The 56207-nt window shown below is 60.9% G+C and carries 51 protein-coding genes (1 of these 51 running past the window's edge); 22 read left to right on the top strand and 29 right to left on the bottom strand.

What is annotated here, in order from left to right:
• Positions 1-716, top strand: the 3' portion of a protein-coding gene (locus tag G9Q84_RS27270) for an alpha/beta hydrolase (protein ID WP_181644408.1). 178 nt of this gene lie to the left of the window's left edge; only the last 716 of its 894 coding nucleotides appear in the window; its start codon lies beyond the left edge, outside the window; it ends in the stop codon at positions 714-716.
• Here G9Q84_RS27270 and G9Q84_RS27265 read toward each other — a convergent pair.
• Positions 661-1998 carry an MATE family efflux transporter gene (locus tag G9Q84_RS27265; RefSeq protein ID WP_181644407.1) on the bottom strand — a complete coding sequence of 446 codons (1338 nt, stop codon included), beginning with the start codon at positions 1996-1998 and terminating at the stop codon, positions 661-663. The two genes, G9Q84_RS27270 and G9Q84_RS27265, sit on opposite strands and share 56 nt — an antisense overlap.
• Positions 1999-2295: 297 nt before the next feature.
• On the opposite strand from G9Q84_RS27265, the gene G9Q84_RS27260 reads away from it, so the two are divergent.
• Positions 2296-7191, top strand: coding sequence for an alpha-2-macroglobulin (locus G9Q84_RS27260; RefSeq protein ID WP_181644406.1), 4896 nt, complete (start codon positions 2296-2298; stop codon positions 7189-7191).
• A 120-nt stretch (positions 7192-7311) separates the two neighbouring features.
• On the opposite strand, the gene G9Q84_RS27255 is transcribed toward G9Q84_RS27260, so the two are convergent.
• Positions 7312-7605 (bottom strand): hypothetical protein, encoded by a 294-nt coding sequence (locus G9Q84_RS27255; protein ID WP_032887145.1) that lies wholly within the window; start codon positions 7603-7605, stop codon positions 7312-7314.
• A gap of 89 nt (positions 7606-7694) precedes the next feature.
• On the opposite strand from G9Q84_RS27255, the gene pbpC reads away from it, so the two are divergent.
• The 6 genes from pbpC to G9Q84_RS27225 all read left to right on the top strand — a co-directional run bounded on the left by pbpC (position 7695) and on the right by G9Q84_RS27225 (position 14466).
• A complete protein-coding gene (pbpC, locus tag G9Q84_RS27250; RefSeq protein WP_050442835.1) occupies positions 7695-10025 on the top strand; it encodes a peptidoglycan glycosyltransferase PbpC in 2331 nt (776 codons plus the stop codon).
• Between the two features lie 53 nt (positions 10026-10078).
• Positions 10079-10387, top strand: coding sequence for a MazG-like family protein (locus tag G9Q84_RS27245; protein WP_003188211.1), 309 nt, complete (start codon positions 10079-10081; stop codon positions 10385-10387).
• Positions 10380-11129 carry a methyltransferase domain-containing protein gene (locus G9Q84_RS27240; RefSeq protein ID WP_181644405.1) on the top strand — a complete coding sequence of 250 codons (750 nt, stop codon included), beginning with the start codon at positions 10380-10382 and terminating at the stop codon, positions 11127-11129. The genes G9Q84_RS27245 and G9Q84_RS27240 overlap by 8 nt, the downstream gene beginning before the upstream one ends.
• A 24-nt stretch (positions 11130-11153) precedes the next feature.
• Positions 11154-11756, top strand: a complete 603-nt coding sequence (locus G9Q84_RS27235; protein WP_032887142.1) for a DUF4136 domain-containing protein — start codon at positions 11154-11156, stop codon at positions 11754-11756.
• Positions 11757-11800: 44 nt separating this feature from the next.
• Complete coding sequence (locus tag G9Q84_RS27230) at positions 11801-12358, top strand: DUF4136 domain-containing protein (RefSeq protein ID WP_181644404.1); 558 nt, start codon at positions 11801-11803, stop codon at positions 12356-12358.
• 98 nt (positions 12359-12456) lie between these two features.
• Positions 12457-14466 (top strand): pilus assembly protein TadG-related protein, encoded by a 2010-nt coding sequence (locus G9Q84_RS27225; RefSeq protein WP_181644403.1) that lies wholly within the window; start codon positions 12457-12459, stop codon positions 14464-14466.
• On the opposite strand, the gene G9Q84_RS27220 is transcribed toward G9Q84_RS27225, so the two are convergent.
• The gene (locus tag G9Q84_RS27220; protein ID WP_181644402.1) at positions 14463-17204 is read right to left on the bottom strand and encodes a PAS domain-containing sensor histidine kinase; all 2742 of its coding nucleotides are present in this window, start codon (positions 17202-17204) and stop codon (positions 14463-14465) included. The two genes, G9Q84_RS27225 and G9Q84_RS27220, sit on opposite strands and share 4 nt — an antisense overlap.
• On the bottom strand, positions 17201-17641 hold the full coding sequence (locus G9Q84_RS27215) for a TadE/TadG family type IV pilus assembly protein (protein ID WP_032887137.1): 441 nt from the start codon (positions 17639-17641) through the stop codon (positions 17201-17203). Before G9Q84_RS27215 ends, G9Q84_RS27220 begins: the two co-directional genes overlap by 4 nt.
• 72 nt (positions 17642-17713) lie before the next feature.
• On the opposite strand from G9Q84_RS27215, the gene G9Q84_RS27210 reads away from it, so the two are divergent.
• Positions 17714-18199, top strand: coding sequence for a prepilin peptidase (locus G9Q84_RS27210; RefSeq protein ID WP_177434329.1), 486 nt, complete (start codon positions 17714-17716; stop codon positions 18197-18199).
• Between the two features lie 116 nt (positions 18200-18315).
• A complete protein-coding gene (locus tag G9Q84_RS27205; protein WP_032887159.1) occupies positions 18316-19104 on the top strand; it encodes a response regulator transcription factor in 789 nt (262 codons plus the stop codon).
• On the opposite strand, the gene G9Q84_RS27200 is transcribed toward G9Q84_RS27205, so the two are convergent.
• Genes G9Q84_RS27200 through cpaB form a run of 8 tightly spaced genes read right to left on the bottom strand, consistent with a single transcriptional unit; the run spans position 19101 to position 26540 of the window.
• A complete protein-coding gene (locus G9Q84_RS27200) occupies positions 19101-19373 on the bottom strand; it encodes a DUF3613 domain-containing protein (protein WP_032887136.1) in 273 nt (90 codons plus the stop codon). The two genes, G9Q84_RS27205 and G9Q84_RS27200, sit on opposite strands and share 4 nt — an antisense overlap.
• Complete coding sequence (locus G9Q84_RS27195) at positions 19370-20110, bottom strand: tetratricopeptide repeat protein (RefSeq protein ID WP_032887135.1); 741 nt, start codon at positions 20108-20110, stop codon at positions 19370-19372. Before G9Q84_RS27195 ends, G9Q84_RS27200 begins: the two co-directional genes overlap by 4 nt.
• A gap of 11 nt (positions 20111-20121) precedes the next feature.
• Positions 20122-21006 carry a type II secretion system F family protein gene (locus tag G9Q84_RS27190; protein WP_032887134.1) on the bottom strand — a complete coding sequence of 295 codons (885 nt, stop codon included), beginning with the start codon at positions 21004-21006 and terminating at the stop codon, positions 20122-20124.
• A gap of 1 nt (position 21007) precedes the next feature.
• Entirely contained in the window at positions 21008-21892 is an 885-nt protein-coding gene (locus tag G9Q84_RS27185) for a type II secretion system F family protein (RefSeq protein WP_032887133.1), read from the bottom strand.
• A 10-nt stretch (positions 21893-21902) separates the two neighbouring features.
• On the bottom strand, positions 21903-23174 hold the full coding sequence (locus G9Q84_RS27180) for a TadA family conjugal transfer-associated ATPase (protein ID WP_032887132.1): 1272 nt from the start codon (positions 23172-23174) through the stop codon (positions 21903-21905).
• Positions 23171-24361 carry a CpaE/TadZ family protein gene (locus G9Q84_RS27175; RefSeq protein WP_032887131.1) on the bottom strand — a complete coding sequence of 397 codons (1191 nt, stop codon included), beginning with the start codon at positions 24359-24361 and terminating at the stop codon, positions 23171-23173. The genes G9Q84_RS27180 and G9Q84_RS27175 overlap by 4 nt, the downstream gene beginning before the upstream one ends.
• Positions 24358-25575 (bottom strand): type II and III secretion system protein family protein, encoded by a 1218-nt coding sequence (locus G9Q84_RS27170; RefSeq protein WP_095186493.1) that lies wholly within the window; start codon positions 25573-25575, stop codon positions 24358-24360. The genes G9Q84_RS27175 and G9Q84_RS27170 overlap by 4 nt, the downstream gene beginning before the upstream one ends.
• 17 nt (positions 25576-25592) lie before the next feature.
• Positions 25593-26540, bottom strand: a complete 948-nt coding sequence (gene cpaB, locus G9Q84_RS27165; protein WP_122756797.1) for a Flp pilus assembly protein CpaB — start codon at positions 26538-26540, stop codon at positions 25593-25595.
• A 315-nt stretch (positions 26541-26855) separates the two neighbouring features.
• Between cpaB and G9Q84_RS27160 the strand changes: the two genes are divergently transcribed.
• From G9Q84_RS27160 to G9Q84_RS27150, 3 genes are read left to right on the top strand one after another with little or no spacing between them, the layout of a single operon-like run.
• Positions 26856-27047 (top strand): Flp family type IVb pilin, encoded by a 192-nt coding sequence (locus G9Q84_RS27160; protein ID WP_032887128.1) that lies wholly within the window; start codon positions 26856-26858, stop codon positions 27045-27047.
• A 26-nt stretch (positions 27048-27073) separates the two neighbouring features.
• Positions 27074-27262 carry a hypothetical protein gene (locus tag G9Q84_RS27155; RefSeq protein WP_032887127.1) on the top strand — a complete coding sequence of 63 codons (189 nt, stop codon included), beginning with the start codon at positions 27074-27076 and terminating at the stop codon, positions 27260-27262.
• Between the two features lie 53 nt (positions 27263-27315).
• Positions 27316-27714, top strand: a complete 399-nt coding sequence (locus G9Q84_RS27150; RefSeq protein WP_032887125.1) for a response regulator — start codon at positions 27316-27318, stop codon at positions 27712-27714.
• 125 nt (positions 27715-27839) lie between these two features.
• On the opposite strand, the gene G9Q84_RS27145 is transcribed toward G9Q84_RS27150, so the two are convergent.
• From G9Q84_RS27145 to G9Q84_RS27130, 4 genes are all read right to left on the bottom strand, one after another.
• The gene (locus tag G9Q84_RS27145; protein ID WP_181644401.1) at positions 27840-29522 is read right to left on the bottom strand and encodes a ShlB/FhaC/HecB family hemolysin secretion/activation protein; all 1683 of its coding nucleotides are present in this window, start codon (positions 29520-29522) and stop codon (positions 27840-27842) included.
• A 183-nt stretch (positions 29523-29705) separates the two neighbouring features.
• A complete protein-coding gene (locus G9Q84_RS27140; protein WP_181644400.1) occupies positions 29706-31244 on the bottom strand; it encodes a collagen-like triple helix repeat-containing protein in 1539 nt (512 codons plus the stop codon).
• Between the two features lie 305 nt (positions 31245-31549).
• On the bottom strand, positions 31550-32398 hold the full coding sequence (locus G9Q84_RS27135; RefSeq protein ID WP_181644399.1) for a MaoC family dehydratase: 849 nt from the start codon (positions 32396-32398) through the stop codon (positions 31550-31552).
• A 2-nt stretch (positions 32399-32400) separates the two neighbouring features.
• Positions 32401-33744, bottom strand: a complete 1344-nt coding sequence (locus tag G9Q84_RS27130; protein ID WP_181644398.1) for a 3-oxoacyl-ACP reductase — start codon at positions 33742-33744, stop codon at positions 32401-32403.
• Positions 33745-33848: 104 nt separating this feature from the next.
• On the opposite strand from G9Q84_RS27130, the gene G9Q84_RS27125 reads away from it, so the two are divergent.
• Together G9Q84_RS27125 and G9Q84_RS27120 are read left to right on the top strand one after the other, a co-directional pair.
• Positions 33849-35126, top strand: a complete 1278-nt coding sequence (locus tag G9Q84_RS27125) for an acetyl-CoA C-acetyltransferase (RefSeq protein WP_181644397.1) — start codon at positions 33849-33851, stop codon at positions 35124-35126.
• A gap of 134 nt (positions 35127-35260) precedes the next feature.
• The gene (locus G9Q84_RS27120; RefSeq protein ID WP_032887119.1) at positions 35261-36160 is read left to right on the top strand and encodes a PA4780 family RIO1-like protein kinase; all 900 of its coding nucleotides are present in this window, start codon (positions 35261-35263) and stop codon (positions 36158-36160) included.
• Positions 36161-36301: 141 nt separating this feature from the next.
• On the opposite strand, the gene cueR is transcribed toward G9Q84_RS27120, so the two are convergent.
• The 3 genes from cueR to G9Q84_RS27105 all read right to left on the bottom strand — a co-directional run bounded on the left by cueR (position 36302) and on the right by G9Q84_RS27105 (position 39348).
• Positions 36302-36703, bottom strand: coding sequence for a Cu(I)-responsive transcriptional regulator (cueR, locus tag G9Q84_RS27115; RefSeq protein ID WP_181644396.1), 402 nt, complete (start codon positions 36701-36703; stop codon positions 36302-36304).
• Complete coding sequence (locus tag G9Q84_RS27110) at positions 36700-38901, bottom strand: heavy metal translocating P-type ATPase (protein ID WP_181644395.1); 2202 nt, start codon at positions 38899-38901, stop codon at positions 36700-36702. The genes cueR and G9Q84_RS27110 overlap by 4 nt, the downstream gene beginning before the upstream one ends.
• 66 nt (positions 38902-38967) lie before the next feature.
• Positions 38968-39348: a hypothetical protein gene (locus tag G9Q84_RS27105; protein WP_032887115.1), complete on the bottom strand. Its 381-nt coding sequence runs from the start codon at positions 39346-39348 to the stop codon at positions 38968-38970.
• Positions 39349-39495: 147 nt separating this feature from the next.
• Between G9Q84_RS27105 and G9Q84_RS27100 the strand changes: the two genes are divergently transcribed.
• Both G9Q84_RS27100 and G9Q84_RS27095 read left to right on the top strand, forming a co-directional pair.
• Positions 39496-39693, top strand: a complete 198-nt coding sequence (locus G9Q84_RS27100; RefSeq protein WP_032887113.1) for a heavy-metal-associated domain-containing protein — start codon at positions 39496-39498, stop codon at positions 39691-39693.
• Positions 39694-39777: 84 nt separating this feature from the next.
• A complete protein-coding gene (locus G9Q84_RS27095; protein ID WP_181644394.1) occupies positions 39778-40971 on the top strand; it encodes a multidrug effflux MFS transporter in 1194 nt (397 codons plus the stop codon).
• Positions 40972-40979: 8 nt separating this feature from the next.
• Here G9Q84_RS27095 and G9Q84_RS27090 read toward each other — a convergent pair whose 3' ends face one another.
• From G9Q84_RS27090 to G9Q84_RS27080, 3 genes are all read right to left on the bottom strand, one after another.
• The gene (locus tag G9Q84_RS27090) at positions 40980-41153 is read right to left on the bottom strand and encodes a hypothetical protein (RefSeq protein ID WP_163033283.1); all 174 of its coding nucleotides are present in this window, start codon (positions 41151-41153) and stop codon (positions 40980-40982) included.
• A gap of 147 nt (positions 41154-41300) precedes the next feature.
• The gene (locus G9Q84_RS27085) at positions 41301-42314 is read right to left on the bottom strand and encodes a zinc-binding alcohol dehydrogenase family protein (protein ID WP_122682039.1); all 1014 of its coding nucleotides are present in this window, start codon (positions 42312-42314) and stop codon (positions 41301-41303) included.
• Positions 42315-42338: 24 nt separating this feature from the next.
• Complete coding sequence (locus tag G9Q84_RS27080; protein ID WP_032887109.1) at positions 42339-42632, bottom strand: putative quinol monooxygenase; 294 nt, start codon at positions 42630-42632, stop codon at positions 42339-42341.
• A gap of 116 nt (positions 42633-42748) precedes the next feature.
• Between G9Q84_RS27080 and G9Q84_RS27075 the strand changes: the two genes are divergently transcribed.
• Both G9Q84_RS27075 and G9Q84_RS27070 read left to right on the top strand, forming a co-directional pair.
• On the top strand, positions 42749-43675 hold the full coding sequence (locus G9Q84_RS27075) for a LysR family transcriptional regulator (RefSeq protein ID WP_181644393.1): 927 nt from the start codon (positions 42749-42751) through the stop codon (positions 43673-43675).
• Between the two features lie 137 nt (positions 43676-43812).
• The gene (locus G9Q84_RS27070) at positions 43813-44499 is read left to right on the top strand and encodes an ArsR/SmtB family transcription factor (RefSeq protein ID WP_032887106.1); all 687 of its coding nucleotides are present in this window, start codon (positions 43813-43815) and stop codon (positions 44497-44499) included.
• Positions 44500-44545: 46 nt separating this feature from the next.
• On the opposite strand, the gene G9Q84_RS27065 is transcribed toward G9Q84_RS27070, so the two are convergent.
• Positions 44546-45499, bottom strand: a complete 954-nt coding sequence (locus tag G9Q84_RS27065; protein ID WP_032887105.1) for an adenosine deaminase — start codon at positions 45497-45499, stop codon at positions 44546-44548.
• A 194-nt stretch (positions 45500-45693) separates the two neighbouring features.
• Here G9Q84_RS27065 and G9Q84_RS27060 point away from each other — a divergent pair, with 194 nt between their 5' ends.
• Positions 45694-46785: a calcium:cation antiporter gene (locus G9Q84_RS27060; RefSeq protein ID WP_032887104.1), complete on the top strand. Its 1092-nt coding sequence runs from the start codon at positions 45694-45696 to the stop codon at positions 46783-46785.
• Between the two features lie 76 nt (positions 46786-46861).
• Here the strand turns inward: G9Q84_RS27060 and G9Q84_RS27055 are convergent, their stop codons facing one another.
• The 6 genes from G9Q84_RS27055 to G9Q84_RS27030 all read right to left on the bottom strand — a co-directional run bounded on the left by G9Q84_RS27055 (position 46862) and on the right by G9Q84_RS27030 (position 52852).
• The gene (locus G9Q84_RS27055; protein WP_032887103.1) at positions 46862-48220 is read right to left on the bottom strand and encodes an 8-oxoguanine deaminase; all 1359 of its coding nucleotides are present in this window, start codon (positions 48218-48220) and stop codon (positions 46862-46864) included.
• Between the two features lie 144 nt (positions 48221-48364).
• Positions 48365-49051, bottom strand: coding sequence for an SDR family oxidoreductase (locus G9Q84_RS27050; RefSeq protein WP_032887102.1), 687 nt, complete (start codon positions 49049-49051; stop codon positions 48365-48367).
• 57 nt (positions 49052-49108) lie between these two features.
• Entirely contained in the window at positions 49109-49690 is a 582-nt protein-coding gene (locus G9Q84_RS27045; RefSeq protein ID WP_032887101.1) for an IMPACT family protein, read from the bottom strand.
• A 12-nt stretch (positions 49691-49702) separates the two neighbouring features.
• Positions 49703-50362, bottom strand: a complete 660-nt coding sequence (locus G9Q84_RS27040) for a TetR/AcrR family transcriptional regulator (RefSeq protein ID WP_032887099.1) — start codon at positions 50360-50362, stop codon at positions 49703-49705.
• An 87-nt stretch (positions 50363-50449) separates the two neighbouring features.
• Positions 50450-51844 (bottom strand): uracil-xanthine permease family protein, encoded by a 1395-nt coding sequence (locus G9Q84_RS27035; protein WP_181644392.1) that lies wholly within the window; start codon positions 51842-51844, stop codon positions 50450-50452.
• Between the two features lie 87 nt (positions 51845-51931).
• Positions 51932-52852, bottom strand: a complete 921-nt coding sequence (locus G9Q84_RS27030) for a LysR family transcriptional regulator (RefSeq protein WP_032887097.1) — start codon at positions 52850-52852, stop codon at positions 51932-51934.
• Between the two features lie 125 nt (positions 52853-52977).
• Here G9Q84_RS27030 and aptA point away from each other — a divergent pair, with 125 nt between their 5' ends.
• Complete coding sequence (gene aptA / locus G9Q84_RS27025; protein WP_032887096.1) at positions 52978-54327, top strand: omega-aminotransferase AptA; 1350 nt, start codon at positions 52978-52980, stop codon at positions 54325-54327.
• Positions 54328-54366: 39 nt separating this feature from the next.
• Positions 54367-55860 carry a CoA-acylating methylmalonate-semialdehyde dehydrogenase gene (locus G9Q84_RS27020; RefSeq protein WP_032887095.1) on the top strand — a complete coding sequence of 498 codons (1494 nt, stop codon included), beginning with the start codon at positions 54367-54369 and terminating at the stop codon, positions 55858-55860.
• The last annotated feature ends 347 nt before the right edge of the window (positions 55861-56207 follow it).

Raw genomic sequence — 56207 nt, 5'->3', positions numbered from 1 at the left:
TGCCCAACGCTCCCGTAGTGGTGTTCTTTTACGGCGGCAGCTGGAACAGCGGATCCAAGGACGACTACAGCTTCGTCGGCGAAGCCCTGGCTTCAAGGGGCATCGTGGTGGTGATCGCCGATTACCGGCTGTACCCGCAAGTGCGTTACCCCGCCTTTCTTCAGGACGGCGCCAAAGCGGTGGCCTGGACGTATGACCACGCCGCTGAATATGGCGCCGATCCCCAGCAGCTTTATGTGATGGGCCATAGCTCCGGCGCCTACAACGCCTCGATGCTGGCGCTGGATGGGCTTTGGCTAAAAGAAGTGGGCTTGGCGCCGTCGATCTTCAAGGGATGGATTGGCCTGGCCGGGCCTTATGACTTCCTGCCGATTGAAAACCAGGACGTGCGCCCGGTGTTCTTCTTCCCCGATTCACCGCCGGAGTCGCAGCCGATCAACCACGTCAGCCGTGACGCGCCGCCGACGCTGCTGATGGCCTCGACCGACGACAACTTGGTCAACCCGACGCGCAATACCGCAGGGCTGGCGAAAAAATTGCGCGAGGCGGGTGTGCCGGTCGAGGCGTTCTACTTCACCAGGACCAACCACGCGACGTTAGTGGCGTCTTTCGCCAAACCGTTGCGCTGGCTGGCGCCAGTGTTGAACCAAGTGACAGCGTTTATCCAAGCCACTGATCCCGCTGGTTCAAGCGCCAGGCTATCGCCCACAAAGTGAGGCTGCGCAGGGCCATGAACAGCAGAAAGGTTATCCACAACCCATGGTTGCCCAGGCCCTGCAACGCCCAGGCAAACGGCAGTGTCAGCAATACCGTCAGTAGCATCCCATTGCGCATTTCTCGCGCGCGGGTGGCGCCGATAAACAGACCGTCCAGCAGGTAACTCCACACCGCAATCAGTGGCAGCAGCGCCAGGTAAGGCAGGTAGGTGTCAGCGGTGTCGCGCACGCTGGGGATATCGGTCTGCATGGCGATAAACAGGTGCCCGGCAAAGCTGAACAGCAGCGCAAACCCGACGCTGGCGATCAGCGACCAGCCACCGGCGACCACCAATGAGCGGTGCAGCGACTGGCGGTCGCGGGCGCCGATGGCGTGGCCGCAGAGGGCTTCGACCGCGTGGGCCAGACCGTCCAGCGCATGCGCCGTCAGCAGCAGGCCGTTAAGCAGCAAGGCATTGGCAGCAACGGTGGCATCCCCCAGCCGCGCGCCTTGCACCGTGATCATGAAAAACACCGATTGCAGCGCCAGGCTGCGGATAAAGATGTCGCGGTTGACGGCCAGCAATGGGCGCCAGCTTTGCCACACTTTCAACGCGGCCCAAGCGATATGGCCTGGATAGGCGCGCAGGGCCTTTTGTGTGAGCGCCAGGCCGAGCAGGGCGCCGGTCCATTCGGCGATGACCGACGCTCTCGCCGACCCGACGACCCCCCAATCCAAACCGAGTACGAACCACAGGTTGAGAGCGATATTCACCAGGTTAGTGGTCAGCAGAATTGCCAGCGGCGCACGGGCGTTCTGTGTGCCGAGGAACCAGCCGACCAGCGCATAAGTGGCCAGGGCTGCGGGCAGGCCGAACAGGCGCGTGTGGAAGAAGTCGCGGGTGAGCTGATTCAGCTCGGGGGAGGGCTGCATCCATTCCAGGGCGAGGTGGCTCAGGGGGATGCCCACGGTGCCCAGCAGCATCGCCAGCCCCAGTGCCAGCAACAGACCTTGCAGCAGGATTTGCCGCAGTGCCGCCCCGTCATTGCGCCCTGCAGCCTGCGCGGCAAAACCGGTGGAGCCCATGCGCAGAAAACCCATGGCCCACGCGAGAAAGGTATACAGGCTGGCCCCGACGGCCACGGCGCCCAGTTGATGGGCATGGGGCAGGTGGCCGATGACCATGCTGTCGACCAGGGCTACCAGCGGCACCGAGATGTTCGACAGAATCATTGGCGCGGCAAGGGCCCAGACGCGTCGATGGGTAGGGCGGTGGCGCCAGTCGGTGAGTAAGGTGGGCATGCAGGCTCCTTGGGGGAGCGGCATTGTAACCGTCCAGTAGCTACGCAGCAGAACCAATGTGGGAGGGGGCTTGCCCCCGATAGCAATAGATCAGCCAGCCTATCTGTAGCTGACCCACTGCTGTCGGGAGCAAGCCCCCTCCCACAGTTTGATCTCCAGTGGGTGTGGGAACTGGCTTGGCTTGAGCCGATCGAGAACCAAACCACCCTCCGTCGGTCAATGTGACCAGCGCCACATCGGCTTCGCCGGCACTGATATATAGTTCACCCCTCGGTTCCCTCTGACTACGAGTGCCCCATGCTTAACAAAGGATTGTTCCTGGCCTGCGCGCTGGCTCTGCTGAGCGCCTGCGATTCCTCCGATAAACCGGCTACGCCGCCCGCACCTACAGTGGCGGCAGCGCCGAAACCGGCCAAGGCGGCGGTGGATGTACCAGCGCTCAAGCAGCGCTACGCCGGGCGTGAGTTGAGCGTGGTGGACGTGTCCGAGGTTCAGTTGGACGGGGCCAGCACCTTGTCGGTGAGTTTTTCCATTCCCTTGGACCCCGATCAGAAATTCGCCGACAAGCTCCATCTGGTGGACAGCAAGTCGGGCAAGGTCGATGGCGCCTGGGAGCTCTCGGATAACCTGATGGAGCTGCGCCTGCGCCACCTTGAGCCGCAACGCAAACTGGTGCTGACGGTAGACGCCGGTGTAAAGGCGGTCAACGACAGCACGCTCGCCGCCGAGTACATCGCCCGCCTGGAAACCCGTGACCTGCAAGCCACTGTCGGCTTTGCCAGCCGTGGCACCTTGCTGCCGACGCGCCTCGCTGAGGGCCTGCCGGTGATCGCGCTGAACGTCGACAAAATCGACGTTGAATTCTTCCGCATCAAGCCTGAATCCCTACCGTCATTCCTGGCGCAGTGGGGGCGCAACACCAGCCTGCAAAGTTATGAATCCCGCGAACTGCTGCCGCTGGCGGATCTGGTCTACGGCGGCCGTTTCGACCTCAACCCGGCGCGCAACACCCGAGAAACCCTGTTGCTGCCGATCGCCGGCCTTAAGCAATTGCAACAACCGGGCGTGTACCTGGCGGTAATGCGCGCGTCGGGCACCTACAACTATTCGCAACCGGCGACGCTGTTCACCCTGAGTGATATCGGGCTGTCGGTGCACCGCTATGCCAATCGCCTGGATGTGTTTACCCAGGCGCTGGAAGGCGGCAAGGCGCTCGATGGCGTGGACCTGGAAGTGCTCGATGCCGATGGCCGCGTGTTGGGCCAGGGCAAGACCGAGAAGGGCGGCCACGCTGAGTTGCCGTTGCCGAAAAAGGCCCAGGTCTTGCTCGCCAAGCAGGGCGAACAGACCAGCCTGTTGCGCCTCGACAGCGCCGCGCTGGACCTTGCCGAGTTCGACATCGGCGGCCAACCCTCGCACCCGTTGCAGTTTTTTGTGTTCGGCCCACGCGACCTGTATCGCCCCGGCGAAACCGTGCTGCTCAACGCCCTGCTGCGCGACAAGGACGGCAACGCCGTCAAGCCGCAACCGGTGAGCGTCGAGGTACGTCGCCCGGATGAACAGGTCAGCCGCAAATTCGTGTGGGATGCTGACGCATCCGGCCTGTATCAATATCAACTGCAACTGGCCGGCGAAGCACCGACCGGGCGCTGGCAGTTGGTGTTCGACCTGGGTGACGGTAAACCGCAGCTGTATGAATTCCTCGTCGAAGACTTCCTGCCCGAGCGCCTGGCGTTGGAACTCAAGGGCAGCGACACGGCGCTGAGCCCGGCGGATAACCCGGTCATCCAGGTTAACGGTCGTTACCTGTACGGCGCGCCTGCGTCGGGTAATCGGGTCAGCGGGCAAGTGTATGTGCGGCCGCTGCGCGAAGCGGTCAAGTCGCTCCCTGGTTATCAGTTCGGCTCGGTCACCGAAGAAGAACTGAGCCAGGATTTCGAACTGGACGAAAGCGTCCTCGACGCCAAGGGCCAGGAAAAACTGACCCTCGAAAGCAAATGGGCCGAAGCTAAATCCCCCTTGCAACTGATCGTGCAGGCCAGCCTGCAAGAGTCGGGCGGTCGGCCGATCACCCGTCGCCTGGTGCAACCGATCTGGCCGGCCGAGCAACTGCCGGGCCTGCGCGGGCTGTTTGACGGCACCGAAACCAATGGTGATGGCCCGGCGGAATTCGAAGTGCTGCTGGCCGATCAGGACGGGCAGAAACTCGCTGCGCAAAACCTCAAGGTGCGCCTGGTGCGCGAGCGCCGCGACTATTACTGGAACTACTCCGACAATGACGGCTGGAGTTACCACTACAACGAGAAATTCCTCAACCTCGACGAACAAACCCTGAATATCAAGGCCGGCGACACCGCCAAGGTCAGCTTCCAAGTGGAGTGGGGGCCGTACCGCGTCGAAGTCGAAGACCCGCAGACCGGGCTGATCAGCAGTCTGCGTTTCTGGGCCGGTTATCAGGCCCAGGACAACACCGAAGGCGGCGCCGTACGGCCCGATCAGGTCAAGCTGGCGCTGGATAAACCGGCCTATGGCGACGGCGACACCGCCAACGTCACCGTGACGCCGCCCGCTGCCGGTAAAGGCTACTTGCTGGTGGAGTCCGCCGAAGGACCGCTGTGGTGGCAGGAAATCGACGTACCGGCCGAGGGCAAAAGCTTCGCCGTGAAGCTTGACCCGAAATGGTCGCGCCACGACCTGTACGTGAGCGCCTTGGTGATTCGCCCCGGCGAGCGCAAAGCCAACATCACCCCCAAACGCGCAGTGGGCCTGCTGCATCTGCCGCTCGATCGCACCCAGCGCAAGCTTGGCGTGACCCTCAGCGCGCCGGAAAAAATGCGCCCCAAACAACCGCTGACGGTGAAGATCTCCGCCAAAAATGCCGACGGCAGCGTGCCGAAACAGGTGCATGTGCTGGTGGCAGCCGTGGACGTGGGCATCCTCAATATCACCGAGTATCCGACGCCCGATCCGTACTCCAGCCTCTTCGGCCGCAAGGCCTATGGCGTGGACCAATTCGACATCTACGGCCAGTTGATCGAAGCCGGGCAGGGCCGTTTGGCCAGCCTGGCCTTTGGTGGTGACGCCGCGCTGGCCAAAGGCGGCAAGCGCCCGGACACCAGCGTGACCATCGTCGCCCTGCAAAGCGCGCCGGTGACGTTGAACGACAAAGGCGAGGGTGAAGTCAGCGTCAATATCCCCGACTTCAACGGCGAGTTGCGCCTGATGGCCCAAGCCTGGAGCGATGACCGTTACGGCATGGCCGAAGCCAAGACCGTGATTGCCGCACCGCTGATTGCTGAACTGTCAGCGCCGCGCTTCCTCGCCGGCGGTGACCAGACCACCTTGGCCTTGGACCTGTCGAACCTGTCGGGCAAGGCGCAGAAACTCGATGTGCAATTGAGCTCCGAGGGGCAGTTGGAATTGGTCAACACTGCCGCGCAGACCGTTGAGCTCAAGCAAGGCCAGCGCACCACCCTGCGCATCCCGGTGAAAGCCTGGGGCGGGTTGGGCAAAGGCAAGGTGAAAGTGACAGTCAACGGGCTGGATCTGCCGGGTGAAAACCTGCCGCCGTTCAGCCGTGAGTGGACCTTGGGCGTGCGTCCGGCCTATCCCGCGTTGCTCAAGCATTACCGCGCAGTGCTTAAAAGCGAACCCTGGAGTTTGCCAGCCGGCACCCTGGATCAGTTCGACACCTCCGGGCGCGAGGCGCTCTTGAGCCTGTCGAGCCGGCCGCCGCTGAACCTCGGCGCACAGATCTCGGCGCTCAAGGCTTACCCCTATGGTTGCCTGGAGCAAACCGCCAGCGGCCTGTACCCGTCGCTGTACGCTGACGATGCCTTGCTCAAGCGACTGAGCATCAAGGGCGAGCCGGATGCCGAGCGCAAGCGCAAGATCGAGCTGGGCATTGAACGCCTGCTGGGCATGCAGCGCTACAACGGCAGTTTTGGTTTGTGGGGCGCTGACGGTGAAGAGGAATATTGGCTGACGGCCTACGTCACCGACTTCCTGCTGCGCGCCCGCGACCAGGGTTTTGCCGTGCCGCCTGAAGCCTTGAAAAAGGCCAGCGAGCGCCTGCTGCGGTACGTGCAGGAGCGCAACCTGATCGAAGTCGACTACAGCGACAACGCCGAACACACACGCTTCGCCGTGCAGGCCTACGCCGGCATGGTGCTGGCGCGCAGTCAGCAGGCGCCACTGGGGGCGCTGCGCAGCATTTTCGAACGGCGCAGCGATGCGCGTTCCGGGTTGCCGCTGGTGCAGTTGGCCATTGCCTTGCAGAAGATGGGCGACCAGCCACGCGCGGACCAGGCCTTGCAGGCTGGCTTGGCAGCCCAACGTAGCGCCAAGGAATGGCTGGCCGACTACGGCAGCCCGCTGCGGGACCAAGCGATGATCCTGGCGTTGCTGGAAGAAAATGACTTGGCCAAGGGCAAGCGTGAGGAGCGTCTGTTCACGTTGTCGGATCAACTGGCTGCCAGTCCGTACCTGTCGACCCAGGAGCGCAATTCACTGTTTCTGGCGGGGCGGCTTGGGTTTGCCAAGCCTGAGGCGAACTGGCAAGTGTCCCTCACCGGCAGCGGCGGTGTGCACGAGTTGAACAACCAGCAGTCGACGTTGGCGCTGGAAGGCAACCTGCTGTCCAGCGACCTGAGCCTGAGCAATCAGGGCGAAACACCGGTGTACCAGCAACTGACGATCTCGGGTTACCCGCAAGTGCCCCCGGCACCGGGTGGCGACAACCTGAGCATCCGCCGCGAATACCTGGGCATGAACGGCCAGCCGCTGAACCTGCGCAACCTCAACAGCGGCGACCTGGTGCTGGTGCACTTGGCGGTCAGCGCCAAGCAGCGTGTACCGGATGCCTTGGTGGTCGACCTGCTGCCCGCGGGCCTGGAGCTGGAAAACCAGAACCTGGCCCAGAGTGCCGCCAGCTTGGAAAACGCCAGCAGCCAAGTGAAGGAATGGCGCGAGTCGATGCAGAATGCGGCGCTTAAGCATCAGGAGTTCCGCGATGATCGCTACGTGGCGGCGATCAACCTGGACGGCGATGGCACCACGCACCTGCTGTACCTGGCGCGTGCGGTGACTCCGGGCACCTATCGCGTGCCGCCTCCGCAAGTGGAGTCCATGTATCGACCGAACTGGCAGGCGGTGGGAGAGACCCCGGTGGACTTGGTCATTAAGGGTCGTTGAAGAAGCAATGTGGGAGGGGGCTTGCTCCCGAGAGCGGTGGGTCAGTTGCCAGATGCATTGACTGAAACACTGCTATCGGGAGCAAGCCCCCTCCCACAGGCGATTGCTGACCGTCCTGGCTTAGTGCACGACCCAACTAAGCAGCCAAAGGCCCAGCAGCAGCCAGATAATCCCCATGATGATCGACGCCCGCATAAACGCGCGTACTGCCGAGTACAGCAGCATCAGGCCGACGATCAGCGTGATGATGCTGATAATCGACGTATCCATGCCCAAGGTTCGGGACAGGCCTTCGACAAAGTTGCCCCCGGCATGAGTCAGGGCCCCGAATAATCCGCTGAGGCCGTCGACGATAAAACGGATGATGGAACCGAGCGCCTGGCCCAACCATTCGAAAAAGCTTTCTACCTGCATGTGCATGTCCTGATAAGAGGTGGGCGTGTCTGTGCCTTTGGTTGTTAATGCAACAGGCTAGTTCCCTACCAGCATAGAGGTTTGCCCGTTTGAATTTGCGTTTAGTTGCCCGCTGGACCCTGGCGACCCTTCTGTTGGTGATTGCCCTGCTGTGGCTGGCCGACCGCATCTGGCCGCTGCCCCTGCCCAAGGACGACTTGGCGCGGGTGGTGCTGGCCGAGGATGGCACACCCTTGTGGCGGTTTGCCGATGCCAATGGGGTGTGGCGCTACCCCGTGCAAACCGGTGAAGTCTCGCCGTATTACCTGGATGCCTTGCTCACCTACGAAGACCGCTGGTTCTACCAACACCCTGGCGTAAACCCGTTGGCGTTGGTGCGCGCGACGTGGCAGAACCTGACCGGCGCGCGGGTAGTGTCGGGCGGCAGCACCTTGTCGATGCAGGTCGCCCGTTTGCTCGACCCGCATTCGCGCACCTTCCATGGCAAGTTGCGTCAGCTGTGGCGCACGGCGCAGTTGGAGTGGCACCTGTCCAAGGAAGAGATCCTCAACCTCTACCTGAACCGCGCGCCGTTTGGCGGCACGTTGCAGGGCGTGGCGGCGGCCAGTTGGGCGTACCTGGGCAAATCCCCTGCGCAATTGACCCATGCCGAAGCGGCCTTGCTCGCGGTACTGCCACAGGCGCCGAGCCGCCTGCGTCCAGATCGGCATCCGCAGCGCGCCCAGGAGGCTCGGGACAAGGTCTTGCGCCGCCTCGCCGAGTTCCAGGTATGGCCGCAATCGGCGGTCGACGAAGCCCTTGAAGAACCGCTGCTACTTGCCCCGCGTCTGGAACCGAGCCTGGCGCCCTTGCTCGCTCGCCGCCTGAACCGCCCCGACAGCCCGCCGCTGATCCGCACGACCGTTGACGCCACCCTGCAACGCCGCCTCGAAGATCTGTTGCTGGGCTGGCGCGCGCGGCTGCCGGAGCACACTTCGGCGGCGATCCTGGTGGTGGAAGAGGAAACCATGGCGGTGCGGGCGTACCTGGGCTCGGTGGATATCAACGACGCCAAGCGCTTTGGCCATGTGGACATGATCAGCGCGCTGCGCTCGCCGGGCTCGACGTTGAAACCTTTTCTGTATGGCATGGCCCTGGATGATGGGTTGATTCACTCCGAATCGCTGTTGCAGGACGTGCCCCGGCGGTATGGCGATTATCGGCCGGGCAACTTCTCCATGGGGTTTACCGGCGCGGTGCCGGCGAGTACTGCGTTGTCCAGCTCCCTTAACCTACCAGCGGTGCAGTTGCTGGAAGCCTACGGGCCCAAGCGGTTTGCCGCCGAGATGCGCATCGGCGGTGTGCCCTTGGCATTGCCCGCGCTGGCCGAGCCGAACCTGGCGCTGATCCTGGGCGGCGCGGGCAGCCGTCTGGAAGATCTGGTGGGCGGTTACAGCGCCTTCGCCCGGGACGGCAAGAGCGCCTCTATCCGACTACAGCCGGACGACGCGCTGAGAGAGCGGCCAATGCTGTCGCCGGGCTCTGCCTGGATTGTGCGGCGCATCCTCAGTGGGCAAGCGCGGCCGGATCGCGACCCGCGTGCCGAGTTGGTGCAGCGCCCGGTGCTCGCCTGGAAAACCGGCACCAGCTATGGCTTTCGCGATGCCTGGGCGATTGGCGTGGGGCCGCGTTACCTGATTGGCGTGTGGATCGGCCGACCGGACGGCACGCCCGTGCCGGGCCAGTTCGGCTTGGCGTCAGCGGCGCCACTGATGTTGCAGGTGCACGACGTGTTGACCAACCGCGACAGCCAGCGCGGCATCAGCGCGCCAGTCAAACCGGTGCCGGCCAACGTCGGCGTGGCGGCGATCTGTTGGCCGCTGGGCCAGCCCATGAGTCGCAGCGATCCCAATTGCCGCCGCCAACGCTTCGCCTGGACCCTGGACAACACCACGCCGCCGACCTTGCAGGCGTTGGATCAACCGCTGAGTGTGGGGTTGATGGAAAGCGTCTGGGTCAATGCCAAGGGCTTGCGGGTCGATGCTCATTGCCCCGGCGCAGTCGCCAAGCCTATCGCCCTGTGGCCAGCACCGCTGGAACCTTGGCTGCCAAGGGCCGAACGCCGTGAAGCACGCATCCCAGCCGCCGACGCGGATTGCCCGCCGCCGGCGCTGGCCGCGTCTTCACCGTTGTCCATCGTCGGCGTGCGTGAAGGCGACCAATTGCGCCTGCCCGCCGCCAGCCAACAAGCCCTGCGTCTTAAAATCTCCGCCTTGGGCGGCAGTGGTCGACGGTGGTGGTTCCTTAATGGCGCGCCGTTGGGCGACAGCGCCAATCAGGACTTTATCAATGCCAGTTTCGAGCGACTGGGCCGCTATCAATTAAGCGTGCTCGATGAGGCGGGGCAGACGGCCAGGATTGAGTTCAGCGTGGTGGATTAACTTGCCTTCTCTGAATTTCCGCCGGAAGCTACACACCTTCAGGAGCCCCTCCCATGAACCTCGAACACCTCACCGAACGTCTGCACCGCATCCGCGATACCAACGACTGGAAGCAGTTCCACAGCCCCAAAAACCTGGCCATGGCTGCCAGCGTGGAAATGGCCGAGCTGGTGGAAATCTTCCAATGGCTGACCGAAGACCAATCTCGCCAGTTACCCGCTGACAAACTCGCCCACGCCGGCCAGGAAGTCGGCGATATCGTGCTGTACCTGCTGCTGTTGTGCAGTGAGCTGGGCCTGGACATGAATGAGGTGGTGCGCGCCAAACTGGCTGACAGCGAACGGCGGTTTGCCCATGAGTGATCGTCATTTCGACCAGTTGGCTACACGCTTTGCAGAGAAAATCTACGGCGGTGCCAAAGGCGCAATCCGCCTGGCGGTGCTTCAGGCCGACATGGCCGAAGCCCTGCCGGAACGCCCGTTGCGCGTGCTGGATATCGGCGCAGGCCTGGGGCATATGTCGCTGTGGTTGGCCGAGCGCGGCCACCTGGTGACCCTGGCCGAACCCGCCGAGCCGATGCTTGAGGGTGCGCGCCAACGCTTCGCCGAGGCCGGGCAAACGGCGACCTTTATCCAGGCGCCCTGGCAAGACCTGCTTGGCCAGCTCACCGAACCTTACGATCTGGTGCTGTGTCACGCGGTGCTGGAATGGCTGGCCGAACCCCATGCGATCCTGCCGGTGCTGCACCAGCTGACCGTGCCCGGTGGCTGGCTGTCCCTGGCGTTTTACAACCGTGATGCGCTGATTTATCGCAACCTGCTCAAAGGCCACTTCCGCAAAATGCGCAAGAACGACATGGCCGGCGAAAAGCAGAGCCTGACCCCGCAACAGCCCCTCGACCCCCGCGAATTAGCGGCGCAACTCGACGGGCTTTGGCAGGTCGAAAGCCAAAGTGGTGTGCGGGTTTTTCACGACTATATGCCGGTGGAATTCCAGGCCCGCGCGGATTTACAGGACCTTGTAGAGATGGAACTCGCTCACCGTCGTCACCCAAGCTTTGCCGGACTTGGGCGTTATTTGCACTGGATCTGCCGTCCGGTTTAAGCGGCCCAGCCTGCGGAGGTCGAAATGCGTCGTCTCTGTTTGATTTTGTTATCCCTTGGGCTGGGCGCGTGCTCCAGCCCTAACCCTTATGTGGCGGCTTCTGCGCCCATGCCACCGGCGCCGGCCCAGGCAGCCACTACGTTCGATGCCAGTGCGTACCCTGCGCCGGTACGCGACTACGGGGCCTACCGTAATTGGGCCTGGCGCAACGGCCAACTGCCGGCGGGCTCGGCATGGGCTGATTCGGCGCAGATTGCCGAAGCCGTCAGCGGCGCCCTCGACCAGCGTGGCCTGCGCCCTTTGCACGACAACCGGGCGCCCGACCTGCTGGTCAGCGCGGATGTGCGCCTTGAGAAGCGTCTCAAGCAAGTCCAGGACGATTATGGCTACGGTTACGGCGGCTATAACCGCTACGGCAATGGCTATGGCATGTACAACTCGGCGCCGATCGTGCGCACCTACGAGGTGACGGTTGCGGTGGTGCGGGTCAACCTGTTTGATGCCCGCAGCGGTCAGCCCGTGTGGAGCACCAGTGCCGAAACTGCCAGCCAGGGCAGCCTGAGCGAACGTGCTGACGCTTTGCGCCAGGCCGTGCAAAAGGCCATGACCGCTTACCCGCCCAGTTAACCGCTATTCTCATTTCAAGCGCAGTTCGCTCTTTGGAGAAAACCATGTTTCGTCGCATCGCTATGCTCGCTTTTGTCGTGCTGCTGGGCGGTTGCCAGACCAACCAGGTCAACCACGATTTTGACGCCAGCCGAGACTTCGGCGCCTACCGCAACTGGGCCTGGAAAGATCCGGCCCTGCAATACCGCCCAGATGATCCACGGATCAAGAGTGACCTCACCGAACAACGCATCCGCCAGGCGGTAGGCGAGCAACTCGACCAACGGGGCCTGCGCCCAGCCGCAGCGGGCACCAAGGCTGACCTGATCGTTCAGGCCTACCTGATCGTCGAAGACCGCCAGCAACAAGTCACCACCAATTACGGCGGCGGCTGGGGTGGCCCGTGGAACGGCTACTGGGGTGGGCCGATGTACAACGAAACGCGCAACATCACCTACAAAGTGGCGACCATCCAGATCGACCTGCTCGATGGCAAGGACGGCAAACTGGTATGGCGCGGCAGTGATGAACATATGATGGGCAGCACGCCCAACCCACAGGACCGCAACAACGCGATCCGCACGACGGTGACGCACATCCTCTCCAGCTATCCGCCGCACTGACTTCAGCCGCCGCGATTTGTGGCGCTTGGCCAGCGCACATTCCAAGCCTTGTCTACACTCCACAGCACCTACGGAGAGTAAGCGCTAAGGAGTGCTCGATGTCTCCCGGACTTCGTTGCAGGCAGCGTGGTGCGATCGGCTTGATGGCGGCCTTGACGCTCGGTTTGGCGTTGGTCTTCTTACTGCTGGTGGTCGACAGCGGGCGGCTCTATCTCGAAAAGCGCAAGTTGCAAGGCATTGCCGACATGGCCGCGCTGGAAGCTGTCCAGCGCAATGGCGATTGCCTGGCCGCGAACAACAACACCGCCACCACCTACGCCGGCGCCAGTGCGGTGCGCAACGGCTACATCATTCCCCCCGCCAATGCACTGGACGTGCGCTGTGGTTCGTTGACCACGGCGGCTTCGAATCTAAGGGTGTTTTCCGCAGATGCCACCAAGCGCGATGCGATTCAAGTGATCGCATCGCGCCCGGTGTTGACCAGTGTCGCCGGTGGTATCTGGTCGATGTTCAATGGCGGCGCCTACAGCCTGACCACCCTGTTGACGGCCAAGGCCGTGGCCGCGCCGAAGATTTTGCCGCCCCAGGCACAATTGACGATCAAGTCCACGTTGGTGACGGTCAACTCTACCGATTCCGCCGCGCTGAACCTGCTGTTCGGCAAGTTGTTGGGCGGTAACCTGTCGCTCGATGTGGCGGGTTGGCAGGGGTTGGTGGACACCGATCTCAACCTGTTGAGTTACCTGAACCAGTTGGCACTGAACGTGGGCGTCCAGGCGGGCAATTACGACGAGTTGCTGGCCAAGAACCTCAAGCTCGGTCAACTGATCGATGCGGCGGTAACCGTGCTTCAAGCCGGGTCGGGTACCGCGACGGTGGCCGCCTCAGGGCTTACGAAGATCAATGCATTGGTGGGCAATCTCGACGTGACGCTGGGCAGCCTGTTGCAATTGCAGACAGGGGCTGTGTCCGCCGGGCTTAACACCACGTTGAACGCGTTCCAGCTGGCTGAGGCTTTTGTGCAATTGGCCAACAAAAAGAACGGGGTGGTGGCTGCGGTGCCTGTGACCATTCCCGGTGTGACGGCAAATCTCAAGCTCAAGGTCATTGAGCCGCCCATACTGTCCGCGATCGGTGACCCCACCTATGCCAAGAATAAAACCGATGCGAGTACGCGGATTTATGTGCGCACGGCGCAGGTAAGCCTGGGGCTGACAGTGACGCTGCCGGTACTCAACATCCCTGCGGTGAATCTGGTTGTGAACGGCTTGGTCGCTCCGCTTACGGACGTGCTGAACAATTTGCTCAGCCTGAACCTGGCCGGGACTGTCAGTTCGCTGCTGTGTGCCGTGGGAGGCGTTCCTTGTCAGACCACAGACTTGAGGCTGCTGTCTTCCGCCACTAACCCGCCGGTTCCCAGTGTGGATGTGATTCTTGAGCTGGGCATTGCTGAAAGCTATGTCACAGGGTTTACCTGCGCGAGTGACGCGACCAAAACGCTGACCACCCAAACCAATGCGTCGGTGGTGAGCATCAAAATCGGCCAGAGCCCTACCCTGATCGATTCACTGGGAGCCAGCCCGCCGCTGGCGGCCGTGCCACCGCTGCCGGTGATCGATATCGGCGCGGTGACGTGCCTCAAGCCGCTGCTCGGGCTCGGCCCCACCGTCTGCGATTACCCTAATCGCAAAGCGTTTTATGGCGGGGGGATTGGGATGCTTATCGACCCCAGCGTGGGCTCAGTGACTTCGGCGGGTGGCGCTTACACCTACAACCAGCCACCAGAGATTAAGCAGCCACCGCTCTATCATTCGCTATCGACGGCTAGCCTGGTGACGTCCCTCGGACAGGCTTTGCAAACAGGGCTGAAATTCCAGGTTTACAAGCCCACGGGGTTCAATCTGCTGGGCGGGTTATTGGCAACCAGTGCGACGCTGCTTAACGATTTGAATAGCACACTGGGCAACGTCATCGGCACTGTCCTTAGCCCAATTGTCGACCCGCTGGTAAACGGCTTGCTGTCCACCTTGGGCATCAACCTCAACAAAGTTGAAGTCGGCGCCAACCTCAGTTGCAGACCCCACGGGCAAGCGGCATTGGTGCTTTAAGCCTCCACGATCGGTAACTCCACACAAAACCTGGCGCCTTCTGCGCCGTTGACGACGCTCAGCCGGCCGCCCATGTTTTCCACAATTCCGTAGCTCACCGACAACCCCAGCCCCGTGCCCACGCCAATCGGCTTGGTGGTGAAGAACGGTTCGAAAATCCGTTCCAGCAGGCGAGGGTCAATACCGCCGCCGTTGTCCTCGACCCAGATCCGCACGTGGCGGCTGTCGTGCTCGCAATGCAGTGCGATCCAAGGGCGCAGTGCCGGGTTATGTTCGCGATTGCTCAGCAGTGCATCACGGGCGTTGACCATCAGGTTGATCAGTACTTGTTCCAACTGGTCGACGTAGCCTTTGACCTGCACGGTGAAGTCCACCGGGGTGACGCGCAGGTCCATGCCTTTGCCCTTCAAGCCTTCGCTGAGCATCGACAGCGTGCCCTCCACCGCCTGTGCCGGGTCGAAGGGCTGCTGCTCGATTTCCGAGCGGCGCCCAAACACCCGCATATGGTCCACCACCCGCGCCGCGCGCAGCACTTGGGCGTCGATGCGCTGAAGTTTTTCGGTGAGGTAATCGACGTCTGCGTTGCCGCTACTCAGGCGCTTGAGCACGTTGACGATGGCCATGCGCATCACGTTCAGCGGTTGGTTGATTTCATGCGCCAGGCCCGTAGCCATTTCGCCGAGGGTGGCCATCTTGGCGCTTTGGGTCAGCTGTTGCTGGGAGCGGCGCACTTCCGTGTTATCCCGGCCTACGGCTTGCACTTCCACCAGCGCGCCGCGCTCATCAAACACCCCGCGGTCCGACCAGACCCACCAGGCATGCTCGCGGCCAGGCAGTTCCAGGCTGATTTCGGCGGTGCTGACCGGGAACTCCGGAGTCAGTTGGTTGATGCGCTGCTCAAAGGCTTGGCGCTGCTCTACCGACAACCAATGCCCCAGGTTCATCCCCGGCAGCTGCGTGGGCAAACATTCCAGATAGTTGGCCAGCGGTGTGTTGCCGAAGGTCAGGGTCAGGTCTGGTCGGTAGCGGCAGATCATGGCCGGGGAGTCTTCCACCAGGATGCGATAGCGCTCTTCGCTCTTTTTGATCTGTTCGGCGGCCAGGGTCGCTTCGGTGACGTCCAGCCATAGCCCGACGGCCTCTACCGGTAGACCCAGTTCATCGCGCAGCAGCTTGGCTTCGTCGAGCAACCAATGGTCTACGCCGTGTTTATCGCGAACGCGGTAGCGGCTGCGCACGTTGCCTTCGCGAAGCAGTTGGCGAGTGCGCTCGAAGTAGAGGTCACGGTCATCGGGATGAATCCATTCGATAAGACTGGCCGGCGTGCATTCTTCGAGGGTGCGGCCAAGTAGAGGCAGCAGGCTGTCGCTGAAAAACAGCGGCTGCAGGGTGCCTTCGACATACCGTTGTACGTAGATGATTGCAGGTGAGCTGGCGATCAGGTTGTCCAGCCTTGCGTGAGCGGCGGCGGCTTGATGCTGCTGGTTTTTTATATCGCTGATATCCAGCATGAAGCCGATCAGCCGCCGTGTGCTTCCCACCCCTAACGCTTGGCCTTGAACGCGGTACCAAAGGGGGTTTTGTGCGGCGTCCATACGATGCAGACGTACGCTGGTGGACACCGGTTTGCTCGCTGTCTGCAAGTCTTGCAGGCGACTGGCGAGCTCCTGGCGGTCAGCGGGGTGGATCAGCATCAGCCAGTCTGTCAGGGCCATGCGCGGGGTGCTGTGGTTGGGGCTCAGGTGCTGTAACAACTGCGGTGCCAGCTGGATCTCTTCAGTGTCTGGTTGGAGTTCCCACCAACCGGTGCCCAGTAACCCCTGCAACGCTTCCAGCCGGTCAAGTTGCTGCTGATGACGCTGCTCGCGAAGGCGGCTGAGTAATGGGGCGGCGATGGCGGCGGTCAGTTGTAGCCAGTCACGGTCACTGGCCTTTTCTTCGCCGCGATAAAACCCGCAAAGCAGCCAGGCGGCAACGCCATGGTCGTCACGGTAGGGCACCAGGAAGCCTGCGGCATTGTTGAAAATGCCCTGCAAACGCGGGTGCTCGCTGTGGCCATGGTTCAGGGTCAGGTTCAAGGGGGTCTTGCCGTCGAGGCTGTCCAGCGCGGTTCCCAGGGGCTGTCCGTCGTGCCACAGGGCCGGTGCATCGTGTGCGCGATAGTGGCTGTGGATCAACCAACCCTGCTCCTGGCTATCGAGCAGGGCAATGGCGACACAGGGAATCTGCAAGCATTGCGCAATGCTTTGCAGGTTGTCTTGGAGCTCCTCGGGCAGGCGCGCCAGGCTGCAAACCCACAGTCGCTCACTGATCTGGGCACTCAGGTACTGATTCTGTTCGCGGGTTTCAGCTTGATTGCGGTGGGCAATCAAGTCGCCGATGTCGAGCAGTTGTAATACCCAGCCATCACCTTGAGGTTGAATCCAGCCTCGGGTTTGCAGGACGCGCCCCGCATGCGCCTTGAAATCCAGGTCCAGGGTTTGTCCTTGCCAGTCGCCGGGGCAGCCCTCGATCACCACGGCGCTGTGGGCATCTACATAGTCCAGCAGTGGCATCGGTTGTTGCGGGTCGGTTGTTTTCGCCAAGCGATGGCGCAGCGCGCCGTCGGTTTGCAGCACGCGACCCTGATTATCCAGATAAATGTGCAGGCCGGCGTTCGCGGGGGCGTGTGCTGGCGAAGCAGAGATACCCGGAGGACGGCCTAGGAGTCGATCGAAAAACCTTTCCCCCGAGTTCAAAACTGCAGGCTCGCTTGGGCCGAGAGTGTCGTAGGCAAGTTGGGCACAGTGCCGAAGCCCGGCAGGACCAGGAAGGGCAGAACGCTCTTGAGGTTGTCGGAGGGGTAATTGATTCGTACGGTCAGCATCCCGGTGCCCGAATAGTCTGCTGTGACATAGGCCGGTACGAATTTGAAGGCCGGCGGCAGCCACTGCAATTGCGCCTGGGCGGCACTGATCGCGCGGGTTTTCAGCGCATCGGTGTAGCCAGGCGTCGTAGGGTCAAGCGCCACGCCGCGTCTTACACCTTCTGCCGTTGCCTGGTTGAACGATTGCAGCAGCAGTAACGGCAGGCTGTAACTGACCAAACCATAAAACACGGCAAAAAAAATCATGAATACCATCGCGAACTCAAGCGCGGCGGCACCTTTCTGTTTTCTAGGGAGGCCCTTTTTCATGACTGCGTCTACCCTGACAACCACTACCTGATATCAGCATAGAATCATTCAGCGAAAAGGGATTTTTTTTACGTGATTCATAGCCTGTTGCTGTTTGTTTGGCTGGCGTTATGCGCCGTGCAAGATATCCGTCAACGCCAGATCGCCAACCGCCTGACGTGGGGTGGGCTGCTGCTGGCGTTGGTTTATTTGCTCTGGAGCGGGTCCACCTGGCTAGGGGCATCCGCTGCCGAGGGCGGATGGGCGTTTACCCTGGCGCTGCTGTTTACCTTGCCCGGTTATGCCTTAGGTCGGCTGGGCGCGGCGGATGTGAAGTTATTGGCGGCGTTGGCGTTGGCAACCAACAGCCAGTACTTGCTCGGCACGTTTGTCGGCGCAGGGCTGGCGAGCGTTGCGTGGTTGTTGGTGGCGCCCAGGATGTGGCCGCTGATGAATCAAGGAGTTAGAAGCGCTCTTTGTCACCTTGAGCCGCAGGCGTCAAACAAACAGCCATTTGCGCCCTTTTTATTCGTCGGATTTGTACTCGCTTGGGCTTGGATCCCATTAGTCGTGACGTAGCCTAGTGCTATGTACATAGTAAGAAAGTACGTCTACGTTTAAGGGTGAGTTGTACGGAAAATAAGCGGTTGGAATGGAACGGTTGGTCTTTGGCTTGCCCAGGCATGGAGTCGCGCGTGAACAAGCTTACCTCTCTAGTGAAAGTGCTCGTTGTCGATGATCAACCTTTGATCGTGGAAGAGCTGTGCGAATACCTCGAAAGCAGCGGCTATCGCTGCATCCCATGCCATTCCAGCCTCCAGGCTGTAAAACGTTTCAGCGAAGACGCTGACATCGGCCTGGTGCTGTGCGACCTGCATATGCCGGAAATGGACGGTATCGAGTTGGTGCAGGCGTTGCAGCGTTTGGCCGGTAAACAGCGTGCCTTTGAATCCATCATGCTGACGGGGCGCGCCGACAAACAAGATGTCATCAAGGCCCTGCGCGCAGGAATCGCGGACTATTATCAAAAACCGATCAATCTCCCCGAGTTGCTCGAAGGGTTGCAACGTCAGGAGGCGGTGCTGCAGGAACGGCATAAAAGCCTTGAGCTGGGGCACCTGAACCAGAAGCTGCAATACCTGTCGGCGTCCATCGATGACCTTTATCACGATCTCGACAAGGTGCGTAGCAACCCTCAATCCTCCATCAGCGCCACCGAGGCGCAGGGGGAGGGTGAAGCACTTGATGTGGAGATGCCGGTTATTTTCAAACAGCTGTCACCGCGTCAATTGGACGTTGCACGGCTGGTGGGCAAGGGGCAGACCAACTACCAGATTGCCTGTGAGCTGGGCATCACTGAAAACACGGTGAAGCTCTACGTTTCCCAGGTGTTGCGCCTCACCCATATGCATAACCGCACGCAGTTGGCGCTGGCGCTGTCACCGAGCAATTCGGCGATACGCCAGCGGGTGACCGCCCACTAGTTGCTACCGCTCGGCGAGGTACCGCCTTGTTTCTGATCGTAGTACTCAGGAATAGGGTGCTTGTAGCTCTCTATCAGGCGCAGCATGGCGCCCTCGCGTTCAGCGGGGGTCGCCTTCTGCGGCTTGGACGACGCCAGTTGGCCGCTGACCTGCAGCTGTAGCCAGCCTTCGGTCTGTTTCTGTTGAGGCGAAGACGGGCCGGGCTCAATGGCCATGGCGGTCAGTGGCAGCGTTGCCAGCAGCAGGTTGGCGAGCAATGCGAGTTTCATCTGGATTCTCCCTGATTGACTGACTTGATAGGCGCCTGCAAGGCATCTCTGACCGCCGCTATTTGATCCTTGGCGGGCGACGCAGGCGAACGCTTGAGTTGCTGCGCCCGGGCCTGGGCCTGGCTGACTTGAACGGGGCTCAACCCCATGCGACTGACCACTTGCGCGGCCTGCCCCCAGTTGTCCTGGTAGATCAGCAGGGTGACCAGGTTAATGGCGGCCAACTGATTGCTCTGGTTGAGCTCCATGGCGGTGAGGAACTCGAAACGTGCATCGTCCATACGCAGTTGGTTGAGGTAGACCACTCCTAAGTCATTGCGGATTTTTTCATCGGTAGGCGAGAGCTGGGCGGCCCGTTGCAAATGGGCCAGGGCTTTACCGTTGTCGCCCTTGGCGACGGCGAGTTGCCCGAGTCCATGTTCGCCTTCAGCCGACAAGCATGTACCCAGCAGAGTTTTGTACAACGGCTCTGCGTCGTTGCGCCCTAACAGCCGGTAGACCTTTGCTTTGCGCAAGCGTACTTGAGGCAAGGAGTCCGGCAGATTTTGCAGATTGGCCAGGCTGGCGTGCAGCTTGCCGTCGTTGGCCATGTCGTCGGCGAGGTTCAGCGAAAGCTCCTGGTCGGCGCTGGGCTTGGAGCAACTGCCGTTAGCGGCGAACCCGGACCAAGGCGTCTGGCCCAGGTTCGCGCAGCCGCTCATGAGCAACAAACTGCACGCGGCAATCAGTGTTTTCATCGGTTGTCCTTTCAAGGCCCCATGGCCTTCGAGATGGCGATAAAGCCGGGACCGGCCAGTACGATCAGTAACGCCGGAAACAGAAAGACCATCATGACCACGGACATCTTGGCCGACATCTTGGAAATGTATTCCTGCATGCGCGTCAGGCGCCGGTCGTCCAGCAGTTGCTTGAGTGCCTGCAGCGACTTCATGGCGCCGCCGCCCTGATGCAGCAGCTGTTGCAGAATCGTGCAGGTGTCGCTGAACTCATCGACGCTCAGCATCAGGCTGGTTTTGTTCAACTCTTCGCCAAGCTCCAGGCCCGAGTCCACCCTGGCCAGCACAATGCGCAATTCCGAAGTGAGTACCGGCAGCAGCTTTTGCGCTTCTTGGGACATCACGCGCAAGGTTTGCTCAACGGCCATGCCGGATTCAAACAGGATGCGCAGCAGCGGAATGAAGGTCGAGATTTCCTGGGTGATCTGCTCCTGGCGCCGTTTGGCCAGCGACGCGAGCACGCGCTTGGGCAGCAGGTAACCGGTGGCCAGCCCGAGGAAGGGCGCTAGCCAAACGGGGTCCGCATCAGGGAAAAACACGCTTTGTATCAGCAGCGTCAGGCCCAGCAGTACCAGTGGCGCGCCCACTTGGCAGGCGGCGAACATCGAGCGCTGCCCGGCCTTGCGCCAGCCAATACGGTTGAGCAGGGTTTGGGTTTCGTTGTCGAGGCTGATGGTGCGTTGGCCAATCCGGGTGTTGCCCAGCGTGCGCAACCATCGGCCTATCTTGTCTTCACGCTCGGTCTCGCCCTGCAGCCGCGAGGTGACCACGCGCTGTTGACGACGGTGAGCGAGGACGTTACCGACCAGCAGTAACGTCGCCGCGAAAAACAATACTGCGCTGATCAACATGGCCATGTCAGACGCTCCTCAGCATGCGCCACAGGGCGATGCAACCGAAGACCTGCATGGCGAAGGCACCAATCAACATCCACCTGCCGCTGTCATCGGCCCACATACCCACCAGATACGTTGGGTTGGTCACCAGGAAGTAACCGGCCACGCTGATCGGCAGCAACGCCAGCACCACGGCGGTCACGCGAGTCTCCCCCGTCATCGCCCTGAGTTGGCGAGCGCCCTGGTCCCGTTCGCGGATCATTTTGATCAGGTTTTCCAGCAACTCGCTGGCGTTGCCGCCATAGCGATGATTGACCTTCAACCCCAGGGCAAAGAGGCGCAGCTCATCCTGTTCGTAAAACTCGGCAAAGTCGTGCACCGCATCCGGCAGGCTGACCCCGAGGATGACATTGCGCTTGATGCGTCCCATGGACTTCTTCAGCGGGTCATCACTGGCTTCAATGCCACCCAGCACGGCGTCCGCCAGCGTGCGGCCGGATTTGAGGCTGCGTACGGCGTGATCCAGCAACTGAGGCAACTGCTCAATCATCCGACGCAAACGGCGTTGATAGCGCAGGGCCAGGTAGAACCGCAGGATCAGTGGCGGCAGTACGACCATCGTCAGCAAGCCCAGCCATTCGGCAGCCAGGAAACCGAGCGCCACGCCAAAGCCCCAAAGCATGAGCCATAGCCCCAGGCGTTCGGTGGGCTTGCCCAGACCGGCACGAATGAACATACGTTCAAGGCTGGTCACGACGGCCTTGTCATTCACTGCCTTAGGTTGGCCCTGGCCCAGTCGCTCCATCACACGCTCGGCCTGTGCCTGGCGCAAGCCACTGCGCATCATGTGCGTCGCCAGCAACAGCATGCCCAGAGAGATCAATGCGAGCAGGATCGGACCGATCATCAGGCGGCTCCTACAACGGCAGCGGGATTTCGCGGCGCAGTTTGTCGCCGGCGGGGTTGATGGCTTCGCGCAGGAAACCGAAGCCGGTGCGCTTGTCATGCCGGAACAGCGTGTTGGTGACGTACACGTCATCACGCACGCCCACGACTTCCACCACTTCACTGACGCAACGGCGACCGTCGGGCAAACGCGTCAGTTGGATCACCACATCCAGTGCCGCGCAGATCATCTGGCGCAGGGTTTTCTCCGCGACCACGCGGCCGGTGAGTCCAACCAGCGTCTCCAGGCGCAGCAGCGCATCCTGTGCGTTGTTGGCGTGCACGGTGCTCATCGACCCGTCGTGGCCGGTGTTCATCGCCGTGAGTACATCGAGCACTTCCACGCCACGAATCTCCCCCAGAATGATGCGGTCCGGGCGCATCCGCAGGGCGTTGCGAATCAGGTCGCTGGCCTTCACTTCGCCGTGCCCTTCGGCATTCGGCGGGCGGGTTTCCAGGCGTACTACGTGGGGGTGGCCCAGTTGCAGTTCGGCCACATCTTCGATGGTGACGAGCCGCTCATGGGGGTTGATCAGTTGGCTCAGAATGTTCAGCAGCGTGGTTTTACCGGTGCCGGTACCGCCGCTGATCAAGATGTTGCAGCGCTTGCCCACGGCCTCTTGGAAGAACTCGAAAATCAGTTGATCGATGGTCTGCATGGCCATCAGGTCGCTGCTTTTGAGCATGTCCTTGCGAAACTTTCGGATCGACAGGCAGGGGCCGTCCAGGGCAATCGGAGGAATGATCGCATTGACCCGACTCCCGTCCGGCAACCGCGCATCGACCATGGGTGACGACTCATCCAGTCGTCGCCCCAAGGGTGCGAGGATGCGTTGCATGACCCGCTCCACATGGTGGTCGTCGATGAAACGCAGGTCGCTTTGGTGCAGCAGGCCGTCGCGTTCGACGAACACTCGGTGCGGGCCGTTGACCAGGATTTCAGTGACGGATGTATCGCGCAGCAGCACCTCAAGCGGCCCGAAACCGGTGAGTTCGTCGACGATTTCTTCTGCCAGGCGCTCCATTTCATAGCGGGAGATCGCCAGGTGCATGCGGGTGATGTACTCGGCGACTTTATCCATCACAAATTGCGCCAAAGATTGGCGCGTGCCTTCCAACAGGTTTTTCCCCGACTCCTCTATGGCATCGATGATGTAGCGGTGCAGGACCAGTTTGAGGCCGTCGTGATCGGTGTTGTCGACGGTGCCGCGTAAGGGCGAACCGAACAGTTTATCGCTGCTCATTTCGTACTCCAGAGACGGGTAAGCCAGTTGGCCGGTGGTTTCTCAAGGCCTTCGGAGCGTTTGGCCAGGCGCTCGCCAAGGGTGCGCAGGCCTTGGGTGAGCGGCTCGCGGGGCGATAAGGCGAATAAGGTCTGGCCCTGATTTTTGGCATTCAGGCGGATTTCCGCGCTCAGGGGCAGCACGGCAATCACTTCCAGGCCGAAGGTCTTGCCCAGCGCTTCGGCCTCCGGTGCGGCGCCTTTGATGTAGCGGTCGACCAGCAGACGGCCGTGCTCCAGTTTCATGCCTTTTTCACGCCATCGATTGAGCACCGCCAGGTTGCGTCGGCAGTCGAGCACGCTTTGATCGGTGCACCACAGCAACTTGTCGCAATGGCTGACGAAGGTGCGCAGCGCTTCGCTGTCCGGCTGGCCGGTTAGGTTGACGACAATGTGCTGGAAGTGTTGGCGCAGGGCGCTGAGCAGCATGTACAGCTCGGCAGCGCTGGTTTGCTCCAGCGATTCGTCGCCGTCGGTGTAGGCCAGAATGCGCAGACCAGCCTCGGCCGAGGTAAAGGCGCTGTTGATCAAGGTGGCATCCAGGCGTCGTAAGTGGCGCAGGGCATCACCGAAGTGAAACGAGCTTTCCAGGCCCAACAGCGCCAGGCTGTCGCCCCGAGGCAGTCCCAAATCCAGTACCAGGGTTTGCTGCCCGCTTTTTTGCACCACTTGCGCCAGGTGGGTGGCCAGTAACGCGCCGTCGGTACCGCACTGGGTGCCATAGAGCACCGTCAGGCCACCCAGGTGAGTGGTGTGGCTGACCGTCGGCAGGCGCTTGCTCAGGCGTCGAACCAGGCCGGCCACTTCACTGGAACGCGAGCCATAGGCGACAAAGTCGCGGGCGCCGGCCCGCATGGCATTGAGTACGAGTTGATTGTCCATGCCGTCGCCCAGCGCGACGATGGCCAACATGGGTTTGGCCTCCAGTGCCCCTTCAATCAGGGCACATTGCGTGGTGACGTTTTCACGGTCCAGGCCGATGAAGACCAGGTTGGCGAAGGTCACGTCGACCAGTGCCAGCAGTTCGTCCAGACTGCCGCCGCCGGCACTGACCACTTGGCCCAACGGTGCAAGCGCGCCCTGAAGCCACTCCAGATCGGTGCTGTTACGCGTTATTGCCAGAAACGTTTGGCTCAGGCTTTCGCTCATTGGGACAGCCCCGTGCGACGGTCGAAGTTGCCATTTTCAAGGAAAAACAGGCGGTACCAATTTGGGTCGTAGCTGCGCAGCTTTTCGCCGGGCAGGGACGGCAACTGCGCATCGGCCGCCAGGGGTTGTACGAGGTGGGGGGTGACGATCATCAGCAACTCTTTTTCCTCGCGGCTGATGTTGGAATCGCGGAAGAACGCACCCAGGATCGGGATGTCGCCCAGGCCGGGAAATTTGTTGATGGTGGAACGGTTGTTGGTACTGATCAGGCCACTGATGACGAAGCTTTCGCCATCGGCCAGGGACACGCTGGTGTCGGTGCGACGCACAGTGAGTGCGGGTACCTGAATGCCCTGGATCTGCACGGCGTTGCTGTAGTCCAGTTCGCTGACCTCCGGTGCGACCTTGAGGGTGATGCGGTTTCGATCGACCACGGTGGGGGTCAGGGTCAACCGAATACCAAACTCCTTGTACTCGATGGAGATGGTGTCGCTGCCGGCGCTGGGCACCGGAACAGGCACTTCGCCCCCGGCCAGGAACGTTGCGCTTTGCCCGCTCAGGGCGACCAGGCTGGGTCGCGCCAAGGTGTAGGCAAAACCGCTGCTTTCCAAGGCATTGATCATCGCCGACACGCGCCCGCCGCCGAAGCCGATATTGAAGTTGGAGGCGCTCACCGGCAGAGCCAAGGTGTTAGCGCTGGGCACCGCGAGGTTGGGGCTGCCGATCAGGAAGTTTTTGCCAATCCCCAGGATCGAGGTGCTTGCCTCCTTGAGCTTGGTGCGACTGACTTCGACGAAGCGGATATCGGTCTGTACCTGGCTCGGCAGCAAGGGGTCGTCCGAGGGGGACAGCGACAAGCTGGTTAACGCTGAAGTGGCTTTGCCTTTGACGAACACCATGCTCTGGCGTGGGGTGTTAGAGCACGCGGTCCAGATCATAAGGCTGGTGGCGCCTTGGGAGATGCCAGTCAGCAGGAACGCCTGGTTGCCGTTGACTTGAACGTCGGCGATTTTGGGGTCGCCGACCGCCAGGCGGGTAATGGCAACCGGGGATTGCATGGCTTGTTGCATGCCTTCACCGACTTCGAGCGTCGCAGGAAGCTTGCCCAGGCTGGCGCAGTTGCCCGGTGCTGCCTGTGCGAGCGCGATGGGCAGCGTCAGGGTGACGAGGGCCCAGAACGCTCGTGAAAAAAACCTCAGGGAACGACTGCTCATTCAAGGCATCCTTAGCGCTATCTGGGCGTTTGTTGAGTAACCTGGTTGCCGCGTATCACCTCGACACCCGAGCGACGTGGAGCGCTGGTGGTGGCCGATGGGCTGAAGTTGCTGGTGGGTGGTGCAGTAAAGGCCAACTGATTGAACTGGTAGAGGTCGCGCTTGGCGTTGTCGAGGTTTGCCGCTGATTCATTGGTGCCCGACCAGTATTGGCTCAAGCGTTGTTCGTCAGCGCTGCGCAGGGCCAGGCGCATTGCACCGGCTTGCGTGGCAAGCACCAACCGACTCATCAGTTGTTCTGGAACGGCCAGCAACACGGTGCGCGCACTGGCACGGCTCTGTTGTTGCTTGGCTTTGTCTTCGGCCGTTGTTGCTACAGGGGAGCCGGGTTTACCGTCATTGGTCAGCCCGAGTTGGTCACCCACTCCAAGCAGGCGAAGTGCGGGGACTACGGTTTGCGCCGAGGGTTGCGGGTTACCGTTTTCCTGGCGCAGGTACAGCATCACGTCAACATAATCACCCGGGTTCAATTGCCCAGCGGCGCCGGTTACTTCATCCACGGCAACGGCCAGCGCGCGTTCGTCAGAGCGGATCATCCGGGCGAGGCTTCCGCCAGCCTCGAAGCTTTGTTCGGTCAGCCAGGTTCCGGCTTCCAGGCTGCGCCAAGGCGTGCGTCCGATGGCTTGCTCCAGCGTGGTGAGGCTGCCAGCCGGTGCAGTGCGCAGTTTTTCCAGGGTCAGGTCGGCGGCGGTGAGGGCGACGAAGGGCGGCACGTCGTGGGCCAGTACCACCACGGGTTGACGTGTCGGGTCTTCGACGGGGGCCACTGAAGAGGGGTTGGCAACGGGCTGAGCAACCACGGCGGCCGCCGGTTCCGGACGGCTCAACACGAGGCCCCAATAACCGGCAATCAGCGCTCCCAACAAGAGCAACCCGGCCAGAATCATACTGATGCGACTGCTCATAAAGGCTCTCCCTTTCCCACTGCAGAACCTGCTGTCTGGTCCATCCAGCACTGCGCAATCAGTTCACTATCAAGGTCTAACTATTTCGCTATTTGAAGGTAGTTCAGCTAGGACGAAATGCCATTACTCCTTGGAAAATTTCTCTTCATTAGTGGGAAATAAGGTTCTTCAGGCGTCATCGATTTGGCTACTACTTTGTGATTAGTCGCTTATTACAGTTGTTGGGAGTGGATTTGCCGACAATGCTCTAATGGCACAGCGAGATCATGCTGTAGCCCAGCTACATCAGCGCCCGGAGCGCAAAGGAGAAGTCAAATGTTCCTTGACGTCATTCGCAAGGTGTTTATCAAAATCCAGATTTTGTCTTACGGAAGAGAGGGGGCCTCCGGTATCGAATATGCAATTGTCGCGGCGATGTGTGCAGCGGTGATCGGGCTGTTCATGACGCCCATCAGCACTAAAGTGAAAGCCATTTTTACATCGATTCAGACCGGTATCGGCACTTGAGCTTTTAACCCTTGTTGGAGAGTCGCATGTCAGCAATTGGCAAGGTGTTCTTAAAGCTTCAACTGATGGTCTGCGCCAGGGATGGTGCTTCCGGTATTGAGTACGCCATTGTGGCTGCCATGTGTGCAGCTGTGATCGGTATCTTCATGACGCCCATCAGCGACAGAGTCACTGCGCTGTTCAAGTTGGTCGAAGCCAGTATCTTGTCCACTTGATCAATGGCGCGATACGACTACCCTGAGTGCACGTTTAGTATCAGGATCCTTACATGAGCCCCATGTCGTCCCCCCGGCAACAAATCCTGTTAGTGGACGACGAAGAGGACGCGCTGATCGAGCTCGCCGAATCCCTCGGAAACGAGGGGTTCGTGTGCTTCACGGCAACATCCGTCACCTTCGCCCTGCAAGAGTTGACACTTCACCCCGATATCGCCTTGGTCATCACCGACCTGCGCATGCCCGAGGAAAGCGGTATCTCCTTGATCAAGCGCCTGCGCGAACACACCTCACGCTCGCACCTGCCGGTGATTGTGATGTCCGGTCATGCCGAAATGGATGACGTCAGCGACATGCTGCGCCTGCAGGTCCTGGATCTGTTTCGCAAGCCGATTTACCTGGTGCGGTTGATTGATACGTTGGACAGCTTGTTTCCTCTCAGCAAACGGTAGGGCTTTTGGGGACTGCTGCGCAGTCGAACACGAGCAAGCCCGCTCGCCACAACAAGCCCTCTTACCACAGCAAACTCGTCTGCCGCAGAACCCCGCTCAGCCTAAACTGAGCGCTGTAGGCCGTGTCAGAGTTGATAGCTGAAACTCAAGGTATACCGCGGCTGGCGGTTGAGGCTGTCGAGGGCCTCGTCCGACATCGGCTTGGCCGCTTCGAGCGCGATGTTGTAATACTTCGCGTCGCCAAAGCGCAGGCCCACGGCGGCTGAAGACAGGTTGTTGCCTTTGATGGGCTGGTCGTTGAACCAGGTCTTGGCACGGTCGAACACGATGTAGGGTTGCAGGATTCTCACCCACTCGCCGGCACGGTTGTAGCTGTAGTTGACCTCATAGGCCATGCCCCAGCCCTTGTCGCCCGAGCCTTGATCATCGGGGTAGCCACGACCGAAGTTCTGCCCGCCGAAGGTGGCGCGCTCGCTGTCGGGCAAGGTGTCGTCACTCCAATAGAGCGCTCCTGACAGCACGCCCTGAACGTTGCCGAACAGCTTGTTGCTTTGCACGCCCGACAGGCGCAGGCGGAAGAAGTCCAAGTCAGGTTTGAGGCCTTCGAGGTCGCTGCGTGTCTTGGCGCCCATGCCGTCGATGCCTTGGTACAGCCCCGCGCTGAGGATGCGCAGTTGGTCGGCGTCGGCCTTGCGCCAGTCGCCTTCGAACGCCACGGCGCGCAGGTTGGTTTCGATGTCAAAGCGCTGGGGGAATCCCACCAGTTGATAGCGGGTTTTCTGGTCGACCCCATAGAACCGCGTGCCCAGGGTCAACGACTCGGTGGGCGAGGCGATCATCGGGTGACTCAGGCCAATGGAGAATCGGTCGATTGCCTGATGGGGCTTGAGTTCGAAGCCGCCGCCCAGTTGCAGGTTGGTGCCGGGGTCGGCGCGATAGCGTTCACCGGATAGCACCAGTTGGGTGCCCTCGGCATTGACGAATTGGCTGTAGGCGGCGCGGTAGTAGTGTTCTTTGTCGTCGCCCGGTGGGAACAGGCCGCTCACGCTCAGTTGTTCACCCATGGCGGTCTGGGAATTGCTGGTGGCGGTTAACAAGGCTTGCGTGCCGCCACGACTGGCCTGGTTGAGGCTCATGCTGGTGGTGAAAGGCTTGCGGCTGGCAGTGATCTGCATGTGGGTGCCGCCGTCGGTGGTGCCAGGTGGCGGCACTTGCGCTTGCAAGGTGACGCCGGGGATCGCGCCCATGAGTGTGGTGTAGCGCTCGAAGGTTTTACGGGTCAGTGGGCGCTCGGCCTTGAGTTTGTCGGCGAGCTTTTCGACGTAGGACGACACTGAGCCAATATCGCCTTGTACTTGGTAATCGCGGATATAACCCTCCACCAGAATGACGTGCACCAGGCCGTCATCGAAGCGTTGCTCCGGCAGGAACGCATAGGACAGTAGGTAGCCGTCTGCCTGGTAGCGCCGGGTGATGCTGCGTGTCGCCTCGATCAATTGGGCCAGGTTGGTTTCGTGGCCGATCAAGGGCTCGAACGCCAGGGCAACGTCGTTCAGCGGGTAGACCGTGCCGCCGTCGATCTGCAGTTTGCGAATGGTCACCTTGGTGTCCATCAGTAACGGTTGCGCCTCACTCGCCGCAGGGGTGGGCAGCTGCGTTTGCGGGGTGTTCGGGCGGTAGGCATCGGCGGGCAGATTGGGCACCGGCAGGTTGCGGATGGTGTCGTTGCTATTGAGGAAGCTGGGCAGGGTATCGGCGTGGGCGTAAGCACTGAGGGTGAGCAATAACAACGGTGTCAAAGCGCGCATAGGACACTCCATGGTCAAAGCAGCAGCGTTTTGCAGGTGCCCGCCGGGCTCTGGAGGCGCGGTTCGGGTGTTTTTCAGGGGCCGTTCAGTGGCCCTAAAAAAAGACGAGAGATTTATTAGATCTCTCGTCTCAACCAAGCGTAGGCGCTGTAGGTGAGGCCGTCTAATCGGCCAGGTGCAATTCTATTTTTTGCCGGTGAGCCCACCGAGCAACCCCCCCAGGCCACCGCTGGTGCTGGCCCCGGCACTGGCACTGGCGCCGGCAGATGCGCTGCCGCCCAGGTTCAAGCCGCCGCCGAGCAACCCGCCGCCGCTGGTACCGCCGGTGACCAGGCCACCCACCGACGCCACGGTGCCGCCGACAGCGCTCACGGTGCCGCCCAGGGCGTTGGTGACCGGGTTGGCATTGGCGCCGCTGATTTTGCCGCCCAGGCTGTTGACGGCGCCGCCGACGTTAGTCACCAGGCCATTGACTGGCGCGCCCAGGCCGGTGGCGTTGCCGACGTTTTGGGTCAGGCTGGCGATGCCACTGGTGGCAGGGTTAAGTGCGCTGCCGAGGTTGGTGGTCACCGCCATGATCGGAGCGCCCGCGGCGGTGTTTGGAGTGCCGCTGCCGCCCAGCAAGGTGCCCAGAGATGCTACCGTGCCGCCGGCGCTGGCGCCGGTGACGCCAGCAGCGCTCACCACGCCATTGGTATTGCCGGCGTTGAGGCCGTTGCCGGCGCCGGCGATGACACCACCGATCAGTTCCGGCAGACCGAGTTTGACGCCACTGCCGCTACCGCCGCCGTTGCCGGTGGCTGGGTCGACATAGCCGCTTGCGGTGCCGACCACGGTGCCGACGCCATTGAGCAGGTTACCCACGGCGCCGGTCACAGGGTTACCGGTGCCGCCAGCGCCGGCGACTTTATCGCCGAGGCCATCGACGGTGCTGCCGACTTTATCCAGCAGGCCGCCGACCGGGCTGTCCAGGCCCGTTGCGTTGCCAACTTTGCCGGTGGTTTTTTCCACCAGCGAGACGACCGGCACCAGCACTCGGGCGCCCACGGCATTTGTCACATTGCCCAGCGGGCCGGTGGTGCTGGCGGTGCTCAGGGTATCGCCGAGCATGGTCACCACGTTGCCGACTTTGTCGACCGCGCCGCCCACCACTGGCGCAGTTGCGCTGACCACGGGTACTTTACCCAGCAGCGTGCGCACGTTAGCGCCGGTGGTGCTGACGCCATCGCCCAGATCGGAAACACCTTGGCCTACGCCGTCGAGAGTGTTGCCCAGTGCATTGCTGTCAGTGCCCAACGAGCCGAGCCCATCCGACAGGCCGTTGCCGATGCTGCCGACCGCAGTGCCGGTGGCCACCACCAGACCTTGGGTGGTCGCGCCAACAATCGGCAAGCTGCCGAGGGTGGTGCCGAGACTGCTGACGGTGCCGCCCACGCCGGTCACGGTGTTGCCCAGCGTGTCGACGACGGTCGCGGTGACCAGTGGCGTGGTGGTGCCTCCACCGGTGCCTCCACCAGTGCCTCCACCGGTACCTCCACCAGTGCCGCCACCAGTGCCGCCACCAGTACCGCCACCGGTACCTCCACCGGTTCCGGCAGTATCCGAAGAGGAGGAGCCGCTACTGTGATGCCCGCCACCACCGCTGCTGCAGCCACCGAGTGTCATTGCTATTGCCAGGGCCAACGCGGTACTTGCTTTCCAAAACACTACTTGAGTTTTCATGATTGAATTCCTTGCACCCGTACAACCTTAGTTGTCTTCAAACGCTCGTTATTTCTTGGGATAGCGATGCGTTTGTCCGTAGGTCTATAACAGACCCGGGTGCGTGTTCGCTCAAGGTTCAACTTGGTATTAACGATTTATATAGAGGGGGTTAAGTGTGTGCTTAATGACTAGTCGTAAGGGTATAAGGGGAGGGCGTATCAAGATGTATATATCTATTGAATCAGTCGCTTAGATAAACAAATAGCGGACTTTTTCAAGTCCGCTATTACTTATGGCGTATATATACAATTAAGCAGGTTTTGTTATGCGATTGGCCGCCATTTCCCCACCATATGTTCAATATCCCCCGCGCCTTTCAACAGTAATTCGCCACTGGAACCGGCGGTGCTGCTGTGCAACGTCACTTCGCTGGGCAGGCGCACCGGTTTTTTGAATACCACTTCGATTTCTACATTGGCAGCGGGCAGGTGCTCACCGAGTGCGGCCAGTGTGCGGGCCTTGTTCCACAGTCCATGGGCGATGGCCTGGGGGAAGCCAAACAACTTGGCGGTCGGGGCACTCAGGTGAATCGGGTTGTAGTCGCCGGAGACCCTCGCATAGCGACGGCCGATATCCGAAGGGGCCTTCCAGCGGGTCAGTTCGCTGATGTGTGCAGGTGTGGGCTGGGTGTCATCGGCAGCTTCGCCTTCGAGTTTTACGCCTCGGCAGAGCATTCGGCTCTCGGCTTCCCACAGCACTCCGAGAGAATCTTCGACGGTGGTTACCACCTCAAAGGTTGCGCCCTTGGCGTGAGGTTGGAGGTTTTGCGCGTGCACGCTTATGAAGAGTTCGTTTACCCCGCCCAATGGGCGATGGATTCGAATGCAATTGCTCAGGTGGATCAACCCCAGCAACGGGAAGGAAAATGCCTTGGCCGTGAGCAACTGCATTTGCAATCCAAACGCCAGGATGTGTGGGTAGGTCGCCGGTAGGATCGGGCTGTCGGCAAAACCGCATACCTTGCGATACGCCGCGACGTCCTTGGGGTTGACGCTGACCCGGCAGCGCAGCCCCTGTTCAGGCAGTGTGCTGCCGGTAATCTTGCGCTTGAGCGCCGCTCGCCAATACAACGGCGGCAGAAACGGGGTATTGCCTAAGGTCTGCCATTCCATGCTCACGCTCCCAATAGACTTTGCCCGCACACCCGCAATGCTTGCCCGCTGACCGCGCCGGAACCGGGCTGGCCCAGCCAGGCCACAGCTTCGGCGACGTCCTGCGGCAAACCGCCTTGGCCCAGGGAGCTCATGCGGCGCCCGGCTTCACGCAGGGCGAACGGGATGTGTGCGGTCATCTGGGTTTCGATAAAGCCTGGCGCCACGGCATTGATGCTGATCCCGCGCTCCTTGAGCAACGGTGCCCACGCCTGCACCAGGCCGATCAAACCCGCCTTACTCGCGGCATAGTTGGTTTGCCCACGGTTACCGGCGATGCCGCTGATGGACGCCAGCACCACCACGCGGGCGTTGTCGTGCAGGCTGCCGCTGTCGAGCAGCGCTTTGGTCAATACCTGCGGTGCATTGAGATTGACCGCGAGCACCGCATCCCAATATTCCGGGGTCATGTTGGCAAGGGTTTTGTCACGGGTGATACCGGCGTTATGCACCAGAATATCGAGGCCATCGGGCAGGTGTTCGATCAACTGGCTGGCGGCGTCTTCGGCGCAGATATCCAGCACCACCGTGCGAGCACCCAGGCGCGCCGCCAGGGCTTCGAGGTCGGCCTTGGCCTGGGGGACGTCAAGGAGAATGACCTCAGCGCCGTCGCGGGTCAGGGTTTCAGCGATAGACGCACCGATGCCACGCGCCGCACCCGTGACCAGCGCCTTGCGCCCGGCCAGTGGGCGGGTCCAGTCCTCAACGGGCGTGGCGCAAGCCTCCAGGCGAATCACCTGGCCGGAAATGTAGGCGCTTTTCGGTGAGAGGAAGAAACGCAGCGCGCCTTCCAGCTGGTCTTCGGCACCTTCGCCGACGTAGAGCAATTGCAACACTCCGCCGTTGCGCAGTTCCTTGGCCAAGGAGCGGCTGAACCCTTCCAAGGCCCGCTGGGCGCTGGCGGCAAACGGGTCGCTGAGACTTTCCGGGGCGCGGCCGAGGATCACCAGGTGGGCGCTGTTATCGAGGTTTTTCAGCAGGGGCTGGAAGAACTCGCGCAGTTGCTTGAGCTGGTCGGTGTGTTGCAGCTCGCTGGCATCGAACACCACGGCCTTAAGCTTGGGGCCGTGCCCGGGAATCCACGTCGATGACTCGGCGCCGTAGGTATAAATCGCGTCGGTGAGTTTGTTGGCAAATGCCTGCACCTTGCTTGTCATGGCTCCACCGCCCAGCAGCAGTGCACCGTCTACCGGGCGTAGGCGTCCGGCTTGCCAGCGTTCCAGGCGTACCGGTGACGGCAGGCCAAGGGCGGCGACCAGGCGATGGCCGAGGCTTGAGTTGGCGAAGTCGATATAACGGTCAGACATGGAACGCTCTCCGAAGGCTGGGGTTCAAAGGTTGACCATCCCAGGGTAGCAGTCGTTCGACTAGGCTCAGTGATCAAGCCCATAACAGACAGAGGGAGCTTTCCATGACTCAATTGCGCCGTGTAGCGATCATTGGCGGTAACCGCATTCCTTTCGCCCGTTCCAATGGCCCCTACGCCACGGCGAGCAACCAGGCGATGCTGACCGCCGCCTTGGAAGGCTTGATCGAACGCTACAACCTGCACGGCCTGCGCATGGGCGAGGTGGCCGCCGGCGCGGTGCTCAAGCATTCGCGCGACTTCAACCTGACCCGCGAATGCGTGCTGGGCTCGCGCCTGTCACCGCAGACCCCAGCCTATGACATCCAGCAAGCCTGCGGCACCGGGCTGGAGTCGGCATTGCTGGTGGCCAACAAGATTGCCTTGGGCCAGATCGAATGCGGCATCGCCGGCGGGGTGGACACCACGTCAGACGCACCGATTGGGGTGAATGAAGGGCTGCGCAAGATCCTGCTGCAAGCCAACCGCAGCAAATCCATGGCGGATAAATTAAAAGTCCTGTTACAACTTCGTCCCCATCACCTCAAACCAGAACTGCCGCGCAATGGCGAGCCGCGTACCGGTTTGTCCATGGGCCAGCACTGTGAGTTGATGGCGCAGACCTGGCAGATCCCCCGGGCCGAGCAAGACCAGCTTGCGCTGGAGAGCCACCAGAAAATGGCGGCCGCCTATGCCGAGGGCTGGCACAACGATCTGCTCACCCCGTTTCTGGGCCTGACCCGCGACAACAACCTGCGTCCCGACCTGACCCTGGAAAAACTCGCCGCCCTCAAGCCCGCCTTCGAGCGCAGCGAAAAGGGCACGCTCACCGCTGGCAACTCCACACCGCTCACCGATGGTGCATCCCTGGTGCTGCTGGGCAGTGAGGCTTGGGCGAAGGAGCGGGGGCTGCCGATCCTGGCGTATCTGCGCGATGGCGAAGCGGCGGCGGTGGATTTCGTCAACGGCGCCGAAGGCCTGTTGATGGCTCCGGTGTATGCGGTGCCGCGTCTGTTGGCGAGGAATGGCCTGACGCTGCAGGACTTCGATTATTACGAGATCCATGAAGCATTCGCGGCCCAGGTGTTGTGCACGCTAAAAGCCTGGGAAGATGCGGATTACTGCAAGACCCGCCTGGGGCTGGACGCGCCGTTGGGCGCCATCGACCGCAGCCGGTTGAATGTGAAGGGCAGCTCCCTGGCCGCCGGGCACCCATTTGCCGCCACCGGCGGGCGTATCGTCGCCAACCTGGCTAAGTTGCTGGATGCGGCGGGCAAGGGCCGAGGGCTGATTTCGATCTGCGCGGCGGGCGGTCAAGGGGTGACGGCGATCATTGAGCGTTGATTGCAGCCGAAACTGGCATATAGGATGCATTCTTGAGTGGTCAAAGATCGGTAGCCCCTCCCACCGGCGAGCCGATTGCCGTATAACGAGTGCCATACGCGTATTTGGTAATAAAGGACCCACAATAAAAGCTGATGAAGACTCCTAAACGCATTGAACCCCTGATCGAAGACGGTCTGGTCGACGAAGTGCTGCGCCCTCTCATGAGTGGTAAAGAAGCAGCTGTTTATGTGGTGCGCTGCGGCAACGAATTGCGTTGCGCCAAGGTTTACAAGGAGGCGAACAAACGAAGTTTTCGTCAGGCATCCGAATACCAGGAAGGCCGTAAGGTCCGTAACAGCCGTCAGGCCCGGGCCATGGCCAAGGGCTCCAAGTTCGGTAAGAAAGAAACCGAAGATGCCTGGCAGAACGCCGAAGTGGCGGCACTGTTCCGCCTGGCCGGCGCGGGCGTTCGCGTGCCCAAGCCCTACGACTTCCTCGAAGGCGTGCTGTTGATGGAGCTGGTGGCCGACGAGTACGGCGATGCGGCGCCGCGTCTGAATGACGTGACACTGGAGCCGGACCAGGCGCGCGAATACCACGCCTTCCTGATTTCCCAGATCGTGCTGATGCTGTGTACCGGCCTGGTACACGGTGACTTGTCCGAGTTCAACGTACTGCTTACCCCCACGGGCCCGGTGATTATTGACCTGCCCCAGGCGGTGGATGCGGCGGGCAACAACCACGCGTTCAACATGCTGGAACGGGATGTGGGCAACATGGCCTCCTACTTCGGGCGTTTTGCCCCGGAGTTGAAGAAGACCAAGTACGCCAAGGAAATGTGGGCGCTGTACGAAGCCGGTACCTTGCACCCGGCCAGCGTCTTGACCGGCGAGTTCGACGAGCCGGAAGAGTTGGCGGATGTGGGCGGTGTGATTCGCGAGATTGAAGCGGCGCGGCTGGATGAAGAGCGCAAGCAAGCGATTCGGGCGGCAGATGATGCTCCGCCGAGCAAAGCGTCCGAAGAACCGCCACCGCCGCCTTGGATGCAATGATCTTCGGGTAAATGAAGATCAAAATGTGGGAGGAGGCTTGCTCCCAATAGCGGTGTGTCAGTTACAGATATTGAGACTGACCCACCGCCATCGGGAGCAAGCCCCCTCCCACATTGGTTTTGTAGTCAGTCAGTTAGAGCCTCACGCGCAGCAGCTTCCCGACGCCAACTCCTTGAGAATCGGACAATCCGGCCGATGATCGCCCTGGCAGTGCTCAACCAGATCTTGCAACGTATCCCGCAACTGCCCCAGCTCCAGAATCTTCTGGTTCAGCGCCTCGATATGCTGGCGCGCCAAGGCTTTCACGTCGGCGCTGGCCCGTTGCCGGTCCTGCCACAGGGTCAGCAGCTTGCCGACCTCTTCCAATGAAAACCCCAGATCCCGCGAGCGTTTGATAAACGCCAATGTGTGCAAGTCGTCCGGGCCGTACACACGGTAGCCACTGTCGGTGCGTTGGGCGGCTTTGAGCAGGCCGATGGATTCGTAGTAGCGAATCATCTTGGCGCTCAGCCCGCTTTGGCGTGCGGCTTGGCCGATGTTCATGGGCGTTGATCCTCCAGGTCAGTGGGTTTCCAGGTTTTCAACAACAGTGCATTGCTCACCACGCTGACGCTGGACAAGGCCATAGCCGCGCCCGCCAGCACCGGGTTGAGCAGGCCGAATGCGGCCAGGGGAATACCGATCAAGTTATACACAAACGCCCAGAACAGGTTCTGGCGGATTTTTGCGTAGGTCTTGCGGCTGATCTCCAGAGCGGCCGGCACCAGGCGTGGATCGCCGCGCATCAGGGTGATACCGGCAGCATGCATGGCCACGTCGGTGCCTCCGCCCATGGCGATGCCGATATCGGCCGCCGCCAGGGCCGGGGCGTCGTTGATGCCGTCGCCGACCATCGCCACCACGTCGGTTTTTTTCAGCTCGGCGACGGTGGCGGCTTTATCGGCGGGCAGCACTTCAGCGTGAACATCTTCGATGCCCAGTGCGTGCGCCACCACGCGGGCGCTGCCGCGGTTGTCGCCGGTGAGCAAGTGGCTGCTGATGTGCTGGGCCTTGAGTTGCTCAACGGCTTCCAACGCACCGGGTTTGAGGGTGTCGCCAAAGGCGAACAACCCGAGTACGCGCGGTTGTGGACCCTGTTCGATCAGCCAGGACAGGGTGCGGCCTTCGGACTCCCAATCGCTGGCGACACCTGCCAAGTCACCCGCGCTCAAGCCGATTTCTTCCAGCAGACGGCGATTGCCCAGTGCCAGTGGCCGACCGTCGAGGGTGCCGGCAATGCCGCGCCCGGTCAGGGATTGGCTGACGCTTACATCAGGCACCTTCAGCCCTTGTTCGCTGCAGGCATCCAACACGGCTTTTGCCAGGGGATGTTCGCTGCCGCGTTGCAGCGCGCCGGCCTGTTGCAGCAGCAGGGCTTGATTGCCATCCACCGCGACCAAGTGGGCGATTTTTGGCGTGCCGGAGGTGAGGGTGCCCGTCTTGTCGAAGACCACGGCGCTCACTGCGTGGGCGCGCTCCAGCGCTTCGGCGTCCTTGATCAAGATGCCGTAGCGGGCGGCGACACCGGTGCCGGCCATGATTGCAGTCGGCGTGGCCAGGCCAAGGGCGCAAGGGCAGGCGATCACCAGCACCGCCACGGCGTTGATAATCGCGGTCTCCAGCGACGCGCCGTACAGCCACCATCCCACCAGCGTGAGCACCGCCAGTACCAGCACGGTCGGGACGAAGACCTGGCTGACTTTATCCACCAGTTTCTGAATCGGCGCCTTGGCGGCCTGGGCGTCTTCCACCAGGCGGATGATGCGTGCCAGGACACTTTCGGCACCAAGGGCGGTGGTGCGCACCAGCAGACGACCTTCGCCGTTGATGGCACCGCCGGTGACTTTATCGCCGGGTTGTTTCGGCACCGGCAGGCTTTCACCGCTGATCAACGCCTCGTCGGCATGGCTTTGGCCTTCGATCACTTCACCGTCCACCGGGAAACGCTCGCCGGGTTTGACCAACACCAGGTCATCGAGCTTCAACGCGCTGATGGCGACGTCTTCTTCACGGCCATCCTGCACACGCAGTGCACGTTCAGGGCGCAGGGCTTCCAGCGCACGGATGGCGCTGGCAGTCTGGCGTTTAGCACGGCTTTCCAGGTATTTGCCCAGCAATACCAAGGCAATTACCACCGCTGAAGCTTCGAAGTACAGGTGCGGTGCCATACCCGCATGTGCGGTGAGCCATTCATAAATGCTCAGGCCGTAACCGGCGCTGGTGCCGATGGCGACCAGCAGGTCCATATTACCGGCGCCGGCGCGTACGGCTTTCCAGGCGGCTATGTAGAAGCGCGCACCGAAAATGAATTGCACCGGCGTGGCGAGGGCGAACTGCACCCAGGGGGGGAGCATCCAGTGCAGGCCAAAGGGCTCCACCAGCATCGGCAGCACCAACGGCAATGCCAGCGCAATGGCCAGCAGCAGCGACCAACGCTCGCGGTGCAGGCGCTGGGCTTGATCGGTATCGGTGGCGATTTCGCTTTGAGGCAGGCTGGCGCTGTAACCGGCCTTGTCGACCGCCGCAATCAGCACGGCGGGGTCCATTTGGCCCTGCACTTCGACGTGGGCGCGCTCGTTGGCCAGGTTGACACTGACGCTTTGCACCCCCGGCACCTTGCCCAGCGCACGCTCGACACGCCCGGCACAGCTGGCGCAGGTCATGCCGCTGATGGGCAGATCAAAGGTGGTGGATCCATTCATGGGGCATTCCTCCAGAAGAAGTTGCCCCTAGCATCAACCTTGACCTGTGGGTAAGGTCAAGCGCCTTCAGTAATCCAATGCAGCCGCTTTGAGGTACATGCCATCCGGGCCCTGGGCGATCCGTAACTTGCGTACGTCACCGGCCTTGAGCGTGATGTTTTGCGCGGGCGGGGCGAGCAGGCCAGGCAGGCAGCCCGCAGCTTGGCCCGGCAGCAGCTTCAGGCGCAGTGACACATTGCCGGCGGGCAGGTTGAACGAGGTGGCCTGCTCCTGGTACAGGCGCCCGGCCAACTGGTCTTGGATGTACAGGCCGATCTCGCAATTGGTCAGCACTTCCAGGCGTTCCCGGGAAATGATCAACACCGCATAGTCTTGATCGGCACTGGCCATGGGCGCAGCGGCAGACAAACTCATCAAGCCGGCAAGGGCAAAATACGACCAGCGCATGGCGAATGCTCCGTGGTGTGAATCAAAGATGGTTCAAGCTTGGCCGACAGTGCCGCCGAATACCAGCCCGGCCGATTTTTTCAGAACTTGACCTTGCCATTGTGGCAAGGTCGAGACTGGGTTCAACCTCATCAAAGGAGTTATGTCATGCAAGTATTCAGTGTTGAAGGAATGACCTGCGGCCATTGCGTCCGGGCGGTGACCCAGGCGGTACAGAGTAAGGATTCAAGCGCCAGTGTGAAGGTCGACCTGGCCGCCAAGGAAGTGGGCGTGGAAAGCCGCTTGTCTGCCGAAGAGGTGATCAGCTTGATCACTGAGGAAGGCTACAGCGCCAAGCTCGCCTGATTTTAATAGTTAGCGAGCTATCGTTATGTTCAAGGCATCCAGGCCCGGCTAGACTGTCGGGCTGCCGACTCTCTTGGGTGCCTGATGAACCTTCGCATAATCCTGATTCTGGGTGCCTTGAGCGCCTTTGCGCCGCTGGCGATCGATTTCTACCTGCCGGGCTTCCCGGCGATGGCCACGGCGTTTGCCACCGATGAAAAACACATCCAGCTGACCCTGGCGGTGTACTTCGCCGGCCTGGCCATTGGCCAATTGATCTATGGCCCGCTGGCGGACCGTTTTGGTCGGCGCGGGCCGCTGCTCAGCGGCGTGACCCTGTTTACCCTGGCGTCCTTCGCCTGCGCCTACGCGCCCTCCCTCGATTGGCTGATTGGCGCGCGCTTCGTGCAGGCCCTGGGCGGTTGCGCGGGCATGGTGATTTCCCGCGCGGTGGTCAGCGACAAATGCGATGCCGTGGGCTCGGCCAAGGTGTTTTCCCAGTTGATGCTGGTGACCGGCCTGGCGCCGATTCTTGCGCCGCTGGCCGGCGGGGTGATGGTCGGGTTGTGGGGCTGGCAGTCGATTTTCCTGGCATTGACGGTCTTCAGTGTGATGGCCGCTATCGCCGTGGCATTCGGCTTGCCTGAAACCTTTCCAGCCCATCAGCCACGCCAGCCGTTGTCGGGCTCGTTGCGCCGCTATTTTGGGCTGTTGTCCGACCGGGTTTACCTCGGTTACGCCCTTACCGGCGCGCTGTCGATTGCCGGGATGTTTGCCTACATCGCGGGTTCACCGTTCGTGTTTATCAAACTGTATGGCGTGCCCGCTGAGCATTACGGCTGGGTATTCGGCTCCAACGCCGCTGGCTTCATCCTGGTGGCGCAGCTCAACGCTCGCTTGCTGGCCAAGCGTGGCCCGGCGTTTTTGCTGTCGCGTTCGGTGTGGGTGTATCTGCTGGCGGGTCTGACGCTGCTGGGCATCACGGCGTTGCGCACCGATGCGCTATGGCCATTGCTGGTGCCGCTGTTTATCTGCATCGCCAGTCTGGGCTGCATTTTGCCCAACACCTCGGCGTGTGCCATGAGCGGGCAGGGCGCTCGGGCAGGCAGTGCGTCGGCATTGCTCGGCTGCATCCAGTTCGGTGTGGCGGCGGGGGCGGCGTCGCTGGTGGGGGTGTTGCACGATGGCACGGCCATGCCAATGGCTATGGTCATCAGCCTGTGCGGTGTATTGGCGGTGACGGTGGCCGTGTCGACCCAACGCCTGCAACGGGCCAGAGCCTTGCAGGCGCAGGGCTGAGAGGTGGGTCAGCCAGCGGCGGAGTGTTGCTGGCTGATTGGAAAACGGTGGGGCGCCTTGATACGCGCTTGCAGGGTATCGGCAAAGGCGCGCGCCTCGGCTTCAGTGTGGAAAGTAATGGCTTTCTGGTCCAGACGGACCTCCCACTGGGATTTTGCTAACGCTTTTATCAGGATCTTCATTGCTGACTTCCTCACGTAAAAGAATCGTGGCAAAGGCGGCCAATATAAACCCCGGATACGCTCACAAATATGACAAAGATCAACTCTCTGACTAGCGGTGTCGTCCATTACTCACACGAATAACGGACAACACTGACAGCCGTTGTTTTAGAACCCTTCCAGCACGATCTTGCCCTTGGCCTTGCCGCTTTCCAGCAGTGCATGGGCCCGGCGCAGATTCGCCGCATTGATCACGCCGAAGTGCTCGCCCACCGTGGTTTTCAAGGTGCCAGCGTCGATCAGCTCGGCCACGCGATTGAGTAGGTTGTGCTGCTCAATCATGTCCGGCGTCTCGAACATCGAGCGCGTGTACATAAACTCCCAATGCAGCGACAGGCTCTTGCGCTTAAGTTTGCTCACGTCCAACGCCTTGGGGTCGTCGATCAGTGCCAGCTTGCCTTGAGGTTGCAGCGCTTCGACCAACTGGTCCAGGTGATGCTCGGTTTGGGTCAGGCTGGCGACGTGGGTGACCTGCGGGTGGCCGGCTTGTTTCAACGCTTCACTCAGCGGTTGGCTGTGGTCGATCACCAGGTCGGCGCCGAGGGCCTTGGTCCATTCCTGGGTTTCCGGGCGCGAGGCGGTGCCGATTACTTTCAATCCGGTGAGCTGGCTGGCCAGTTGGGTCAGGATCGAACCCACGCCACCTGCGGCACCAACGATAAGCAGGCTCTGGCCTTCGTCTTCTTTACCTTCACGCACCTGCAGGCGCTCGAACAGCAGTTCCCAGGCGGTGATGGCGGTCAGCGGCAGCGCGGCGGCTTCGGCAAAGCTCAGGCTCTTGGGCATATGGCCGACGATACGCTCGTCCACAGTGTGCAGTTCACTGTTGCCACCTGGGCGTACCAAGGAGCCGGCGTAGAACACCTTGTCGCCGACCTTGAACAGGCTCACGTCACTGCCGACTGCCTTGACCACACCGGCGACGTCCCAGCCCAGCACTTTGGCGGCGCCGTTTTCCGGGGCGACGTTCTGGCGGACCTTGGTGTCCACGGGGTTCACCGAGATGGCTTTGACTTCCACCAGCAGGTCGCGTGGGCCGGCGACGGGCGCCGGCAATTCGATGTCTTGCAGGGATTTTTCATCGGTGATTGGCAGTGATGCGTAGTAGGCAATGGCTTTCATGAGGGCTCCGGAAAAAGGCGGTGATCAGGCGAGAAACTTCAGGCGCTTGAGTTCGAAGTGTTCGAGTACATCAGCGGCCTTGGCGCGAAAACTTTGGATATGTGCGCTTTGGTCATGGTCGGCCAGTGCGGCGTCATCGCTCCAGCGTTCGAGCATGTAGAAAGTCTCGGGGTGTTGCAGGTCTTGGTGCAGGTCGTATTGCTCGCAACCGGCTTCAAGGCGGGTAGGTTCCAGCAGGCCGCGCAGCAGGGTTTCCAGGGTGGCCTGTTGGCCAGGTTTGGCGATCAGCGTTGCGATGACGTTAAAAGCTGTGGGCATATTCAATTCCAGATACGTAATGAACGGGATGGACAGATGATTGGTCATTTCCCCTGAAGATAAAAGCGGCTAAAACAGCACTCTGTTTCAATAATATTTTGATAATGGGTGGGTGGATGCTGCGTTTTGATGATTTGCAGTTGTTTGTGCGCGCTGCGGACTTGGGGAGTTTGTCGGCGGCGGCGCGGGTGATGGACCTGTCGCCTGCCGTGGCCAGCGCGGCGCTCAAGCGTATCGAGCAACAATTGGGCGCGCGCTTGCTGGCCCGTTCCACCCGCAGCCTGCGCCTGACTGCCGAAGGCGAGGGCTTTCTGGAATACGCCCGCGCCTCGTTGAGCTCCCTTGATGAAGGGCGACGTCTTTTGGCCAGCGGTCAGGACCATGTCAGCGGTGTGCTGCAACTGTCGGCGCCCTCGGATTTCGGCCGCAACCAACTGCTGCCGTGGCTGGACGAGTTCCAGCGTGAGTATCCGCAGCTCGCCGTACGCCTGCTGTTGGGTGACCGGATTGCCGACCTGTTCCGCCAGCCGGTGGACATTGCCCTGCGTTATGGTGAGCCCGAGGACTCCAGCCTGATTGCACTGCCCGTCGCGCCGCGCAACGTTCGTGTGCTGTGCGCAGCCCCCAGTTACCTCGCACGCCACGGTGAGCCTCGACACCTGGAGCAATTGGCCCAGCACAATTGCTTGCTGTATATGCTCGGCACCCGAGTGCATGACCACTGGACGTTTCACGACGGCAAGCGCGAAGTCAGCCTGACGGTCAGCGGCGACCGCTTCAGCGACGACGCCGATGTGGTGCGCCGCTGGGCCGTGGCGGGTATGGGCATTGCCTATAAATCCTGGCTGGATGTGAGCACCGACGTGCTGGCTGGACGACTGCGCCTGATCCTGCCGGAGCTGCGCGGCGAGCGCACGCCGCTCAATCTGCTGTGTGCCCATCGCGCGCAGTTGAGCAAACCCATCAACCTGCTGCGGGAAATGCTTGTAGCTCGCTGTGCGACATTGACGGCTCAATTGTCGGAGCGATTGGACGTCGTGTAATAGCCTCCGTAACGCAAGGAAATTTCACTCAAAACCCGTCCCTACTCTGGCTGTCAGACGCCACGGAACCCGCCCTTGGCGCACTTATACTCTGGCGCCTACCGCATCAGAAAAGTAATTCGACAGGGAGTGAATCGATGGAAGAAGCACCATGCATTAGTCAGATTGCCAGCTTGCTTGCTGAGCCAAAACGCACAGCCATGCTGTGGTCCTTGATGGACGGCTCGGCGAAGTCGTCGAAGGAACTGGCGGCACTTACCGGTCTACCGTCGGCCTCGGCCAATGCACATCTGGCGCGGCTGACCAGTAGCGGCTTGCTGCGAACCGAAGCGCGGTATGGCAAGCGACTGTTTCGCTTGGCAGACGGCGATGTCAGCGCCGCCATCCATGCCTTGGCCAGTACTACCCTGGCCAGTGCCACACGCAGTGCGCCGGGTGTTTCAACGCAGGTCTTGGTTGCGCCGCCGTCATTACGCCGTGCTCGGCTGTGTCATGGTCATCTTGGTGGCGAGCTGGCGGCGCAGTTGTATGAACGAATGATGGCGGCGAGGTGGATCGAGCGCCATGAGCAACGCCTCGCCGTCACATTCAAGGGCGCGCAGCAAATGGCGGGCCTGGGCATTTTTACCCAAGCATTGGCAATGCCGCTGCTGTGCGATTGTTTTGACTGGAGCCAGCAGCAACCACACCTCGGGGGCGCGCTGGGTGCTGGGCTGTTTCAGTTGTTCCTGCAATCGAACTGGATCAGCCTGGTCAACGAGTCCCAGGCTGTGGTGGTCAACGACGTCGGGCTTGAAGAGATCGCCCGATTGGCCGCGCTGTAGGAGCAGGCGCCGTGGTCACAGGCGCTCACTCCAACATTCGCTCACGTCAGGGCTTTACGAGTCGCGCATCCAGGCTGTTCTGCGCCAGGCGTTTGGCCTGGTCCTGGGTCATGCCCAAGGAGGTGTACAGCGCGTGGAAGTTCTCGGTGACATAACCGCCGAAGTAGGCAGGGTCATCGGAGTTCACGGTCACTTTCACGCCACGCTCAAGCATGTCGAGGATGTTGTGCTGGGCCATGTCGTCGAACACGCAGAGCTTGGTGTTGGACAGCGGGCACACGGTGAGTGGGATCTGCTCGTCGATGATGCGCTGCATCAGGCGTTCGTCTTCGATGGCGCGCACGCCATGGTCGATTCGCTGGATTTTCAGCAGGTCGATGGCTTCCCAGATGTACTCCGGTGGGCCTTCTTCGCCGGCGTGGGCAACGGTGAGGAAGCCTTCATGGCGGGCACGGTCGAACACGCGCTGGAACTTGCTTGGCGGGTGACCCATCTCGGAGCTGTCCAGGCCCACGGCCACGAACGCATCACGGAACGGCAGCGCCTGGTCGAGGGTTTTTTGTGCTTCGTCTTCGCTCAGGTGACGCAGGAAGCTGAGGATCAGCCCGCTGGTGATGCCCAGTTGCTGCTCGCCATCTTTGAGTGCTGCGGCGATACCGTTGAGTACGACTTCGAACGGCACGCCACGGTCGGTGTGGGTTTGCGGGTCGAAGAAGGGTTCGGTGTGGATCACGTTCTGCTCTTTGCAGCGCAGCAGGTAGGCCCAGGTCAGGTCGTAGAAGTCCTGAGACGTGCGCAGCACATCGGCGCCCTTGTAATACAGGTCCAGAAACTCTTGCAGGTTGTTGAACGCGTAGGCCTTGCGCAAGGTTTCGACGTCGTTCCATGGCAGCGCAATCTTGTTGCGCTCGGCCAGGGCGAACAGCAGCTCAGGCTCCAGCGAGCCCTCCAGGTGCAGGTGCAGTTCAGCCTTGGGCAGGGCGTTGAGCCAATCGTACATGTCTAAATTCTCATCAGGTGCAATGGCGGCATTCTACAGGGCATAGCCGAAATAATCGGTAAAACCTGACCGGCAGGAGAGTATTCGTTTTATTCGCGCAAGAGGGTTGTGAACTAAGGTGTAACGAAACGTTAGCAGCGTGGCGCAGTCTGTACCCCATCAATGACTGATTTGCTGTACGAAAAAGGCCTCGAATGCTCACCTCCCTCAAGCAAGAAAAATTCATGCTACTGGCGCTGATTGCCGCCATCGCCGCCTACCCGCTGGAGCACTGGATGCTGCACAGCGGGCAAATAGTCGCGCTGTTGGCAGGCGTGGCGCTGATTGGTTTTATCGTAGTGGCGTCGATGCGCGTGGCCCACCACGCCGAGCAACTGGCGGAGAAAGTTGGCGACCCCTACGGCACCATGATCCTTACCCTGGCCGCCGTGCTGGTGGAAGTGGTGATCCTGGCGATCATGATGAGTAATGAGCCATCGCCCACCCTGGTGCGTGACACTATTTATTCGGCAGTGATGCTGGATATCAACGGCATCCTCGGCCTGGCCGCCTTGATGGGCGGCATCAAGCACGGCGAGCAGTCCTATAACGACGACTCGGCGCGCACCTACAGCGTGATGATCCTCACCGCCATGGGCGTGTCGATGGTGGTGCCGGAATTCATCCCCGAAGCTGACTGGAAAATTTACTCGGCCTTCACCATTGGCGCGATGGTGGTGCTCTACACCTTGTTCCTGCGCATGCAGGTGGGGCCGCACAGTTATTTCTTCAGCTACAGCTATCCGGAAAAACGCCGCAAAAAACTGCCGGAAGAGGAGCAAACGCCGCCGGTGAATCTGGTGTTCTCCATCGGCACGTTGGTGTTTGGCGTGATTGTGATTGGCGCGTTGGCCGAGGTGATGTCCAAGACCCTCGACCTGGGTCTGGAAGGCACGGGCGCACCGCCGGTGATTACGGCGATTGTGGTTGCAGCCATTTCGGCGGCACCGGAAATTCTCACGGCCTTGCGCGCCGCATTGGCCAACCGCATGCAGTCGGTGGTGAATATTGCACTGGGAGCGTCGTTGTCGACGGTGATTTTGACGGTGCCGGTGATGGAGGCCATGGCGCTCTACACTGGCCAGCCTTTCCAGATGGCGATGACGCCGGTGCAAACGGTGATGGTGTTTATCACGCTGATTGTCAGTGCGATCAACCTCAACGATGGCGAAACCAACGCTATCGAAGGCATGACCCATTTTGTGCTGTTTGCGACATTCATCATGTTGTCGCTGCTGGGATTGTAAGAACACCGCAGATAAAAAGCGGGAGGGGCGGTGCGACGAATCGACGTTCCCCTCCCGCATGTTGAACGGTGTTTACTTAGGTCCCTGCGATCAATCGTCGCGCCGCCTGGCTGTGATCGGCGATCAAACGTTTCAGATCCAGGCCCTCGACCTGCCCGTCGATCACTCGCCATTTGCCCGCGACCATCACCCGATCCGCACGATCCGCACCACACAACAGCAGCGCCGAAATCGGATCATGGCTACCGGAGAACCGCAGCTCATCAAGTTTGAACAGCGCCAGATCCGCCTGTTTACCCACGGCCAATTCACCGATATCCGTACGCCCCAGCAACTGCGCCGAACCTTTGGTGGCCCAGCCGAGCACGCCTTCGGGGGTGATCTTTTCTGCGCCATAACGTAGACGCTGGATGTACAGGGCCTGTCGTGCTTCGAGAATCATGTTCGATGCATCATTGGAGGCGGAACCGTCCACGCCCAGGCCGATGGGCGCGCCCGCGGCTAGCAAGTCGAGGGTAGGGCAGATGCCGGACGCCAGGCGCATATTTGAGCTTGGGCAGTGGCAGATACCGGTACCGGCGGCGCCAAGGCGGGCGATTTCATCAGGGTTGAAGTGAATGCCATGTGCCAGCCAAGTGCGTGGGCCGAGCCAGCCCACGCTGTCGAGGTAATCCACGGTGCGCAGGCCGAAGCGTTGCAGGCAGAAATCTTCTTCGTCGAGGGTTTCCGCCAGATGGGTGTGCAGGCGCACGTCTAGGCTGTTGGCCAGTTCGGCGCTGGCACGCATGATTTCCGGTGTGACGGAGAACGGCGAGCAAGGCGCCAGGGCAATCTGGATCTGTGCGCCGTCGCCGCGTTGGTGGTATTCGCGGATCAGGCGCTGGCTGTCGTCGAGGATGACCTGCCCTTGTTGCACGGTCTGTTGCGGCGGGAGGCCACCGTCGGCTTCGCCCAGGCTCATGGAGCCCCGGGTAAGCATGGCGCGCATGCCCAATTCGCGCACCGTATCAACTTGCACGTCGATGGCATTTTCCAGGCCGTCGGGGAACAGGTAGTGGTGGTCGGCGGCGGTGGTGCAGCCCGAGAGCAGCAATTCGGCCAAGGCGACTTTGGTGGCCAGAGCAAGTTTCTCGGGCGTCAGACGCGCCCACACCGGGTACAGGGTTTTCAGCCAGGGGAACAACGGCTGATTGACCACCGGCGCCCAGGCACGGGTGAGGGTTTGGTAAAAATGATGGTGGGTGTTGATCAGGCCGGGCAGGATCACGTGTTCGCGTGCGTCGAACACCTGTCCACAAGGCACAGCGGGCTCTTTTCCCCAGCCCAGCACTTCGGTGATCACACCGTCCTGCTGCACCAGGCCGCCACGGGCATCAAGGCCATTGGCAGTGAAAATCGCGAGGGGGTTTTTTAACCAGATACGGGTCGCAGGCATTGGCCGGCTCCTCTGAATGATGGGTTCAGGTTTGCCAGCTCAGTGTTGCCCTGTCTGCTGATCCAGGGTCGCCGGTTGGGGCGAGGGCGCAGTCTACGCGCGCAGCGTTATCGACGGCAATCAGTCGATAACGCTGCTCGTCGCTTACCAGGCGATGGTGTCGCCTTTGTAGTCCACGAAGTGGTGACCACCTTTGCCGGTGTAGGCATTTACCTGATCCACCAGGCCGCGCACGCTGGTGTCGACATCGATGTGCGCGTTTTCGCCGCCCATGTCGGTCTTCACCCAGCCCGGATGCAGTGACAGAACAGTGAGTGTGTGGTCGCCCAGTTGAGTGATGAAGCTGTTGGTCATGGAGTTCAGCGCGGCCTTGCTGGCCTTGTACAGCGCCAGGTCTGAGCCGTCGGGGATCGTTACGCTGCCCAATACCGAACTCATGAATGCGAGCACGCCGCTGTCTTTGCGGATCTGCCCGACAAAGCGCTGCGCCAGGTTGATCGGCGCCACGGCATTAGTGAAAAACAACTGGCCGACTTCCGCGAGAGTGGCGTGACCGGGCTCCTGGTTGGCCGGACCCTTGACGCCGGCGTTGACGAACAGCAGGTCGAAGGTGCGCTCTTTGAGGCGCTGGGCCAGGGCGATCACGGCTTGCTGATCGTCCATGTCCAGTTTTTCGATCTGCACCGGACCCACCGCTTTAAGGGCATCAGCCTTGCTCGGATCACGCACGGTGGCGGTCACGTCCCAGCCGTCCTGGAGCAATTGCTTGACCAGGCCAAGGCCCAGCCCGCGCGAGGCGCCGATGATCAGTGCGGTTTTTGGCGTAGACATGAAAAGCTTCCTTTAGAGTCGCGGTTCAGGGGGATTCAGCAAATAACAGTAACAGTTTCAGCGTTGCAGCAGGATACGCCCACGGCTCAGGTCGGCGAGTTGGGCTTGGAGCGTGTCGATGTGCGCCTCACCCAGTGCCAGTTGCAACTCCACACCGTTGGCGGTGAAATTTTCTTCCACCACTAGCCCGCCAAGTTCAGCAACGCGTAGCTTCACCAAGTTCAGTTCGGAGAATCCACAGGCGCAACTCAGTGGTACGCGGCTGATCAGTTCGAGACGCTCGGCATTCTGCAGGCATTTGTTCGCTCCGCCGCCATAGGCACGGGCGAGGCCGCCGGTGCCCAATTGGATGCCGCCGTACCAGCGAATCACCAATACCGCGACTTGATCAAAACCCTGGGCTTCGATGGCTGCGAGAATCGGCCGCCCGGCAGTGCCACCGGGTTCGCCGTCGTCACTGCTGCGGTATTGGTCGGCCAGCTTCCAGGCCCAGCAGTTATGCGTGGCGTTCAGGTCGCTGTGTTGCTCGAAAAAAGCCTGAGCGTCCTGCGGGCTGGTGATCGGGGCGGCGAGGGTGATGAAGCGGCTTTTGCGTATTTCTTCACGAAACTCGCAAAGGCCGGTGAGCGTGAAAGGCATAAGTGACTTCGTCTAGAGGCTCGGCTTGATGCCGCAGCCTTTGAGAATGATGTGGATCAGGTTGGTGCCGGCATCTTCCATATCTTGCTTGGTCAGCTTGGTGCGACCGGTGACGCGGCAGATCTGGGTGGCGAAGTCTGCGTAGTGCTGGGTGCTGCCCCACAGCAGGAAGATCAGGTGCACGGGGTCGATGGGGTCCATCTTGCCGGCGTCGATCCAGGCTTGGAACACTGCCGCCCGGCCACTGAACCACGTGCGGTAATCCTGGCTGAAATATTCGGTGAGGCATTCGCCGCCGCTGATGATCTCCATGGCGAAGATCCGCGAGGCCTGGGGTTGGCGTCGCGAAAACTCCATCTTGGTGCGGATGTAGCGGGAGAGGGCCACGGCAGGGTCGTCCTCGGCGGTCAGCGTGTTGAAGGTGCTGTCCCACAGTTCGAGGATATTGCTGAGCACGGCGATATACAGGCCCAGCTTGTTCGTGAAGTAGTAGTGCAAGTTGGCCTTCGGCAATCCGGCGCTGGCAGCAATAGTGTTCATGCTGGTGCCCTTGTAGCCATGGCGCGCGAATTCATCTTCAGCAGCCTGGAGAATCGCTTGTTCGTTCTTTTGCCGAATGCGGCTGGCGGGCTTACCGGCGTGGTTGCTGTGGGCAGGAACTTCGAGGCTCATGGAGATTACCGTGCTGATCGATAGAGACGACGTGTGCACAGATAACCCACCCTCAAGCCTCAGACAAGTCCCGATGCAATAAAACCCTTAAAGCAGTTCCAAGGTGTCGCTTTCCGGCGCTTGGTTTGCGGCAGTTTCGATCGCCTTGGATTCCGGCAGTAGCAGGCACAGTACGATGGCGGTCAGCCCGCCGCTGGTGATGGCGGAGTCGAACAAGTTCTGCACCAGGGTTGGCATCAGGTGAAGCAGATTGGGTTGGGCGGCGATGCCCAGGCCGACGCCAAACGACGTGGCGATGATCAGCATGCTGCGTCGGTCCAGCGGCGCCTGGGCGAGGATGCGCACGCCAGCGGCGGCCACACTGCCGAACATCACCAGGGTCGCGCCGCCCAATACGGGTTTGGGGATTTGCTGCAGCACCGCACCAATCAACGGAAACAAACCGAGGCAAAACAGCACCACGCCTATATATAAACCAACGTAACGGCTGGCCACGCCAGTGAGTTGGATCACGCCATTGTTCTGAGCAAAGGTGGTGTTGGGGAAGGCACTGAAAGTGGCCGCGATCATGCAACTCACGCCATCACCCAGTACGCCTCCCTTGAGTCGGCTTATATAAGAAGGGCCGCTGATGGGCTGGCGGGCGATCATGCAGTTGGCGGTGAGGTCGCCGACGGTCTCGATGCTGCTGATCAGGTAAATCAGCGCGATCGGTAGGAAAGCGCTCCAGTCGAAGTTGAATCCAAAGCGAAACGGAATCGGCAGGCTCACCAGAGGTAAGTCCGGCAGGGCTTGGGGCACGAGTTTGCCGCTGAACCACGCCGCCAGGCTGCCAAGGGCCAGGCCGATAATGATCGCCGAGAGCCGCACCCAGGGCGTGTTGGAACGGTTGAGCAGAATGATCGTCAGCACCACGAACAGGCCCAATGCAAGATTGGTGGGCGCGCCGAAGTCAGGGGCGTTGAAGCCACCGCCGAGGTCGGTAATGCCGACTTTGATCAGGCTGATGCCGATTAGCGTGATGACAATCCCTGTCACCAAAGGCGTGATGACTCGGCGCAGTTGGCCGATAAAACGGCTCAGCACGATCTGCACCGCCGCGCCGAAAAAGCACACGCCGAAGATCATCGCCATGATGTCTTCCGGGCTGCCGCCGCGTTGTTTCACCAGGAAGCCTGCCGACAGTACCGCGCCGAGAAAGGCAAAGCTGGTGCCTTGCAGGCAAATCATCCCGGCGCCTATCCCAAATGGCCTACGCGCCTGGATGAATGTGCCGACACCGGACACCATCAACGCCATGCTGATCAGATAGGGCAAATGGGCGGTCAGGCCCAGAGTGGAGCCGATGATCAGTGGCGGAGTGATGATGCCGACAAAAGCGGCCAGCACGTGCTGCAGTGCGGCCAGAAATGCCGGGGCGGGTTTGGGGCGGTCGTTGAGGCCGTAGATCAGGTCGCTGGGGGTGGATGATTCTGGTGGCATGGCGGGTTAACTCAAGGCGGATGGTCAAGTTCCATCTGTTCTTGCAAAAAGCTGTCCAGTTGCTCAGCTTTTAGCGTAAAGCCTGAGCTAGCGCGTTGTGGCCAGGCTGTCGAGGAAGCTTTCCAGCACCAAATGAGGGCGACGGCCCTTGCGTGTGACCGATGCGAGGCTTAAATCGTAAAAACGCGTAGCCGATTTCAGCGCACGCAGTCGGCCTTGTTGTACCCAGAGGCTGGCGTAGTGGTCGGGCAGGTAGCCGATGTAGCGGCCGGTCAGGATCAGGAACGCCATGCCTTCGCGGTCCGAGGCGCTGGCGGTGCAGTTGAGCGCTTGGTAATGGGCCTGGATTTCGGCAGGCAAACGGAATGTTGGAGCGATGGCGTCCTGGCTGTCGATGCGCTCGTCGCCCAACTGCTTGTCTTCGGCGTAAAACAACGGATGGCCGACTGCGCAATAGAGCAGCGAGCGTTCGCTGTACAGCGGTTGGTACTCCAATCCCGAAAGGGCGCTGGCCTGGGGCACTACGCCCACATGCAAACGACCATCGAGTACGCCTTGTTCGACTTCATTGGGGGCGATCATGCGGATTTGGATCTGCACGTCTGGGCCGCGCTCCTTTAATTGGGCCAAGGCGTGAGTGATGCGCATGTGGGGCAGGGTGACGAGGTTGTCGGTGAGGCCAATGATCAACTCGCCGCGCAAATGCTGGTGCAGACCGTTGACCTCGGTGCGAAAACTTTCCAGTGCACTTAATAGTTGCAGGGCTGACTGATAGACCTCGCGGCCTTCTTCGGTCAGTGAGAACCCCGCGCGGCCACGTTGGCAGAGGCGCAATCCGAGACGCTGTTCAAGGTCGCTCATTTGCTGACTGATGGCCGAGCGCCCGATGCCGAGCACGGTTTCCGCTGCCGAGAAGCCGCCGCATTCCACCACACTCCGGAAGATGCGCAGCAGGCGAATATCAAAGTCGCTCACTTGGGCGAGGGGATCGGGTCGACGGCTGCTCATAGTTTAGTGAAGGCCTGACTGAAGGTTAGAAGAGTTGAATTTCACCGACTTTATCGCCGTGGCAATTTAGCTGCAACAACGCGTTTCAATCCCGACGCGGCCTTTTGCCCTGCGAGGTTTTGCTGATGAACATGCCTGAAAACGCCCCATCGTCCCTGGCCAGCCAACTGAAGTTGGACGCGCACTGGATGCCCTACACGGCCAACCGCAACTTCCAGCGTGACCCGCGCCTGATCGTGGCCGCCGAAGGTAGCTGGTTGACCGATGACAAAGGCCGCAAGGTGTACGACTCGTTGTCTGGCCTGTGGACGTGCGGCGCCGGGCACACACGCAAGGAAATCCAGGAAGCGGTGGCCAAGCAATTGGGTACGTTGGATTACTCCCCGGGCTTCCAGTACGGTCATCCGTTGTCCTTCCAGCTGGCGGAAAAGATTACCGACCTGACCCCAGGCAACCTTAATCATGTGTTCTTCACTGACTCCGGCTCCGAGTGTGCCGATACTGCGGTGAAGATGGTGCGTGCCTACTGGCGCCTGAAGGGCCAAGCCACCAAGACCAAGATGATCGGCCGCGCCCGTGGCTATCACGGTGTGAACATCGCGGGCACCAGCCTGGGCGGCGTGAACGGCAACCGTAAGATGTTTGGCCAGGCGATGATGGACGTTGACCATTTGCCGCACACCTTGCTGGCAAGCAATGCCTTCTCCCGCGGCATGCCTGAGCTGGGCGGCATCGCATTGGCCGATGAGTTGCTCAAGCTGATCGAGCTGCATGACGCTTCCAACATCGCGGCAGTGTTTGTCGAACCGATGGCTGGTTCCGCTGGCGTGTTGGTGCCGCCGCAGGGTTATCTCAAGCGCCTGCGAGAGATTTGTGACCAGCACAACATCCTGCTGGTGTTTGACGAAGTGATTACCGGTTTTGGCCGTACCGGCTCGATGTTCGGCGCCGACAGCTTCGGCGTGACTCCGGATCTGATGTGCATCGCCAAACAAGTCACCAATGGCGCGATCCCCATGGGCGCGGTGATTGCCAGCAGCGAGATCTATCAGACCTTTATGAACCAGGCGACGCCTGAGTACGCGGTGGAATTTCCACACGGCTACACCTACTCGGCGCACCCCGTTGCTTGCGCGGCTGGCCTGGCGGCACTCGACCTGTTGCAGAAGGAAAACCTGGTGCAGAGCGTAGCCGAAGTCGCTCCGCACTTTGAGAATGCGCTGCACGGTTTGAAGGGCAGCAAGAACGTGATCGACATTCGCAACTACGGCTTGGCCGGCGCGATCCAGATTGCCCCGCGTGACGGTGATGCCATCGTGCGTCCATTCGAGGCAGGCATGGCTTTGTGGAAGGCGGGTTTCTACGTGCGCTTTGGCGGCGACACCCTGCAGTTCGGGCCAACCTTCAACAGCAAGCCGCAGGATCTGGATCGTCTGTTTGATGCGGTCGGCGAAGTGCTGAACAAGATCGACTGATTTCTCTTTCTATATAGAACAACTTTTCAGGAGCCCTGCATGAGCCTTATCCAGCATTTGATCAACGGTGAGTTGGTCAACGACAGTGGTCGCAGTGCCGACGTATATAACCCGTCCACCGGCCAGGTGATTCACCAAGTTCCGCTGGCCAGCCGTGAAACCATTCAACAGGCGATCGACTCGGCCAAGGCCGCATTCCCGGCGTGGCGTAATACCCCGCCGGCCAAGCGTGCCCAGGTGATGTTTCGTTTCAAGCAGTTGCTGGAACAGAACGAAGCGCGAATCTCGCAGTTGATCAGCGAGGAGCATGGCAAGACCCTGGAAGACGCGGCGGGTGAGTTGAAGCGTGGCATCGAGAACGTTGAGTACGCATGCTCGGCGCCGGAGATTCTGAAGGGCGAGTACAGCCGCAACGTTGGGCCGAACATTGATGCTTGGTCGGACTTCCAGCCGTTGGGCGTGGTAGCGGGTATTACGCCGTTCAACTTCCCGGCGATGGTGCCGCTGTGGATGTATCCGCTGGCAATCGTGTGCGGTAACTGCTTCATCCTGAAGCCTTCGGAGCGTGATCCGAGTTCGACGCTCCTGATTGCGCAACTGTTGCAGGAAGCCGGTCTGCCTAAAGGCGTACTGAGTGTGGTGCACGGTGATAAGGGCGCGGTTGACGCATTGATTGAGGCGCCGGAAGTCAAAGCGCTGAGTTTTGTGGGGTCGACGCCGATTGCTGAGTACATCTATTCCGAAGCGACCAAGCGCGGCAAGCGCGTGCAGGCGCTGGGCGGGGCGAAGAACCACGCCGTACTGATGCCAGATGCGGACTTGGATAATGCGGTCAGTGCGCTGATGGGCGCGGCGTATGGTTCCTGCGGGGAGCGCTGCATGGCCATCTCTGTGGCCGTCTGCGTAGGTGACCAAGTAGCTGATGCGTTGATCGCCAAGCTGGTGCCGCAGATTAAGGCGCTGAAGATAGGTGCGGGCACGACGTGTGGGCTGGATATGGGGCCGCTGGTAACCGGTCAGGCGCGGGATAAGGTCAGCGGCTACATAGAAGACGGTGTTGCTTCGGGTGCAGAGTTGGTGGTCGATGGCCGTGGGCTAAGTATTACCGGGAATGAAGATGGCTTCTTCCTCGGTGGCAGCCTGTTTGACCGTGTGACGCCTGAGATGCGCATCTATAAGGAGGAGATCTTCGGTCCGGTGTTGTGCGTGGTCCGGGTGAGCAGCCTGGAGGCGGCGATGCAATTGATCAACGACCATGAGTATGGGAACGGTACGTGCATCTTCACCCGTGATGGTGAGGCGGCCCGTCTGTTCTGCGATGAGATTGAAGTGGGTATGGTTGGGGTGAACGTTCCACTGCCAGTTCCGGTGGCTTATCACAGCTTTGGTGGCTGGAAACGATCGCTGTTTGGTGACTTACATGCGTACGGTCCGGATGGCGTGCGTTTTTACACCCGGCGCAAGGCGATTACCCAGCGCTGGCCTCAGCGGGCCAGTCATGAGGCGTCGCAGTTTGCTTTCCCTAGTCTGTAAGGCTCTATGAGCAGAAAGCCGGCCCTTTTGGGCCGGCTTTTTCGTTTCTAGGGCTTTTTTTGAGTTATATGGCAAAAATATGAAAAAGAAGGTTGACCACAGATTCTAGGAGCCTATAATTCGCCCCACTTCCCGCGCAGTCGAAACGGAAAACTCCTTGGTAAACAATGAGTTGCGCAGTTTTCGGCAGTGTGTTGCTTCAGTCCATCGAAGCCAAAAAGAAGTTGAAAAAGAGGTGTTGACAGCAGCGTGTAACGCTGTAGAATTCGCCTCCCGCTGATGAGAGATCAGAAGCGCAAGTGGTTGAAGTTGTTGAAGAAATCTTCGAAAGCTTCTGAAAATAATCA

This window comes from Pseudomonas sivasensis (assembly GCF_013778505.1).
Classification (GTDB): Bacteria; Pseudomonadota; Gammaproteobacteria; order Pseudomonadales; family Pseudomonadaceae; genus Aquipseudomonas; species Aquipseudomonas sivasensis.
Note: the sequence above shows the minus strand (reverse complement) of the source record. Positions and strands in the feature narration are given on the sequence as shown.

Excerpts from the sequence above, each read along its gene's own strand:
- G9Q84_RS27110 (WP_181644395.1), bottom strand. The coding sequence starts at position 38,901 with ATGAATGGATCCACCACCTTTGATCTGCCCATCAGCGGCATGACCTGC.
- G9Q84_RS27245 (WP_003188211.1), top strand. The coding sequence starts at position 10,079 with ATGAACCTCGAACACCTCACCGAACGTCTGCACCGCATCCGCGATACC.
- cpaB (WP_122756797.1), bottom strand. The coding sequence starts at position 26,540 with ATGAGCAGTCGCATCAGTATGATTCTGGCCGGGTTGCTCTTGTTGGGA.
- G9Q84_RS27085 (WP_122682039.1), bottom strand. The coding sequence starts at position 42,314 with ATGAAAGCCATTGCCTACTACGCATCACTGCCAATCACCGATGAAAAA.
- G9Q84_RS27080 (WP_032887109.1), bottom strand. The coding sequence starts at position 42,632 with ATGCCCACAGCTTTTAACGTCATCGCAACGCTGATCGCCAAACCTGGC.
- G9Q84_RS27035 (WP_181644392.1), bottom strand. The coding sequence starts at position 51,844 with ATGCCACCAGAATCATCCACCCCCAGCGACCTGATCTACGGCCTCAAC.
- G9Q84_RS27070 (WP_032887106.1), top strand. The coding sequence starts at position 43,813 with ATGGAAGAAGCACCATGCATTAGTCAGATTGCCAGCTTGCTTGCTGAG.
- G9Q84_RS27075 (WP_181644393.1), top strand. The coding sequence starts at position 42,749 with ATGCTGCGTTTTGATGATTTGCAGTTGTTTGTGCGCGCTGCGGACTTG.
- G9Q84_RS27265 (WP_181644407.1), bottom strand. The coding sequence starts at position 1,998 with ATGCCCACCTTACTCACCGACTGGCGCCACCGCCCTACCCATCGACGC.
- G9Q84_RS27060 (WP_032887104.1), top strand. The coding sequence starts at position 45,694 with ATGCTCACCTCCCTCAAGCAAGAAAAATTCATGCTACTGGCGCTGATT.
- G9Q84_RS27150 (WP_032887125.1), top strand. The coding sequence starts at position 27,316 with ATGAGCCCCATGTCGTCCCCCCGGCAACAAATCCTGTTAGTGGACGAC.
- G9Q84_RS27055 (WP_032887103.1), bottom strand. The coding sequence starts at position 48,220 with ATGCCTGCGACCCGTATCTGGTTAAAAAACCCCCTCGCGATTTTCACT.
- G9Q84_RS27260 (WP_181644406.1), top strand. The coding sequence starts at position 2,296 with ATGCTTAACAAAGGATTGTTCCTGGCCTGCGCGCTGGCTCTGCTGAGC.
- G9Q84_RS27095 (WP_181644394.1), top strand. The coding sequence starts at position 39,778 with ATGAACCTTCGCATAATCCTGATTCTGGGTGCCTTGAGCGCCTTTGCG.
- G9Q84_RS27195 (WP_032887135.1), bottom strand. The coding sequence starts at position 20,110 with ATGAAAACACTGATTGCCGCGTGCAGTTTGTTGCTCATGAGCGGCTGC.
- G9Q84_RS27225 (WP_181644403.1), top strand. The coding sequence starts at position 12,457 with ATGTCTCCCGGACTTCGTTGCAGGCAGCGTGGTGCGATCGGCTTGATG.
- G9Q84_RS27230 (WP_181644404.1), top strand. The coding sequence starts at position 11,801 with ATGTTTCGTCGCATCGCTATGCTCGCTTTTGTCGTGCTGCTGGGCGGT.
- G9Q84_RS27160 (WP_032887128.1), top strand. The coding sequence starts at position 26,856 with ATGTTCCTTGACGTCATTCGCAAGGTGTTTATCAAAATCCAGATTTTG.
- G9Q84_RS27190 (WP_032887134.1), bottom strand. The coding sequence starts at position 21,006 with ATGGCCATGTTGATCAGCGCAGTATTGTTTTTCGCGGCGACGTTACTG.
- G9Q84_RS27180 (WP_032887132.1), bottom strand. The coding sequence starts at position 23,174 with ATGAGCAGCGATAAACTGTTCGGTTCGCCCTTACGCGGCACCGTCGAC.
- G9Q84_RS27155 (WP_032887127.1), top strand. The coding sequence starts at position 27,074 with ATGTCAGCAATTGGCAAGGTGTTCTTAAAGCTTCAACTGATGGTCTGC.
- G9Q84_RS27145 (WP_181644401.1), bottom strand. The coding sequence starts at position 29,522 with ATGCGCGCTTTGACACCGTTGTTATTGCTCACCCTCAGTGCTTACGCC.
- G9Q84_RS27105 (WP_032887115.1), bottom strand. The coding sequence starts at position 39,348 with ATGCGCTGGTCGTATTTTGCCCTTGCCGGCTTGATGAGTTTGTCTGCC.
- G9Q84_RS27030 (WP_032887097.1), bottom strand. The coding sequence starts at position 52,852 with ATGAGCAGCCGTCGACCCGATCCCCTCGCCCAAGTGAGCGACTTTGAT.
- G9Q84_RS27175 (WP_032887131.1), bottom strand. The coding sequence starts at position 24,361 with ATGAGCGAAAGCCTGAGCCAAACGTTTCTGGCAATAACGCGTAACAGC.
- G9Q84_RS27255 (WP_032887145.1), bottom strand. The coding sequence starts at position 7,605 with ATGCAGGTAGAAAGCTTTTTCGAATGGTTGGGCCAGGCGCTCGGTTCC.
- G9Q84_RS27170 (WP_095186493.1), bottom strand. The coding sequence starts at position 25,575 with ATGAGCAGTCGTTCCCTGAGGTTTTTTTCACGAGCGTTCTGGGCCCTC.
- G9Q84_RS27185 (WP_032887133.1), bottom strand. The coding sequence starts at position 21,892 with ATGATCGGTCCGATCCTGCTCGCATTGATCTCTCTGGGCATGCTGTTG.
- G9Q84_RS27240 (WP_181644405.1), top strand. The coding sequence starts at position 10,380 with ATGAGTGATCGTCATTTCGACCAGTTGGCTACACGCTTTGCAGAGAAA.
- G9Q84_RS27135 (WP_181644399.1), bottom strand. The coding sequence starts at position 32,398 with ATGGAATGGCAGACCTTAGGCAATACCCCGTTTCTGCCGCCGTTGTAT.
- G9Q84_RS27120 (WP_032887119.1), top strand. The coding sequence starts at position 35,261 with ATGAAGACTCCTAAACGCATTGAACCCCTGATCGAAGACGGTCTGGTC.
- G9Q84_RS27215 (WP_032887137.1), bottom strand. The coding sequence starts at position 17,641 with ATGAAAAAGGGCCTCCCTAGAAAACAGAAAGGTGCCGCCGCGCTTGAG.
- G9Q84_RS27125 (WP_181644397.1), top strand. The coding sequence starts at position 33,849 with ATGACTCAATTGCGCCGTGTAGCGATCATTGGCGGTAACCGCATTCCT.
- G9Q84_RS27130 (WP_181644398.1), bottom strand. The coding sequence starts at position 33,744 with ATGTCTGACCGTTATATCGACTTCGCCAACTCAAGCCTCGGCCATCGC.
- G9Q84_RS27100 (WP_032887113.1), top strand. The coding sequence starts at position 39,496 with ATGCAAGTATTCAGTGTTGAAGGAATGACCTGCGGCCATTGCGTCCGG.
- G9Q84_RS27235 (WP_032887142.1), top strand. The coding sequence starts at position 11,154 with ATGCGTCGTCTCTGTTTGATTTTGTTATCCCTTGGGCTGGGCGCGTGC.
- G9Q84_RS27090 (WP_163033283.1), bottom strand. The coding sequence starts at position 41,153 with ATGAAGATCCTGATAAAAGCGTTAGCAAAATCCCAGTGGGAGGTCCGT.
- G9Q84_RS27040 (WP_032887099.1), bottom strand. The coding sequence starts at position 50,362 with ATGAGCCTCGAAGTTCCTGCCCACAGCAACCACGCCGGTAAGCCCGCC.
- G9Q84_RS27140 (WP_181644400.1), bottom strand. The coding sequence starts at position 31,244 with ATGAAAACTCAAGTAGTGTTTTGGAAAGCAAGTACCGCGTTGGCCCTG.
- G9Q84_RS27200 (WP_032887136.1), bottom strand. The coding sequence starts at position 19,373 with ATGAAACTCGCATTGCTCGCCAACCTGCTGCTGGCAACGCTGCCACTG.
- aptA (WP_032887096.1), top strand. The coding sequence starts at position 52,978 with ATGAACATGCCTGAAAACGCCCCATCGTCCCTGGCCAGCCAACTGAAG.
- cueR (WP_181644396.1), bottom strand. The coding sequence starts at position 36,703 with ATGAACATCGGCCAAGCCGCACGCCAAAGCGGGCTGAGCGCCAAGATG.
- G9Q84_RS27045 (WP_032887101.1), bottom strand. The coding sequence starts at position 49,690 with ATGCCTTTCACGCTCACCGGCCTTTGCGAGTTTCGTGAAGAAATACGC.
- G9Q84_RS27020 (WP_032887095.1), top strand. The coding sequence starts at position 54,367 with ATGAGCCTTATCCAGCATTTGATCAACGGTGAGTTGGTCAACGACAGT.
- G9Q84_RS27050 (WP_032887102.1), bottom strand. The coding sequence starts at position 49,051 with ATGTCTACGCCAAAAACCGCACTGATCATCGGCGCCTCGCGCGGGCTG.
- G9Q84_RS27065 (WP_032887105.1), bottom strand. The coding sequence starts at position 45,499 with ATGTACGATTGGCTCAACGCCCTGCCCAAGGCTGAACTGCACCTGCAC.